Source organism: Halomarina salina (genome assembly GCF_023074835.1).
GTDB lineage: Archaea > Halobacteriota > Halobacteria > Halobacteriales > Haloarculaceae > Halomarina > Halomarina salina.
Genome location: NZ_JALLGW010000001.1, coordinates 1,225,232 through 1,281,086 on the forward strand (window position 1 = coordinate 1,225,232; position 55,855 = coordinate 1,281,086).

The following is a 55,855-nucleotide window of genomic DNA, read 5'->3' on the forward strand; positions in this document are numbered from 1 at the left end:
AGCGAAGCGAACGCCCCGACGGTCTCAGCGCCCCTCGCGGACGCCGAGACCGGGGATGGCGACGCGGTCCTCGACCCAGCCCATGAACAGCGTCGCCGAGAGGACGAGCGCGAGGTAGAACAGCGCGAGCAGCGCGTAGATGTTCAGGTACTGGAACGTGTCGCTGGCGATGTTGCGGCCCGACTCGAACAGTTCGACGACGGTGATGAACGCCGCCAGCGAGGAGTACTTGATGAGGTAGACGAGTTCGTTCGTCCAGCCCGGAATCGCGTAGCGCAACCCCTGCGGGAGGACGACGTACCGGATGCCGTCGACGCGCGAGAGGCCGATGGAGCGAGCGGCGGTGAGCTGTCCCGACTCGACCGATTCGAGCGCCGACCGGATGTACTCCGCCTGGTACGCAGCGCTGTTAATGGTGAACCCGACGATGGCGACCCAGACGGCCGCCCCGGGGAGGAGGCCGTCGTCGACGGCGCGGAAGTACCGCGAGAGGTTCAGCCCGTAGTAGACGACGAACAGCTGGGCGAGCAGCGGCGTCCCGCGGATGAGTTCGATGTAGCCCAGCGAGAGCCAGCGCGTGACGGGACCGCCGTAGACGCGGGCGACGCTCAGCGGGACGGCGATGACGAGTCCCAGCAGGATGCCAACGACGGTGAGGATGACCGTGAGCCACGCGCCCCGCGCGAGTATCGGCAGGTACTCGACGGCGAAGGCGGCGAAGTTCGCCACGTCGGCGAAGAGGAACCAGAACCCGGCGACGAAGTCGAGAATCGGCCCGCCGCTCTGCTGCATGACGAGGGCGTCGTTCCGGAAGCCCGTGGCGAGCCCCTCGACGAAGCTCGCCGGGAGGAACGGCTCGCTGTTGCCCGTCCAGATGGCGACCCAGCGGACGACGAGCCACGCCCAGAACAGCGCGCCGACGGCCAGGCCGACCGACCGACTCGACGGGAAGCGGCTCCCCGCACGGGCGAGCGTTCGCCGGGCCGTCGAACGCTCCCCGCTCATGTCTCCTCGGCGATGCTGGTCAGCCGGTCGAGGAACTCCTTCGTCCGGTCGCGCTGCGGGTTCTCGAACAGCTGTTCGGGCGGGCCGCGCTCGACGATGCGCCCCTCGTCGAGGAACATCAGCGACGAGGCGGCGCGGCGGGCGAACCCCATCTCGTGGGTGACGACGAGCATCGTCATCCCGCCCTCCGCGAGGTCACGCATCACCTCCAGCACTTCCCCGACCAGTTCCGGGTCGAGCGCGCTCGTCGGCTCGTCGAACAGGAGCAGTTCGGGGTCCATCGCCAGCGCGCGGGCGATGCCGACGCGCTGTTTCTGCCCGCCGGAGAGTTCGGCGGGGTAGGAGTCCGCCTGCGCCTTCAGCCCGACGCGTTCGAGCTGGTTCATCGCCTTCGACTCGGCCTCGCTATCGCCCATCCCGCGGACCTTGCGGAGGCCGAGCGTGACGTTCCCGAGCGCCGTGAGGTGCGAGAACAGGTTGATGTCCTGGAACACCATTCCGACGCGTTTCCGGAGGGTGTTCTCGTCCATCTCCATCACCGACTCGCCGTCGAGGGAGATGGTCCCGCCCTGGAACTCGGTGAGGCGGTTGACACAGCGGAGCATCGTCGACTTCCCGGACCCGGACGGCCCGATGACGACCTCCACGTCCCGTTTGTCGAGGTCGAAGCTCACGCCGCGTAGCACGGTCTCGTCGCCGTAGGACTTCTGCAGGTCCTCGACGCGCAGGAGCGGTTCGGAACTCATCGGTCACCCCCCGGAATCGCGTAGTAGTCGCCGAGGAAGTCGAGCGTGCGGTTGGTGGCGAATGTCATGACGAAGTAGACGAGGCTGATTGCGAGGAACAGTTCGAGCGTCGCGGTCGTCTGCTGGACGAACAGGTCGTCGGCCCGTTTGAACAGTTCGGTGAGGCCGATGGCGATGGCGATGCTCGTGTCCTTGAGGACGATGGTGAACTCGTTCTGGAAGCCGGGAATCGACCGCCGGAGCGCCTGCGGCAGGACGACGTGGCGGATGCCCTGGAGCTTGCTCATCCCGACGGAGCGGGCGGCCTCCATCTGGCCGCCGCTGACGCTCTGGAGCGCCCCCCGGAAGATCTGTGCCTGGTAGGCCGCCGACCGCAGGCCGAGGCCGACGGTGGCGGCGAGGAACGCGCTCGTCCCGAACGAGAAGCTCCCGATGCCGGGGAGCCACGCCGAGAACTGCCCGCTCGGGAACGGGATGGGCGCGACGAAGAACATGAACACGAGGATGACGACGATGGGGATCGCCCGCAGGACGACGCCCGCGCCGTACACCACCGAGCGGAGCGGCCCGCGGCCGTACACCTCGATGGCACCCATCGGGAACCCGGCGAGGAAGCCGAGGACGATGCTCGTCACGGTGAGCAGGATGGTCACGCCGAGTCCCTCGGCGAGGTAGTCCGCGTTGTCGATGACGAACTGCCAGTCGTCGGACTCGAACTGCGCGACGACGCCCCAGTCGAGGGTATCGGGGGCGAGCGGGAACGCCAGCGAGAGCGGTTCCATCTACGACTCGCTGAACCACTCGTTCCGCAGTTCCTCGTAGGTGCCGTCGTCCTGCACCGTCGCCAGCCCCTCGTTGAGCGCGCTCTGGAGCTCGCTCGCGTTCTGCTGGATGCCGAAGCCGTACTCCTCGCCCGTCTCGTAGGTGAACGCCACCTCGACGTCGCGCTGCTGGGCGAACGTCTGGGCGACGGGCTTGTCGAGGACGACGGCGTCGATGTTGCCGTTCTCCAGGTCGGTGACGGCGAGGACGTAGCTGCCGTAGCCGTTGTAGTCCACGTCGCTCAGTTCGTTCTCGATGACCCCTTCGCCGGTGGTGCCGTTCTGCGCGCCGACGGGGTGGCCCTCCAGGTCGCTGAGCTGCGAGGGCTGGAAGTCGCTGCCCGCCGCCACGAGGATGGACTGGTCGGCCTCGTAGTACGGGTCGGTGAACGCGATGGTCTGCTTGCGCTCCTCGGTGATGGTCATCGCCGCGGCGATGACGTCGATGTTCCCGCCCGAGAGCGCGGGGATGAGCGAGTCGAACTCGAACTCCTGCCAGCCGTCGAGGGTGTATCCCGGGGCCGCGCTGACGACGGCTTCGAGCAGTTCGACGTCGAACCCGGTCAGTTCGCCTCCTTCCTTCACCTCGAACGGCGGGAAGCCGGGCGCGGTCCCGGCGGTGATGGCCTGCTCCTCGCCGGACTGGGTGGTCCCGGAGTCGGTCCCCTCCTCGGTGCCGGTCCCGTTGCCCATCGAGTCCGTCCCTTCGGTCGTCTCGCCGTCGGTCGTGTTACCGCCACCGTCGCCACCGCCACCGTCTGTCGTCCCCTCGCCCGACGGTTCGCCGAGGCAGCCAGCGAGCGCCGCGACGGCACCGGAGCCGACAGCAGTGAGGTACGCACGACGGTCTATAGAGCGTTCTGACGTCATACCCTCTCATGCGTCTGAACTCCCTTTCAAGCTTGCGGCGTAGACGGCTTCCGTTCGGTGGTTTCTGCCGCTAACGAAGGTGCGGAACCGGTCAGTCGTCGGACGGGACGCCCCGGCCGCGACTCCCGTCTCGCCCATCCTGGCGGAGGAGCCACCAGCCGACCACCGAGAGCGCCAGCGCGACGCCGGTCGTCGCGAGCGAGAGGTAGATACCCGTCGTCCCGTACACCTGCCGCCCGACGGCGAGCAGGCCGAACAGGAGCGCCGAGCAGGCGAGCGCCGGGAGCCGGGCGCGTGGGTCCGTCCCCCGGCGGCCAGCCCACACCACTGTCCCCAGCGCACCGCCGAAGGCGAACAGGCCGACCGCGTAGTACGCCACCTGTACCGCCGGGCGGTAGTCGACGAACGCGCGCGGGTTGAGCACGACCATCGCGGCGATGGCGACGGGGACGGCGAGCGCCACCAGTCGGACGAGCCGTGCCGTCACGCGGTCGTCGTGTGCCCACAGCGCCGCGAGGACGACGCCGGCGAAGATGGTCGCCGCCGTCACGAAGTGGAGGGTGAGGACGAGCCACTCGTACTGCGTCACGGTGAGCGCACCCAGGATGATCTGTGCCGGGAGGAACAGCGTGGCGATAGCCAGCGCCGCCTGCGTCCGGCGGCCGGCGGCCCCGCGGAACGCCTCGACGGTCGTCCCGAGGATGACGAAGCCGGTCACCATCGCGACGAGTCGGTGGAACCACTCGATGAAACTCGCCCAGTCGGCGGGGAACAGGCCGAACACCGCGCCGTCACAGAGCGGCCAGCGCTGGCCGCAGGTCAGCCCCGCGCCCGCCGCCGCCGTGTAGACGCCGAGGAGGACGAGGACGAACGTCAGCGCGGCGGAGAGGGCGGTGAGTCGTCGGAACCGTGACTCCATACGCGAACTGCGGCCCGGACGCACTTACCCCCACCGTTCGCTTCCTGTCGGAACGGAACACCATCATGGCCGGGCCCTCCCTCGGATAGCTTTTTGCTCCCGCCTGACACGGGTGGAACATGGGCATCGACGAGGACTCTCTGGAGTACCACCGGGAGGAGCCGCCGGGGAAGCTGGAGATAAACACGACGAAGCCGACCAACACCCAGCGAGACCTGTCGCTGGCGTACTCACCGGGGGTCGCCGCCCCGTGTCTCGAAATCGCCGACGACGCGGACAAGGCGTACACCTACACCGCGAAGGGGAACCTCGTGGGCGTGGTGTCGAACGGGAGCGCCGTGCTGGGTCTGGGCGACATCGGCGCGCAGGCGTCGAAACCCGTCATGGAGGGGAAGGGCGTGCTGTTCAAGCGCTTCGCCGACATCGACGTGTTCGACATCGAACTCGACCAGCAGGACCCGGGCGACATCGTCCGGTCGGTGAAGGCGATGGAACCGACGTTCGGCGGGGTGAACCTGGAGGACATCAAGGCCCCCGAGTGCTTCGAGATAGAGGAGCGCCTCCGCGAGGAGATGTCGATTCCGGTGTTCCACGACGACCAGCACGGCACCGCCATCATCTCCGGGGCCGCGCTGCTCAACGCCGCCGACATCGTCGGGAAGGACATCTCCGACCTCGACATCGTCTTCTCGGGTGCGGGCGCATCCGCAATCGCCAGCGCCCGGTTCTACGTCTCGCTCGGCGCACGCACGGAGAACATCACGATGTGCGACTCGACGGGCATCATCACCCAGGAACGCGCCGACGCGGGTGACGTCAACGAGTTCAAACAGGAGTTCGCCCGCGACGTCCAGGATGGGACGCTGTCGGACGCGCTCGCCGACGCCGACGTCTTCGTCGGCCTGTCGGTGGGCGGCATCGTCTCCCAGGAGATGGTCCAGTCGATGGCAGAGGACCCCATCATCTTCGCGATGGCGAACCCGGACCCCGAGATCACCTACGGGGACGCGAAGGACGCGCGCGACGACACGGTCATCATGGCCACCGGTCGGTCGGACTACCCGAACCAGGTCAACAACGTCCTCGGGTTCCCGTTCATCTTCCGGGGCGCACTCGACGTGCGTGCGACCGAGATCAACGAGGCGATGAAGGTCGCGGCCGCCGAGGCGCTCGCGGACCTCGCCCGTCAGGACGTCCCCGACGCCGTCGTGAAGGCGTACGGCGACGACCCGCTCCAGTTCGGGCCGGAGTACATCATCCCGAAACCGCTCGACCCGCGCGTGCTGTTCGAGGTCGCACCCGCCGTCGCGCGCGCCGCCGAGGAGTCCGGGGCGGCCCGGAAGGAACTCGACACGGACCAGTACGTCGAGCGACTCGAAGCGCGTCTCGGGAAGTCCCGCGAGATGATGCGCGTCGTCCTCAACAAGGCGAAGTCCGACCCCAAGCGCGTCGTCCTCGCGGAGGGGGAAGACGAGAAGATGATTCGCGCCGCCGCGCAGGTCATCGAGCAGGGCATCGCCCACCCCATCCTCATCGGCGACCGCGAGGTCATCGAGGCGACGGCCGACGACCTCGGTCTGGAGTTCGACAGCGCCATCGAGATCGTCGACCCCGAGGAGACCGACCTCGAACCGTACGCCGACCGCCTGCACGAACTCCGCAAGCGGAAGGGCGTCACGCGCCGCGAGGCGTCCGAACTCATCGAGGACGGCAACTACCTCGCGAGCGTGATGGTGGCGGCGGGCGACGCCGACGCGATGCTGACGGGGTTGATGCACCACTACCCGTCTGCCCTGCGCCCGCCGTTGCAGGTCGTCGGCACCGCGCCGGACGCCGACTACGCAGCGGGCGTCTACCTGCTGACGTTCAAGAACAGGATCGTGTTCTGTGCGGACGCGACGGTCAATCAGGACCCCGACGAGGACGTGCTCGCGGAGGTGACGAAACAGACCGCGAAGCTCGCCCGGCGGTTCAACGTCGAACCGCGGGCCGCCCTGCTGTCGTACTCCGACTTCGGGTCGGTCGACAACGAGGGAACCCGCAAACCACGCAACGCGGCACGGGCACTCCGTTCGGACCCGAACGTCGACTTCCCGGTCGACGGTGAGATGCAGGCCGACACGGCCGTCGTCGAGGAGATGCTGAACGGGACGTACTCCTTCTCGGACCTGGACGAACCGGCGAACGTGCTGGTGTTCCCGAACCTCGAAGCCGGGAACATCGGCTACAAACTCCTCCAGCGCCTCGGTGGCGCGGACGCAATCGGGCCGATGCTCGTCGGGATGGACAAGCCCGTCCACGTCCTCCAGCGCGGTGACGAGGTGAAGGACATCGTCAACCTCGCCGGTGTGGCGGTCGTCGACGCGCAGGAACGCGAGAACGACGCCTGAGCGGCCACGGAGGCGCTCGGGGGATAGCCGGGGCACGCTGGGTAACCCCTGGAACTGCCGGCTCCGAAACGAGTGGTCCTCAGAGGTCGGCGAACGTCGGTACGGCGACCGCTTCGAGGAGCGCCGACTCGCCGGCGTCGGTCGACAGTTCGACGAACACGTTGTTCTCGTACGCGACGAGCATGGCTCCCTCACTCGTGAAGAGACTGGCGTCGTCTCCGTACCCGATGGTCGCCGTATCGGCGTCGTCGACCTGCGCGCGGTGCTGGTCGAGTCGTACCGGGGGGTACTCCTCGTTGTCGTAGACGGCCGCCCACATGAACACGCTCGATGCACCCTGTAGGTCGCCGTCCGGTGGTGCGAACGTCCGCTCGGCGGTGTTCCCCATCGATCCCACCTCGGAGGCCTGCCAGTCGGTGGCTATCTGCTGGGGCGTGGGTATCACGCCCGTCGCTTCGAGTTCGATAAGCGTGCCGTCGGAGCGCACGTTCGTGTAGTCGTCCGCGTCGTCGGCGGACGACGTACAACCAGCGAGCGCTGCTGCCGACGCGGCACCTGCTAGGAGCAGGTGACGGCGGGAGACGGCGTTTCGGCGGCTCATACGACTGCCGTTGTTCATGTTATATTTAATGTTTCGAAAAGTTGCACGTCGTCGGTCCAGCCGAGAACCGGTTCCGAGAGGGATCGGTGTCTCGGTCGCGGGCCGACCAAACCGCCCGTTCGACGCAGACAAGGACTATAGCGGACAGCGTCGAACCGGTGCGGTATGGACTACTACGAGACCATCCGCCGCCGTCGGATGGTGCGGAGCTTCCGCGACGATCCCCTCGACGAGGCGGTAGTCGAACGCATCACGACCGCCGGACTGCAGGGACCGTCGGCCGGGTTCAGTCAGGGGTTCTCGTTCCTCGTGCTGGAGTCGGCCGCGGACCGCGAGCGGTTCTGGGCGACCAACGAACACAACGCGCAACCGGAGCGCGTCCGCCGGGGACCGCTCGTGGTGGTCCCGTTCGCCTGCAAGGACGTCTACCTCGACCGGTACGCCGAACCGGACAAGGGGCAGACCGACCGCGACGAGTCGTTCTGGCCGGTTCCGTACTGGTACATCGACACCGGGATGGCCGCCCTGAACGTCCTCCACGCCGCCGTCGTCGAGGGCCTCGGTGCGCTGTTCTTCGGCCTCCCGACCGAGGACTGGCCGGCGCTCCGGGACGCCTTCGACGTGCCCGACGCGTACGACCCCATCGGGGCCATCGTCGTCGGCCACCCAACCGACGAGCGCGTCGAGAGCTCCGCCGACACCCGCCGACGGAAGGACGTCGACGCACTCGTCCACGGCGGGACCTGGGGGGCGCCGTTCCGCTGAGGCCCGGTACTGGGTTCCAACGAGCGCCTCGCCGTGACTCGCGGAAGCCGTCCCCACTGGTCGAGGGAGGCTCGTGGTACAGTCACGCACTGTCGCTCACTCGCCCGGTCGGTAGACAGCGGGCGTGAGTGTACCGCGAGCGCTCTGCGCGACCGTCACACAGCGTCGCCTCGGTTATTCAGTGGGTGTCTACGGCCGCCATCGCTGGAAACGATACAACTAACCGACCGCTTACTGACGGTTGGTATCGTTTGACAGACGAGGTCCGACGATGAGTGTCCTCAGACAGGTGACGCAGGCCATCGGGATGGGTCGTGAGACCGAGCACACGTACAGTCGTCGGGGCTGCCAACGAACGTTCGAATCCACCGAGACCGATATGGCGAACGTCGCCTGTCCGGTGCGTGGGGCACGACGTTCTACAGATAGTCTGAGGGCCCGACGTGTTGAACCAGCCTGAATCGACACGCTGCGTCGATCGCCGGGTTTGATAGACTCTGACCGTGGGTGTATCAGCAGATACGCGCTTCGACCGATGCTTCAGATATAAACCAGTCACCCATGTACCCGTTTCAATCAACAGGTGTCGCTGAGATGAACTACTCGCTGGTGGGGACCCCCTTCCCCCGCTGAGGGGGCGGAAGAGCGTCTCACAGCGAGTCTATCATGACCAAGAGAATCATCGTCAAATGCGAAGCATGTGGGAGCATCTATACGGCACGGAAAAAGGAGAACCGATACATCCTTCCGGCGAGCGATAACCAGTGTCCCTGCGGGAGCACGTCGTTCCTCGAATATCCCCGTAAAAGCCACCCACCGGACGCGTCACCACAATCGACCAACTGAGACCGAAGTCCCTACGCTACGAGGACTACGGGTCTCGTCGGTTCCGGACCCTCCACAGTCGCCGGGTCCACAACTATAACCGTCCTCCGACCGAACACAGAATACGCGCTCCGTATCCGCGGAGCAATACACACTCTCGACTGACGCCGATGGGCTGCTACCGTGTTGCCGACAGTCCGGCATGGGGGGTCACTTGCTTTTCGTCATACGGCGGTCACCACTGACGGCGGTGAGCGTTGTCCGTCACTCCCTATGTACGCGAACCAGAGCGGCCATCAGTCACGACAGCACGAGGCCACCGACTAATGACCGTCATTGCAGGGGTCGTCGTCGATGCCGAGGACTTCGCCATCGGGGACGTTCTCTCTCCAACGACGACTCGCATCGATCTGACACAGTTCGTCCCCATCGACGGCCAGTTGGCCCCGTACTTCTGGAAAGAACACGGTGGGGAAAAAGCGGAGTTCGAACGACGCGTGAGGGCTGACGACCGCGTGAGGTCGCTGACGTACCTCGATGGGCGGGTCGATGCCCACCTGTACCACGTCGAGTGGGCCGACGACATCAACGGGTTTCTCTCCGCGCTTCGGGACAACGACGTGCTGGTCGAACGGGGTCGAACGACGAACGGCGGTTCGCAATGGCAGTTCACACTCCGCGCGTTCTCACAACGGGATTTGTCGGCGTTTCAGTCTGCCTGCCACGAGAGCGACGTCCAGCTCGATATCCGGCGCGTCCACCACAATCCCGACTCGTCGTCCGACGGGGAAAGGCGGATGTCCGGAAAGCAACGCGAGGCGGTCGTGACGGCGCTCAAGGGTGGGTACTTCAACGTTCCACGAGGGAAGTCACAGACGGAACTCGCCGAGGAAGTCGGTATCTCTCGACAGGCGTTCGCCCGGCGGCTCAAACGCGCCGAACGGACCGTCTTCGAGAGCATGTTCTGGGACGAACTCGAAGCGCCCTGACGCACCGAATAGGTCAGGCTTGGAACAGGTCGTTCACCGGCGGTTCAGTTGGTCGAGTATCCGGTCACGGGCTTCCTCGGAGGACTCGTACGTCTCGTTCTCGACCGGTTCGAGGAGCTCTTCGACGGTCGTCCAGCCGTCTGTGGACTCGACTTCGTGGTCACCGTAGGCGTCGACGAGGTCGTCCGTGGTCGCTGGGTACTCGTGAACGTCGAGCGCGCTGTCGAAGTCACCGAGTTCACCGCCCTGTACGCGGTCGTCGTCGAGTGAGCGGTCCTCATCCATGGCTCATCCTCCGAGCGGGAGACGTAATAGCCCGTTGGCTGCCGACCGCCCTCGGACGTTGGTGCGGGTCGAACTCCCGCCCGGTCGTACTGGGTCATCGGTGCCGCCGGGGTAGAACACACTGCAAGGCACAGGTGGACGCACATACGGTCCGCTCATCGCCCCTACTCATCGATACCCTCGCGGCACGCGTCGCTCACTCGACCCATTCGATACACGCAGAGCGTGAGTGTATCAGTACAACTCTGAAACTCACGATGAACTCCTCCTCATGTCCATCTACTTCCCGACTCGGCACTGACGGCGAAGCCTTTCAACTCAGTCTTCAACCAGTGAGTAGCAATGAACCGCGTATCCTACCGACTGAGGACGGCTTTTTCACCGTTGAGAGTCGCGGAGAATAAACGGTCCCATGGCGAGCGTTCGCTTCGCGATAGTCGCCACTCGCGCGATGTACGAGATAAGCAACAGGAAAGGAAGCGTTGTGATTGCGAACGCTGCAGAGGTCACCCAGATGAGGTTCGATACCCCGAGGGTCCCTCCAGCCAGTGCCGTCCCGCCAATGTACGTCGTCATGAACCCGGCGGTGATGAGCGCCGGGACCGACAGGTAGAGGATGTTCTGTGAGAGGCTGATGAGTTCCCACTCGAAGTACAGCGTCTTCATGTGCTCGCGAGCGGGACCGAACATCGACAACACCGTCTTCAGGTCGTCGAGAATCGCCCGCGTCTCCTTGGTGAGGGCGTCGCTGTGGTCGTCGGCAATACGCTCTATCTGGAAGATTTTCCAGCCGTAGTTGTAGTCGAGCGCCGCCGACACGACTGTATAGGACCCGAACTTCCGCCCTTCGAGTTTATCCGCCGCAGCCTCGGCGTTGCCAACGAGACTGTTCGTGAACTCGTCGACTTCCCCCCGGAGGTCCTCGCTATCGTTGTTCTGGACCGACTCGCGCAGGTCCTCTGCGTAGTCTTTGCTCTCCAGAACGAGTGCCCTGAGAAACGCCGACGGGTCGGCCGGTGTCGGCGTCCCGGTGAGTTCCTTCGTGTACTCGCGGAAGTCCATCGTGTTGCTCATGCGCTCGCGCTGCTCGCCAAGGGGACCGTTCTCCTGTGAGATGACGATTTGTGTGATGGTCAACACGAGGGTGACGCCGGTGATAATGGCGCTAATCATCGTCGAGAACACCGTCTCGACGGTGTCGGCGGTCTGAGCGTCCGTGAGGTAGTACTGGTAGAAGAACGTCCCGCCGAAGACGAACACACCGAAGATGAGCATCGCCAACAGTCCTGCGACGAGAAGACGGTGCCCGTCGAGGGTCAGCCAGACTTTGAACCTCGTCTCGCCACTTCGCTCCCGCATCGTGTTCGCCGTCCCGATGTCGTCGACACTGGATGCATCGAGATTCGGGTCCTCCTCGCGGGTATCGATAGTCTCCGAGGAATCGTCGCTCATCGGTGCGAACCCTTCAGTTGGTGCATATTGTCCAGCGGGATGCCCCTCACGAGAGACACTGTCCGCTCACGAGCAGCGCGTTTCATGTAGCGACTCTGCCGACTCGCGGTATACACTTGAGGTCTCTGTTCCCCCTCTATACCGCCGCATTGTGGGTGTTTCGCTGCTGAATCCAAGTTCGAAGTCAGCCGTGGAGTAATAAGGGTCGCTTGCGGACGAGAGAGTACATGGACACGACCCGGAGAGGTGCAGTCGCCGTACTCGCTCTCGTCGCTCTGACACTCACTGGCGGCTGTCTCACCGTCTATCCGTCTGTCACCGTAGAATCCACCGACTCGGAGGTGTTTCGAAGCGTCGAGACAGGTAGCGAATGGGGGACCTCGTCGGTACAAGCGACTATCACGTTCGATTCGTCGGCGACGACGACTGACGGCGTGAGTAAGGTGAACGTCATCACGCAGAACGGTGGTTCGTTCTACACGACGACAGTCGATACCGGTCAGACCAGCGTCTCACTGCCGCTCCCGACTGGAACGCCAGCAACGCTCTACGCGGTCAACGCCGTTAACGGGAGCGTCGTTGCCACCCAGAACGTGACCGTCAGTGGGGACACCTACCCGTGATGATGACGTCGTTCGTGGACGACCACCGGGAGTCCTCGGGAACCAGTCGCAATCGGGAGTGGGATCATCGCCGCCGGAGCACCTCTCGTTCCACGTGACCCACCAAACCGACAACCACTGGGAGTACGAAACCCTACGAGTCCCTCGTGGCGAGACGCAAAAGGAGTCCGCGGACCCCAAAACCGAACTCAACGAACTGGCCGCCGAGGGCTGGCGACTGGTCGAGACGGTCGATTACACCGGCGGCGGAACGAAGTTTCTCATCTTCGAGCGGTCGACTGAGCCACAGTAACTGTCTGACCGGGTACTGCATGGCCCGCCCGAATCGATGCCAGCGATACACACGCGGGCCGCGCCGCTCGCTCGGTCCGTTCGATATACCCAGAGCGTGGGTCTATCGCCAATGCTTCGACGAAAACGAGCACACTCAGCCAGTGAACGACCAGTCTAACGGAAGGATTCGCCGTACGACAGGTTGTGTCGCCGGTTACAGCGTGACTTCTTCTCCGTCCTCGGGTACAACAACGTCCTGCGTTCCCGAGCGCAGTTCCCCCCGAGAGAGCAGACAGTGGTTGATTGCTTCCATGTGAACGACGGCGATTGCCGCGTCAGTAGCGTCGCGGACAGCGTTGACGTCGTCGACGCCCATCGTGATTGGCTCGCCCTGCTCGAACTGCGCTTCGCCACCGTTGAGGACGACCATGTCGGGGTCGAATCGGTCGAGCGTCTCTTCGACCGGGTCGTACCAGATGGTGTCCCCGGCGACGTACAGCGTATTCTCGGCCTCGAAGACGAACCCGGAGACAGGTCCCATCCCTTCGGCGAGCTCGCCGTGGCCGTGCTGGCCTGGGGTCCGGTGGATGGTGATACCATCGAACGTCGCTTCGTTGTCGACCGGCCGGACGTCAGTGAAGCCGTCGTCAGTGAACTCGTCCGCTTCCTCCGGCTGACAGAACAGCGGCACGTCCGTGTCGAGTTCCTCGATGGCCGCCTCGTCCCAGTGGTCGGGATGACGATGGGTGACAACGACGGCGTCGTAGTCGAGATCGACATCCGGTAGCGGAACGAGTGGGTTCCGTTTCTGGTTCGCCGTCGTGAGGAACTCGGGCACCCCAGGGCTCTCCGTCACGGTCGGCATCTCGCCCTGTGGTGTGAACATCGGGTCGACGAGGAACGTCGTCTCGTCGATGGTCGCGAGGACGGTGGCGTTCCGCACGAGTTGCGCGCTGATATCGGATTCAGTTGCCATACACGAGCTCTTTCAGGAGACGATGGGTTGGGACTTCCTTTGGAATATTTCGAAAAGCGCGTACCACACCAGAGGGGCCGTTTACCGAACGAATTCGATATCTTCGAGGTCGAGTTCGGCATCAACGTCGACACTGACCGAATCGGCGGCAAACTGGTGTGCTAACCACGCTTCGGCACGATTCAGACGGTACTGGAGCGTCGAACTCGATACGTCGATCTCGGCCGCGATCTCAGTGACCGGCTGCTGTCGCGGAACGTCGTAGTACCCGTGCTCGATGGCAGCTTCGAGCGCTGCCTTCTGCTCGGGTGTGAGGCTTCGTTGGACGCGTCCATCTTCGCGGAGACACGGCGGTGTTCCGAGACGCTCGACGGTGAGTGAGAGTCCATCTCGAAGGTTCTCGCGGACTTCGTCGTGGAGTTCGGAGACTGTATCATCAACGAGCAGATGCCATCGGAACTGGTTCGCACGGCGTTCCGTACGCATAATCAGCCCGTCGCCGACCCGTTCCGCCGCGACGAGGGGAATCGACCGTGCCTCGTCGCCTTCGCTGCGGAGCGAGTAGATTTTCCGTGATTCCGGGTTCGACGAAAGCGTCTCGTACGTCCAGTCGGTGACTGGTGCACCACACATCCCAGTCGCGTTCGGGTCGTTCGTTACACGTTCAAGCCGCTTATCGAACTCATTGAGGGCCTCGGACGGTCCGACGACCTTGTCGATTCCCCACACCGACCCGTCGGTCGCGTTTACTTCCATCGAGCGGGCGTACAAATCAGGGTGCTCGATGAAGAGGTCCATCACCTCGTCAGCGCCCCGCTCGTATTCGACGGTGAAGACGAACTCGCGCATGGTACTGCACGTTCTCGCTCACCTCGGTTAATCCTGGTTGAGAGGTGGATGGTTTTCCGTGAGACGATTGGAGTAGAACTCACAGACGAAGTTCTCGGCAACTCAATGGGAGGAAGACTTTCCGATGGCTCGCGCCGCGTGCACCGTGACTGTGACCTACGTTATGGACCGACAATTGACATATCTGGGACACGCATCGCTCAACCCATCCGAGAGACTCAGAGCGTGAGTGTTGCTGTTGGGCATCGCCCTTGTTACCCAAGCACACGGTTAATATGTTCGTCTCACTTTGATGAATTGAAGGCCGTACGACAGCACGAATTCGGGCTGTCAGAGGCACACGAAGGCTGTCGCGTGGCTTGACCCACTCGCCCGGTGCGTGCCGGGAACCGCTTCCACCTTCACTGTCGTCCCCACGCAGTTCCGAGCGGTCTGAGTGAGCCAGTTTATACTCGGGGATGTTGAGAGTTAGAAACGTTCCTTGGTGTATCAAGTCGAAGAAACGTCCGATACTCATAATAAAGGTTGTAGCTCTCCATTTCGAACTAGTATTGGTCATAGCCTGTGTCGCCCATTCACCTCGGATTGCACTAGCGTCAGAACGGTCGGTGTGGACTTGGTGGTGGCTTGCTCGAAGCGGACTACTGCCGGTCCTCATCGGGGAGCATGAATGCGTTCGTGGCGAGCGTCCGAATGGCGCGACGAAGTCGCTCTGTGACGGCCTGGTCGGAGATATCCAATTGGTCTGCGAGGGCTTGGGTCGACACCTCCCGCGGTATCGAGTAGTAGCCCTCCTTCACAGCCTGAACCAGGGTTTCACGTTGGAGAGCGGTCAAGCCAAATTGTGCAGTAGAGCCGAGACCGGGATTGCTGGCGACATCCAGTAATTCGACCCGCATATCTACCTCTTCACACCGGTGGGCGAGTGCCGAGAGGCCATCGTGAGAACGGAGACGAAGTTCAAACTGCCAGCGTCGCCCGGTTCCAGATGCCGTGAGAACGCTTGCGTCCGACCTTCGTAGGATATCGAGGAAGCCATCCCTGGTACTCTCCCAATCGAGCGCATACAGCGTCTCTTTAGTCGTCGCCTCGATGGCAACAAACCGCTCGACGGATGGATGTGCTACGACTGCCTCCTGGTAGGACTCCTGATTACGACTCTGGACCTCAACGAACGGGACCAGAGACGCTTCGATTGGGACCACGGTTTGAAGGGAAATGATTGCTGGTGATTCGACGGAAAGAATTCGCCCTAGCTCGAACTCTTCCGAGCGAAGAGAGAGCCGTACCCGCACGGTCATAGAAGATGTGGTGCGCATTCCATTTCAATAAAATCTGTTGCCGTCTGCTTCTTTTCACACCAAGCAGAGAGGCCACATTGGCTGACTTCGAGCGCTCCTGAGACGCCTCTGAGCGATGCACACGCGGCACAAGTCTATCAGCTGAGTCACTATGGAGACGACTGAAAGAAAGCCGCAGCGACTGGAAAAATCGGAGCCGGTCGTCTACTGCCCGACGCTCATCGCCCGGTCGACGACGTCCTCGCTGTAGAGGTCGGCGAGGTCCTCGTGCTGGTCCGGACGGTTCTCGTAGACGTCCTGGAACAGTTTGATGGGGGTCATCGCGGCCTGGTAGGTGGCCTCGTCCCACATCCGGTCGTTGCTGACGTCGATCTCGACGCCGTCGATACGGAGCGTCGCGGACTGCTCCATCGCGATTGCGCCGGTGCCACCCTCGCGAGCGGCCTCGAACTCCTCCATCGAGTCGACGATGTCGTCCATGCTCGGGACGTACTCGGTCAGGTCGAGGAGTTCCTCTCGGAGTTCGTCCTCGTCGAGCGTCTGCTCGTCGCCGCCGACGGAGAGGGTGTAGCTCCCGCCGTCCTCCTCGAGGGAGACGCGATCGCCGTCGTACACCTGCACGCCGTCCTCGTCGGTGAGTTCGACCTGTTGAGTACCGGTGTCGAGCAGCCAGCTACCGGTCTGGGGCGGCAGCGGCGACTTGTTCGCCTCGACGACCTGGCCGGGGGTGAGCGACCAGATGCCGAGCATCCCCTTCGCCTGGTTGTCGGTCATGCGCTCGCGGTAGCCCTCGACGTCGCGGATGTCGTCGTACGGGCCGTCGACGGCGATGAGACCGGCGGCGCTGGCACCGCGCGAGGTGTTGTGACGCAGTTCCGGCCACTCCGGGAGCGCGCCCGTCGGCGTGATGGCGCGCATGTCCTTCGTGTAGTCGACCTCGCCGTCGACCAGCAGGAACAGGCGTTCGAGGTTGTTCGTTGGCTTGCCCATCTCCTCGCGGAGCGTGCCCATCGCGAGTTCGGCCTGGCCGCTCTCGATGATGACGGACATCTTCAGGCTCCCCTCGTCGAGACCGTACTCGTTCTCGACGATGGTGAAGAACTCGTCGGCCTTCTTCCAGTCGTCGATGTCGCCGACCTCAGGAATGACGAAGCCGTCGATGTGCTCGATGGCTCCCTTCTCCGGGTCCGCTATCTGGAGCAGGTGCTGGAGACACTGGTAGCGGGTCGCGGGGCTGTCCCGGTGCCAGACGATGCGCGGGTGGATCTCGCCGGGGAAGTCCGCGCCGTTCTCGGCGACGACCTCGACGATGTTGTCCGCGCCCTCGTCTCGCATCGAGGGGGCCGTCGCGTCCTCGTTGTCGGGCACCCAGACGTCCGGGGCCTGCATCCCGCGCAGGCCGGACGCGCTGCGAATCATCTTCGCGGAGTCCTCCTCGCCCTGCACCGCCGTCGGCGAGGTGAAGAACGTCCGGACGAACTCTCTGTCGTGTTTGCGCTCAGCCATCGTAATCGACTCTGTAGGGAAGTGGAATGAACATTAAAGTAGGGGCAGTATTGGGGCGCTTCCGACGGGTTCAGTCGTCGTCGTTCTCGGAGGTCAGGGGCTCGGAGCGGTCCTCGCTGAACCCGGCCGAGTCCTCCATCCGCTGGCTGGCCTCGGGGTCGAACTCCGCCTCGATGTCCTGGTAGCGCGGGACGAACGAGAGCTGGTGGTGGCTCTCGGTCTCGTGGCCCAGGTAGCGCTGTTCGAGGTCCATCTGGCCCTGTTCGGCGTTCTCGGCGAGGTTCTTCATGTCCTCGTAGGCGGCGTGTGCGCCCGAGTGCAGGGCGAACAGGGTGATGAAGATGTACTTGTAGCCGAGGTCGCCCAGTTCCGAGAACGTGAGCGGGTCCTCCTCCTCGCTCCAGGCGAAACTGGAGGAGTAGTTGAACGCGAGGTCGACGTCCGGGTGGGTCTCGTGGAGCGTCTCGGCGTACTCGACGGCGTCCTCGCGGGACGGGTCGGGCATCTCGGGCCAGACCAGGTCGACGCCGGCGTCGGCGTAGATGCGACCGCGTTCGAGGTGCTCGTCCCAGTCGCCGTTCGAGGAGCCGTAGGCGTCCGTCCGGGCGATGATGACCGTGTCCTCGCTCTGCTTGGCGTCGACGGCCGCGGAGAACCGGGCCTCGGCCTTCTCGCGGGAGACGATCTGCTTGCCCGCGATGTGGCCACAGCGCTTGGGCGACGTCTGGTCCTCGATGTGGATGGCACCGACGCCGGCCTTCTCGTACTCGCGGACGGCGCGCTGGACGTTGTGGATGCCACCGTAGCCGGTGTCACAGTCGGCGACGACGGGGAGGCTGGTCGCCTCGACGATGCGCTTGGCGTTCTCGACCATCTCGGTCATCGTCACCATCTCCAGGTCGGGGAACCCGAACTGGCCCAGCACCGTCGAGTAGCCGCTCATGTAGACGGCGTCGTGTCCGGCCATCTCCGCCAGACGGGCGTCCAGCGCGTGGTAGAGGCCGGGGGCGAACACGTACGGTTCGCCGTCCAGCAGTTCTCGGAACTCTCGCCCCGCCGGGTTGTCGACGTCCCGGATGTTCGTCTCAGTGCTCCGCACTCGACTCGCGACCTTGTCCTGTGAATCCTTCATGGTTCGGTTGGCACGCGGCCGCTCCGCGTGTCGTACCCCGTACTCCCAGAAGCCGAGTAAAAACTGTTATGATTGATAATGATAATAGTCTTCAATGCCCTTTTCCTACCTAGTATGGGACTAGTCCGCACCTGCGTTCGACTACCGTGTTCGCCGATAGCACGGCTCAGTCTCCTCCGACCGAAACTGTTGGGCGACTCCGGCGCGAACCTCCCGATAACCGGATGGCCGACGACCCAGAGGACCCCGAGGGGGCCGACGAGGACGGACACGACTCCTCGGAGGCCGTCCCCACCGGGTTCCCCGACCGGCGAGCGTGGCGCGGCCGTATCGAGTCCGTCCTCGGGGGCCGCGTCGTCGCCAGCGAACGGCTGGAGGGTGGCGTCACCGGCCGAGCGGAGCGTGTCGACCTCGCCGACGGTCGTCGCGTCGTCGCCAAGACCGCGCCCACCCCGCTCACCGTCGAGGCCCGGATGCTCCGCTACCTCGCCGAACACTCCTCGCTCCCCGTTCCCGACGTGCTCCACGCCAGCGACGACCTGCTGCTCCTCCCGTTCGTCGCGGGGTCGGGGTCGGTCACCTCCGCCGTCGAACGCGACCTCGCCGACCACCTCGCGGCGCTCCACGACGTGACCGCGAACCGGTTCGGCTTCCCGTTCGACACCACCGCCGGACCGCTGCCGAAGCCGAACCCGTGGACCGACTCGTGGCCCGCGTTCGTCCGCGACCACCGACTGCGGTACTACGCCGCCCTCGCCACCTCGGAGGTGGGGTTCTCGGACGACCTGCTCCGCCGCATCTGGCGACTCGGCGACCGACTGCCCGACCTGCTGGACGCCCCCGACGCCCCCGCACTGCTCCACGGCGACGTCTGGTACGAGAACCTCGTCGTGGCCGGCGACCGGGTGGCGGCGTTCGTCGACCCGGCGTGTTACTACGGCCACCCCGAGGCCGAGGTGACGTACGTGCTGTGGACCGAGACGGCCGGAGACGCGTTCCTGGAGCGGTACCGCGACCGGGCGACCCTCGCGCCGGGGTTCGAGGAGCGCCAGGCGGTCTACGAGGTGGTGTTCTACTGCCAGCAGGCGTGGTGGTTCGCGGACGTTGGCCGACGCGACGAACTGGTCGCGGCAGTTCGGGAACGACTCGACCGACTGGGCGTCTGAGGAGCACCACCAGCACAATCGTCAACTTATTGACTGTTCGAGGCCTACCTTTCGGGACCGTATGTGGGGGTACGACCAGCGAGTACGGAGCCGTCACCGTCCGGAGTGGCGTCGATGAGTTTCGCGACCATCCTCCCGCTGGCCATCGTGATGGTAGCCGGGCCGCAGCTACTCAGCGCCGTCTTCCTGGCGACGAGCGAACGGTGGCGGCGCAACTCGTTCGCGTACGTCCTCGGCGCGGCGCTCTCCATCAGCGCTATCGTCGCCATCGCGTACTATCTGGGCGGGACCGGAGCGCGCGAGACGAACTCGCGACCGCTCCTCCCGTACGTCGTCGTCGCTCTCCTCCTCGCCGCGATGGTCCACACCTACCTCACCCGCGAGGAGTCCGAACCCCCGAAGTGGATGGGCACGCTCACCAGCGCGAGTCCGTGGTTCTCGTTCCGACTGGGCTTCCTGCTGCTGGGGTTCTTCCCGACGGACATCCTCACCGCCGTCGCCGTCGGGACGACGCTCGCCTCCGAGGACCTCCCGCTCCTCGACGCGTGGGGGTTCGTCGCGCTCACGCTCCTGTTCATCGCGCTCCCGGGGCTGGCGGTGCTGGCACTCGGCGAACGCGCCGAGCGAGCGCTGCCGACCATCCGCGACTGGATGAACGACAACGCCTGGGTCATCAACGAGGTGGTGCTGGCGTTCTTCGTCGTGCTGACGCTCACCTGATGGGACACGCCAGTTAATCTCCTCGCGTCGCGTACTCCGAGTATGAGCCTGGACACCACCCCTACCGACCCGCCCGTGGTCACCGACGGAACCATCGAGGGCGGTGACGACGGCGAACGACGGCAGGAGCTCCAGGCGTTCCTCTCGGACGACGACGCCTGGGGCGAGGGGTTCTACCAGTGGGCCGACGAGACGCCGCTGTCCGACGACGACCCGGCGACCGCTCCGTTCCTGTCGATGGTGGGGTCGCTCGACTTCTACTGGAACCCGGCCAGCGAGCGCGTCGAGTACGAGGCCCCGACGGTGCCCGACGACTGGGAGACTCGGGAAGCGTGTGCGGGCATCGACTCCTGGTCCACCGCCTCGATGGTCGAGGAGGAACTGGACTCGCTTGGGGAGACGGTGGCGAACACGCTCGACGACTACTTCGTCGACTGGGAACCGACCGAGCGCAGGGATTCTACCTACCACGAAATCTTTGGTCGGCAGTTCAACGGCGGTGACGACGACTTCCTGGAGGAGGAGGAGCACGAGGAGTAGGCTGTCCAGTTTGCCTATCAGGTCGTGAGGGGTGCTAATGGTAGGATTTGAATACAGTTGTTGCTGGATTTGACCTCAGGCCCTCGCCCTTCCCAAACCGAACACATAATTAAAATATCACATTATCTTCTTCGGACGGGTAAGTGCGCCCAAGGCTCGCATCCGAGTCTGGGTTCGGATGGATTCAAGCGGTTTGCCTCGCCTGATTTGGGAAATTGCTGGGATTTTTTCCTGAAAGGAGGGAGTGGGAGTGCAAGCAGTCTTCTTGGGACGACCGGCAACAGAGGCGCCGATTTCTTTGATTCTACGGTCTCCAAACGAATTCTCTCGACCCTTCAATCCAGCATTTCACTTTCACTGTTCTTTGGTGTCACTTTTCACCATACATCCGTAACGGTCGGGTATGTTCGGCTCTTCCGAAAATGGCCCTGAAGTCCGCGACTACGTGTATCTCGATGCCGGAAGCCTCGATTCTTGGTACGCCTCAATGTACGGCTGGGTCCCTGAATCCCGGCAGCAACAGGAAGGCCGTGAGTACACTGGCGAAGGTGGTGTCGGCGGCACAGCTGAGGCCGCAATCCCGTTGCTTGATTGGCTCGGAAAGCTCGGAATCGACGGAAACCTTGGTGGCAGTATCACTGGCCAGAGAATGACCGAAACCGCGGATCGCGTCATTGACCAGGGCCTTCACACACAACTCCGGGAAGAGTTAGATAGCGAGGACATGATCAAGCCAATCACGTCTGACGTGGAGCCCGGTGATGTCGTGGAGGTGACGGGAGAGGGGACGACCGATCCATTATATCGTCTCATTTTGGCGCTTCAGCGACTTATTGCAGTCGATGACTTGAAAACGATATCAAACCGTCTCGAAGAGCTTCAGCCTGAGGATAACACGGAGGACGGTCCTCGTGATGGATTTCGGCCAGGAACGAAAGACCCGTTCGGTGAGGCTGCCGCAGACAATAGCGGCGGCCTCTTCGGTGGTGGTGGGAACTGGTTGGAACAGATGGCCGACCTAGGGCAGGGTACTGGGAACGAATTCATGCAATCTCGGAGTGACGCGATTGGGGAGGAACTCCAGCAAGCGCTAAACGTTATCTATGGGGACGATATCTGCTTGATGCTGAACGTTGACGAAGAGGAAAATGAGAACACGGATGGCACCTATCCGCAATGCGGAATGCTGCTGTCTGAGGACAACCTACGGACGGAACCTCGAGAATTCCTCTCTGAGAAAAAGTACACGGTACTTGGTCGGGTCGTAGAGACAAACAAGGATGGGAGCTGGAATTATGCAGAACTGCTCCGTGTCGCAGAGACGGTTCTCGACGATGATGATATAGATGAACTCCGCGAGACGTTTGAGGAGAGTATGGAAGACATGAACAGCTCAGAGGACGTTTCTGTGGATTCAGGGGCATTTACGACCGATGATTCGGTCGTGGTAATCAAGCCAGTCGCAGTTTACTGGTAGGCAAGGCGCGAACACGCGAATATATCAAAATCACTGCGCTAAGGGTATTGAAACCCGATAACCAGTATAACACATCTAAGCCGGGATTTGAACACGCCGAGACGGTCCTGCTCGCTCGTTTCACTCGCTGCGCGGGCTGCGACTCGTCTGCTCAAATCCCGTGTTCGGCTTCTCGCTCACCCGTCACTCCTCGCTGTCGCTCGTCGTGAGGGGTTCGGAAGAAGCCTAGGCCGGGATTTGAACCCGGGCTCTCGTCCTTACCAAGGACGCGCTTTACCGCTAAGCTACCCAGGCGCCGTGCGCGTTTCGTAGATGCCCCGACGCGACTTTAGTGGTTTCGATTCACGGGTCGGCGAACGCGCCGGTATCACGGGACACGCGCTCGGTCAGGTCGTGGTCGTCGAGGGCCGCCACGGCGGGGAACGGCGCGTCGAGCGTGCTCGCCAGGTCGGTGGCCATCGACCGCAGGTCGGCGGTCGGTTCGCCACCACCGGCCGTCACTCCGGCGACGACGGCGAGTTCGAGGACGTCGGCTTCGAGCGTCGTCTCCTCCTCCCCCCGAACGCGTCGTTCGGTCTCGTCGCGGCCGAACGCGCGGACGACGGCGACGGCGGCCTCGGCGGCCTCCGTGCACGCGAGGACGTAGAACCCGCGAGCGACCAGCGCGTTCGCGGCGAGGACGTGCATGTCGCCGCTGTCGCGGTCGCCCGACAGCCACGGCTCGTCGTCGGCCAGCGAGCGGGTGAGGCGGAGGCCCTCGTAGATCAACTGGACGCCGGCGGCGCGTTCGTAGAGCGCGTCGCCCTCGACGCCGTGGGTGCGGGCGACGAGCGTCGTCACCACGCCGGGGACCATCGAGCCGTCGTCGATGAACGAGCGCAGGTCGTCGCGGAGCCGTGCCGGCTCGATGTCGTCGACCGACGCGCGCGCGGTCCGACGGACTGCGGCGGCGTCCTCCATCGCCACGAGCTAGCCGCGGTACACGCAAAGACCTTTGGAAACCGCGGCCCAGCGACGCTCGTGCTCCGAATCGACGACGCCGACGGCGTCCGGACGGTGACCCTCGACCGCCCCGAGCGACGCAACGCGCTCCCCCCCGACCTGCTCGACGCGCTCGAAGACGCCGTCGCCGACCCGCCCGAACCCGTCGTTCACCTGCGGGGTGCGGGCGACGCCTTCTGTGCGGGCGCGGACCTCGACGCCGTCTCTGACGTCGCCGTCGCGGTCGCCGACGGGGGCGACACCGACGCGGCGGCCGCCTTCGCCGAGCAGGGCCAGCGCGTCGCCCGGACCATCGCGGACTCGTCGGCCGTCGTGCTCGCCGGTGTCGACGGCGCGGCCCGTGGCGGTGGCGTCGAACTCGCGCTGGCGTGCGACCTCCGGGTCGCCACCGACGACGCGACGTTCGCCGAGACGGGCGTCACCTTCGGGCTGCTCGGCGCGTGGGGCGGCACCCTCCGCCTCCCGCGCATCGTCGGCGAGGGCAACGCGATGGACCTCGCGCTCTCCGGGCGCTCCATCGACGCCGAGGCGGCGCTCCGGATGGGGCTCGTCTCGCGCGTCGTCGAACGACCCGCGATGGTCGCCCGCGACCTGGCGGCGAACGACCACGCCGCCCTCGCCGAACTGAAACCGCTCATGCGCGACCGGGGAGCGGACGCCGACCGCGAAGAACGGGAGACGAGCGCGTTCGCCACGCTCGTCGAGCGGAACGCCGAGGCGCTCAGGCGGGACTGACGCGACGGGCGCGCTCCGAGCGTAGGGAGAGGGGTGGCGACCGAGGACTTCCACGTCGCTCGGTCGTCCTCAGTCGTCGGACTCGACGTCCTCGTGGCCGGTGCCGGGTCTCTCCGGCGACTCGGACGCACCCGGCGTCGGCGGCAGGTCCTCGATGTCCTCTGCGGCCGCGACGCCGCCCGCGAGGTCCGACTGGTCGTCCGCCGGGCGGACACTGACGGGCGTGTGCTTGTACTCCGGAGCGTGCGCGTCGGGGTCGAGCGCCTCCTCGTCGGTCAGGAGGTTGACCGCCGACTCCTCGAAGTGCATCGGGATGAAGACGGTGCCAGGCCCCGGCCGTTCGGTGACCTGCGCGATGACGCGAATCGAGCCGTGTGGCGACGTGACGACGACGTACTCGTCGTCCGCGACGCCGAGCTCCTCGGCCGTCTCCGGGTGTATCTCGATGAAGTTCTCACCGCTGATGGCCATGATGCCCTCCTGGCGGTGGGTCATCGTCCCGGTGTGGTACTGGTAGAGCACGCGGCCCGTCGTGAGCGCGAGCGGGAACTCCTCGTCGACCTCGCGGGAGGGGCCGCGGACGTCCGGGGCGCGCATGTGGGCCAGGCCGTCGTCGGTCTCGAACTCGTCGAGGTACATCGTCCCGGTTCCGGGGTGGTCCTCGTCGTAGCAGGGCCAGCAGAGGCCGCCCTCCTCCTCCAGTCGGTCGTGGCTGATGCCGCCGTAGATGGGTGTCAGGTCGGCGACCTCGTCCATGATGTCCGCGGCGGTCTCGTAGCCCCAGTCGTTGCCGAACCGCTTCGACAGCTCCTGGACGATCTGCCAGTCCTGCTTGCTGTTGCCCTTCGGGTCGATGGCCTGCTTGACCAGTTGCACGCGCCGGGTCGAGGCGGTGAACGTCCCGTTCGACTCGGCGGCCGTCGTCGCCGGCAGGACGACGTCGGCGTGCTCTGCGGTCTCGGTCATGAAGATATCCTGGACGGCGAGGAAGTCGAGGTTCGCCAGTATCTCCTCGGCGTGGGCGACGTTCGGTTCGGACAGCGCCGGGTTCTCGCCCATCACGTACATCCCCTTGATGTCGCCGTCGTCGGCGGCGAGGAACTGCTCGGTGATGGTCAGCCCCGGTTCGTCGGGCAGGTCGACGCCGTACGCCTCCTCGAACTTCTCGCGGTTCTCGTCGTCGGTGACCGACTGGTAGCCGGGGAAGTTCGGTGGAATCGGCCCCATGTCGCCGCCGCCGCCCTGCACGTTGTTCTGGCCGCGGAACGGCGAGAGCCCGGAGTGCTCCTTGCCGACGTGGCCGGTGACGAGCGCGAGGTTCGCCATCGCGACGACGTTCTCGGTACCGTGGGCGTGTTCGGTCAGGCCGAGCGTCCAGCAGAAGCAACAGGAGTCGGCCTTGGCGACGGCCTCGGCCGCCTCCTTCAGTTCCTCGGGCGGCGCGCCGGTGACCTCCTCGACGTACTCGGGTGTGAACTTCTGGACGCTCTCCTTGACCTCCTCGAAGCCCGTGGTGCGTTCCTCGATGAACGCCTCGTCGTGGAGGTCCTCCTCGATGACGTGGCGGACCATCCCGTTGATCCACACCGTGTCCTGGCCCGGCTCGACGCGGGTGTAGTGGGACTCCTCGAACTCCGCCATCCGAACCTCGCGCGGGTCGAACACGTAGATGTCCGCCCCGTCGAGGACGTTCTGCTTGATGCGCGTCGCGAGCACCGGGTGGTTCTCGGTCGTGTTCGACCCGGTGATGAGGTAGCAGTCGGTGTTCTCCAGGTCGTCGTGGTCGACGGAGGCCGCCCCGTAGCCGACCATCGAGGAGAGCGCCGACACCGTCGGCGAGTGACAGAGGCGGTTGCAGTTGTCGACGTTGTGCGTCCCGAACGACTGCCGGACGAACTTCTGCATCGCGTAGTTGTCCTCGTTGCCCGCCTTCGACGAGGAGACGAACCCGAGCGCGTCCGCGCCGTGGTCGTCCTCGATGTCCCGCAGGCCGTCGGCGACCCGGTCGAGCGCCTCGTCCCACGTCGCCTCGCGGAACTCGCCGTCCTCCTTGACCAGCGGTTCGGTGAGGCGGTCGTCGCTGTCGACGAAGTCCCAGCCGAACTTCCCCTTGACGCACGTCGAGATGCCGTTGATGGGCGCCTTCTCGGGGTCGGTCGGTCGCGTGCCGAGCACCTTCCCGTCCTTCGTGTACAGGTCGAACCGACAGCCGACCGCACAGTACGTACAGGTCGTATCGGTGACGTCGACCTGCTCCAGTCGGTAGTCGCTGATGGCGTCGGCCATGTCGAACAGCCGGCCCTCGGTGAACGCCTTCGCGGCGGTCCCGGAGACGACGTGTTCGACCCGCTTGAGCGCCTCGTTCCGGACGGCAGAGGTGTCGAGCCCCGGCCCTTTGCCGGCCTCCGCGCCCTTGCTCGTCGGGACGACCGACTCGCTGCGCGACGAGGCCCGCTCCTTCGCCTGCTCCTTGGCGCGTTGCATGAAGCCCGCGACGCCCTTCTTGTACTCGCCCTGGTCGTCGCTCGACTCGCTCTCGCTTCGTCGTCCGGAGCCGTCGTCAGTCATCGGCCTCCTCCTCCCAGACGTGGTCGGTGTGCGCCTCCACGACCGGCGTGTTCTCGGTCTTCTCCTCGCTGAACATGCTGGTCATCCGGCGCGGTCGTTCGGTGAAGTCCTCGCCGACGGTCTCGCCGATGCTGTTGGCCTGGGTGAACCCCGGTACTGGAATGGTCCCCATGTCGACGAGTCCCTCCTCGACGATGGCTCCGGTCGGGCAGACCGTCGCGCAGTGGCCACAGGAGACGCAGGTCGACTCCATCATCTCTTCGGCCCCGTTCTGGAACCCGATGCGGGTGTCCTCGCCGTGGCCCTCCACTCGCAGGACGCCGGCGACCTGCACGTCGTTGCAGGCCTCGACGCAGCGGTTGCAGAGGATACACTTGTTGCGGTCGATCTGGATGAACGGCGAGGAGACGTCGACCGGTTCGTACGTCTCGCGGTCGTGGTTGACGCCGTAGCGCGGGTCCTCCACGTCGGCCTCGATGGAGGCGTCCTGGAGTTCACACCGGCCGTTCTGCCCGCAGGTCGTACACAGCAGGTTGTGGTCCGAGAGCACGAGGTCGAGGTTGACGTCCCGCGCCTCGGTCGCTCCGCCCGAGTCGGTTCGGACGGTCGCGCCGTCCTCGGCGGGGTACGAACAGGACGGGACGAGACCGTCCTCCTCGGTCTCGACCATGCAGGTCCGACACTCGCTGCGCGGACCGATGCGCTCCTCGTGGTCGTACGAGCAGAGCGCCGAGACCTCGGCGTCGGTCTCGACGCGCTCGAGAGCGTCCAGCAGGACGCTGCCCTCGTCGAGCGTCACCGGTTGGCCGTCGACCGTGACCGTCGCCGTCTCCGTGCTCCCGACGTCGGGGTCCGTCGCGGTCCCCGTCGCCAGCGTCTGACCGATCTGTGGCTGGTCGGTCTCGTTGCGTCGCGTGCTCTCCCAGATTGGGTCGGAACTCATGTCTGTGTCACCTTCTGACGTTCGCAGGCCCCCGTCGGACAGCGGCCGTCCGCGTGGGCGCGGAACTCCGGTTCGAACTCGTCCATCGCGGTCAGTACGGGTCGCGGTGCGGTCTGCCCGAACTGACAGATGCTCGTGTCGCCCATCACGCGCAGCAGTTCGCGTAGCTTCTCCGAGCGGTACTCGCCGTCGTAGACGTCGCGCAGTATCTCGACGAGCTGCGTCGACCCCTCGCGGCAGGGGACACACCGGCCGCAGTTCTCGTCCTTGGCGAACTTCGCCCGGTTCCCGGCGAACGACACCATACACTGGTCCTCGCCGAGCAGTTCGACGACGCCGTTCGTGCCGAGACCGGCGGCGATCAGCGCGTTCGCCCGCGCCGGGACGTCCAGCGTCCGACTCAGGCCGCCGAACTGGCCGCCGATGCAGGCGGCCTTCAGGTGGCCGTCGAACTCGACGGCCTCCCGCGCCGTCGAGAGGTCGTCGTCCGTCGACAGTTCGATCGTCGCCGGGGCGTCGACGTCGCTGGCGACCGTGAACAGTCGCGTGCCGGGGTCCGACGACGCCGCGACGGTCGGCTCCGCGTCCGACGCCGCCGCCCGGAGGACCGCGCCGACCTGCACGAGCGTCCGCGGCGTGTGGACGAGCGTCGGCCGACCGTAGAGCCCCTCCTGGCTCGGGTACGGCGGCCGCAAGCGTGCCTCGATGCGGTGGTTGCCCTCCAGCGCCTCGATGGCCATCGTCATCTCGCCCGCCATGTACTCGTCGGGGCCGGCGAGCACCTCGACGGGCGGCAGGTCGTCGAGTTCCTCGGCGAGGGCGGAGGCGGCCGCACTCACCCGGTCTCGCGCCAGCGAGTCGCCCTTCCCCGTGTAGACGACGACGTTCGTCGCGCCGACGGCGTTGGCCGTCGCGAGCGCGGCGTCGAGGACGGAGAAGGGGTCGCTCTCCAGCAGCAGGCGGTCCATGTCGGCGTTCGGGTCCGCCTCGTTCGCGTTGACGACGACCGCCGCGTCGCCCTCGGTGTCACGGGCGGTCGCCCAGTGCTCGGCGACTGGTTCGTCGGTCGTGCCGTCGCCCCGACCGCGACCACGGAGGTTTGCCTCCTGGAGGGCCGCCACCGACTCGTCGTCCTCGTCGACGTCCGGACAGACGTACTCCCCGATGGTCTGCCGGTCGTCCAGGCTCAGGGGTGACGCCCACCCGCACGCACTCAGGACGGTCCGTTCGCCGACCGCTATCGGCGTCTCCTCGGGTATCGGGAGCGCCGTCGTCTCCGGATCGTGCTCCGCGACGGCCAGCGCCTCGTCCGTCGAGAGCGTCCCGTCGTCGAGGTCCTCGACGACCGTCCGGAGCCGGTCGACCGAACAGCGGGAGAAGAATGCGGTCTCGCCGTCGAGCGTGGCCATCACGAGCGGCTCGAGGGTCACCAGCCCCGTCGACCCGACCTCCGCGACGCTCACCTCGTCGGCCTGCTCGCGGGCGGTGTGTAGCAGTTCTCGCGCCTGTGTGTGCTGTCGTCCCCCCGAGGAGACCCTGAGGGCCGGGTTCTCCCCGAGGATTCCCGCATCGTGCATCGTACCACTGTCACGGGGGATGGGCATGGGTTCTCTGCTTGCACATGTCACTCCTTCACATCCCAGCCCCCTGTCGCGGTTTTCCCACCAGCCGCTGACCGTTCAGCTCAGCTCACCGTCTTTCTCCTTCGGGTTCGACGGGACGTACTCGAATCCCGGTGTAGGGTAGGGTCGCTCGTGCTCCCCGCGAAGCGCCCGAGCGACGGCGAGTGTAGCGAGCAGTCCGACGAACGCTACCGTACCGATGATGCGCTGGCCGGTCAGCCGGTCGATTGCCATGCGGTGACAGACGCCATCCCCCGGCAAATAGCTACGGCCGTCCAGCGTCGTGGCCGAGCCGAACGTCCCCACCGCGGTCAGTTACGGCTCCCCGACGGGGGTGACGCGAACCGCCGACCGCCCGCTCCTGACCAGCGGGTCGGCGACGTCGGCGTGGAGGTAGACCGTCCCGCGACGGACCGCGTCGCCGACGTCCGCGACCGTCTCGACGTTCGCCTCGCCCGCCTCGACGCGGACGCGGTCGCCGTCCGCCACGTCCAGTCGCTCGGCGTCGGCGGCGTTCAGCCCCAGTCGGTCGTCGGCCTCGCCCGGCCCGTCGAACCCGCCAGCGCGACTCCCGACGACGAGGACCAGTTCGTCGTCGCCGGGCGGGTCGACGCGCCCCTCGACGCTTCCGAACGCGGCCCGGCCGTCGGGCGTGTCGAACGACTCGGCGTAGAGCGCGTCGCCACGCCCTCGTGGCCAGCGCTCGCCCACGTCGTCCGAGAGGTCCGCGTACGGCGCGACGACGGTCCGGAGTTCGTCGGACGCCACCGCTGACGTCGCGGGCGGCGTCCACTCTTCGACGAGTCGGTCCGCGAGTTCGACGAGCACGTCGAAATCGGCGCGTGCCTCACCCGGCGGGTCGGCGGTCGGCGCGAGTCGCTGGACGCGCCGGTCGATGTTCGTCACGGTTCCGGACTTCTCCAGGCCGACGGCCGCCGGGAGGACGACGTCGGCGTGTTCGGTCGTCTCCGTCTCGAACGCGTCCACGACGACGAGCGCGTCCAGCGACTCGAACCGGTCCGCGACCCACGCGTCGTCGCGCTTGGCGACGGCCGGGTTCTCGCCGACGACGAGCGTCCCGAACACCGATTCGCCGAACGCGGCCAGCGCCTCCCGTTCGTCCAGTCCGGGCGTCGTCGGCGGTTCCGTCCCCCAGACGCTCGCCAGTCGGTCGCGGGCAGCCTCGTCGTCGAGGGAAGCGTGGCCGGGGAGGCGGTCCGGGCGACAGCCCGTGTCGGTCGCCCCCTGCTCGTTGTTGAGGCCGCGCAGGAGCGTGAACCCGGTGCCGGGCCGGCCGACGTTCCCCGTCAGCGTCAGCAGGTCGAGGATGGCGTCGGCCGTGGGCGACCCCTCGTCGTCCTCGATGCCGGTGCCGCCCATCGCCACGACGCGGTCCGCCGCTGCGATGCGGTCCGCGAGATTCCGTATCTCCTCGGCGTCGACGCCCGTCGCGGCGGCCGCCCGCTCGACGTCGAGGGCGGTCAGTGCGGCCGCGAACGCGTCGAACCCGGTCGTCCGCGCTTCGACGAACGTCTCGTCGACGGCCCCGCGGTCGAGGAGCGTCGCGCAGACGAGGTGGAAGAACAGCGCGTCGGTGCCCGGTCGCGGTGCGAGGTAGCGGTCGGCGGCGCGGGTCGTCTCGTTGCGACGCGGGTCGACGTGGACGAGTTCGCGGTCGTCGTCACCCGCTGCCCGGACGAACGCGTCGAACGCGACCGGTTGCTGGACCGCCGGGTTCGCCCCGGCGACGAGCACGAGGTCCGACTCGGCGAGGTCCTCGTAGGTGTTCGTCGACGCCGGCCACCCGAAGCGCCGTTCGAGCGCACCCGCCGCGGAGCCGTGACAGAGCCGCGCCCGGTTGTCGACGTTGTTCGTCCCGAGCGTCCGGGCGAGCGCCGCCAGCAGGTAGTTCTCCTCGTTGGTGCAGTGTGGCGCGCCGAAGAACGCGAGCGCGTCCGGACCGCGAGCGTCGCGGACGCTCCCGAGCCGGTCGGCGGCCTCGTCGAGAGCGGTCGCCCAGTCGACGGCCACCAGGTCGCCGTCGCGACGCACCAGCGGTCGCGTCAGTCGCTCGTCGTCCGCGACCGTCTCGAACGCCGTGGCTCCCTTCGCGCAGAGGCGTCCGTCCGGGTTGGCGGGTCCCGTCCGCCCTCGTGCCCGCCCGCCCTCGCCGGGTGTGAGGCGGCACCCGACCGCGCAGAGCGGGCAGACCGTCTCGCTCTCGTCGGACGAATCGGCCATGTGGGAGGTAGACGGAGCGCGTCCTTATCGGTTCGGTCAGTGGTCGCGGTGGGGCGCTCGTCTGGTGGGTACGATGACGAGCGTGGCGACCTACCGTCCTTCGTGGCTTCTCCGCTCAGTTCACCGGGAACCGGAGGAGCGCGCCGACGCCGCCGAACGCGTCGGTGAACTGTGTCCCGCGCTCGGTGTCGCTCGGGACGACGAGTCCCTCGCCACCCTGTCGCTCGACGGCGGTTCCGAGTTCGTCGCGACGGTCTCGCGGCACCGACGACGCGAGGAGCAGCGTGTCGACCGCTCCGAACTCGACGGCTCGTTCGACCGCAGCCTCGCCGTAGGTGACGTCGTCGCCGTCGCGGAGTCGAGCGAAGAAGTCGTCGAGGTGCTCGCGGGCGGCGCGCTGTTCGGCGTCGAGCAACTGGTCGCTGGCCTGCTCGACGAGGTGTTCGAGACCCTGCTCGGTGGCGTACTCGACGGCGTACTCCCCGAGCAGTCGCTCCTGCAGGCGGTGGTCGAGGTAGCCGCCGTCGACGAACGCTCGCGTCGTGGTGAGCGTCCCACCGACGACGAGTCCGGCGACGGGGTCCTCGCCGAGGAAGGCGTCCGCGGCGACGTCGGCGACCTGCCCGAAGAACTCGCTGGCCTGGCGCTCGCGTTCGCGGGCGAAGCGCTGGGCCGACTGGCCGCCCGCACGGGTCTTCCCCATCACCTGGCTCTCGCTGCTCCAGACCGGGCGGACGCGCTCGCCGACGAGTCGGCCGACGGCGGCGCGGCCGCGTTCCACGACGACGAGGCCGAACGTCTCGTCGGGGGCGACGGCGTCTTCGAGCGGGTCGAGGACGAACCGGTCGTCACAGCGGTACGTCGAGGCGGCGACGGGCGTTGGCAGGTCGTCGAAGACGAACGAGCGGAGGTCGCCGTCGACGACGCCCGCGTAGGCGACGAGGCCGTTCTCGGGCGTCTCGTCGTACTCGCGGAGCGTGCGCTGGAGGCGGTCGAGCGCCCGCTGGACGCGGTCTCTCGTGCGGTCTGCCTTGATGTTCTCGGCGCTGGCGTGTTCGCCCGCGAGACGCTCGCGGACGGAGCGGAGCGACTTTTCTGGTGGTACCGAGACGGTGACGAGTTCGGTGCCGTCGCCGTCGAGCGATTCGAGGTGTGCGATACTGTCGCGGAGGTCGTACGTGTCTGACATGACGTGCTGGTGACTGTGTGGTCGGAGGCGGTTCGCGTGCGGCCGCGCAGACGACGGTCGACGGTGGACCGTGGCAGACTGCGGTCGGCCGCGACACCAGCTACAGGAGGACGGCGACGCCGCTCACGGACCGGGGAGTCGAGTCGAATCCCGCGCGTGAGCGGTGCATACCTGTAACGAACGCGACGAGGCGTGTAAAAGCGTTTCGCGGAATCTCGTCGGGAGGACTCGACTGGAATCCGTTCAGAGACCGAGACTCAGAGCGAGAGCGCGTCGGGCGCTGGCGGGAGGTGGCGCTTGTGCTCGCTCTGGGCGTACAGTTCGTCGACGCGGGCGACGACCGAGTCGTCGACGTCGAGCGTGCTCGCCGTCGCGGAGGCCGACAGCGGGCCGTCGACGTGGAGCACGAGAATCGCGTCGAGCAGGTCGTAGCTCAGGCCCATCTCCTCCTCGTCGGTCTGACCGGCCCACATCTCGGCGCTCGGGGGCTTCTCGACGAGGTCCTGCGGGACGCCGACGTAGTCCGCAAGCTGGCGGACCTGCCGCTTGTAGAGGTTGCCGATGGGGTTACAGTCGACGGCCTGGTCGCCGTACTTCGTGAAGTAGCCCGTCAGCGTCTCCGAGCGGTTGCCCGTCCCGAGGACGATACGGGACTCCGCGTTGGCGACGAAGTAGTTCAGGACGCCCCGCGTCCGCACGCGGACGTTCCCGGCGGCGGTGCGAAGCGGGTCCGAACCGATGCGGTCGTCGACGTTCTCCAGCGGTGCGGCCTCGAAGAACGCGTCCACGATGGGTTCGATGTCGACGACGTCGTACTCGATGTCGAGCAGTTCGGCGACGCGCTCGGCGTCGCTCATGTTCCCCTCCGTGTTGACCTCGCTCGGGAGGACGAGGCCCCGGACCGCACCCTCGCCCAGCGCCTCGACGGCGAGGTGAGCGGTCAGCGTCGAGTCGATGCCGCCCGAGAGCCCGATGACCGCCCCGTCGGCTCCCGCGTCGTCGACGACACGCCGGATGAACTGGGTGATGTGCTCGCGGTGGGCGTCGAGTTCGTCGTCGGAGAGCGTGAGGTCGATGGGCAGGTCGTTCGTCGCGGCGACTGCGTCACTCATGTCGGTCGGAACGCATTCTACCGACTAATAGGTGCCCTGTCGTGCGATATTTCCGGACGTTCGTTCAGCTGTGGCGCAGTGTGGCGGGTCGAACTACGACAACGGTTTGGAAGGCCGGGTAAGGGCCGAAATCCGTTCGTTCTCGGATGTGGTCTACTCGCGTGGAGTCGCTACGTTCAAGTGGTGCGATGGAGAATTACCGATGCTGAACGCACCGACAGAGAGGTGCCCCAGACGAGAGCGCCGTTGGTCCAGTGGTAGGACATTGGCTTCCCAAGCCAATAGCCCGGGTTCAATTCCCGGACGGCGCATTTCTGTCCGAGCGACAGCGAGGACGAAATCGCTACCGAGGGAATCGAATCAGCGAGCGACCGCAGGGAGCGAGTGAGGTTCAATTCCCGGACGGCGCATTCCCCCTCCGAACTCGCCGAACCGTCGAGCAACTGCACTCCACTAACGAGAGCACAGAATGCCCACGGTGTCTCCGCGAACCCCAACGCTACCCGTCGGGGACTCGTTCGTCGCCTCATGACTCGAATCGCGCTCACGGGCGCGGCTGGCAACGTCGGTCGGGAACTCGTCGCGGCGGTCGAGGACGGCGACTTCGACGACCACGAGGTCGACGCGTTCACGCACTCCGAACACGAGGACATCGAGAGCGAGTTGCTGGAGGTCACCGACCCGGACGACGTCCACGAGAAACTCGCGGGTTACGACGTCGTCTTCCACCTCGCGGGGGCCTCGGAGCCGGACACCGAGTGGGACCTGGCGCTGGAGACGAACGTCGAGGGGACGAAGCACGTCCTCGACGCGGCCGTCGAGCACGACGTGGACCGGGTCGTCTTCGCCTCTTCGAACCACGCGGTCGGGACGTACAACGCGGCGGACGACGACCCCGAGCACATGACGCTCGACCACGCGGAACCGGTGTGTGGCGACGCGCCGCCGAGTCCGGACTCGTTCTACGGCGTCAGCAAGGTCGCCTGCGAGGGCCTGACGAGCTTCTACGCGAACAGACACGACCTGGAGATCGTCAACCTCCGCATCGGCTGGTACATGACGCCCGACGACCTGCGCGACGTCGTCGCCGAGGCGGAACCGGAGCGCGAGCGGTTCGCCCGCGCGACGTGGCTGAGTCCCCACGACTGCCGGGACGTGTTCCTCAAGTCGGCGACCGCGGACCTGCCGTACTCCCCGGTGACGGTCAACGCAATCTCGCAGAACAGCGAGCGGTACTTCACGCTCACCGAGACGATGCGGACGCTGGGCTACGAACCGCTCGACGACGCTGCCGAGACGCTGGCGGAGTAGCGCCACCCGGGTAATCGTACCCACAGCGTGCTTCTCGTACGGTCCCCTGCGCGGTACCGCAGGAGGCGCGAGGAGCTGACGACGGAGAACGGACTGGCGCGCGTCGAGGTCGACGACCACCGGGCGGACGTGCTCATCGACCGCCTCGAGAAGCGCGACGCGATGGACCTGGCGGTCGTCGCGGACTCACCGAGGCGGTCGACCGAATCGCCGAGACGGACGAGGTCCGGGGGGAACGTTATTGTGAGCGGTCGGTCATCGTCCGGTATGTCGTTCCAAGCCCCCGACCTGAGCGGCCGAACCGCGTTCATCACGGGTACGACGCGCGGCGTCGGCAAGGAGATCGCGCTCTCGCTGGCCGACGCCGGCTGTAACGTCGTCTCGACGGGCAAGACCGTCGACGACAGCGACTCCGACTTGGAGGGGACCATCCACAAGACCGCCGAGGAGTGCGAGGAGCGGGGCGTCGACGCCCACGCTATCCAGTTGAACCTCCGGGACACCGAGGCGATTGACGAGGCCGTCGACGAGGCCATCGACGTGTTCGACGAGATCGACATCGTCATCAACAACGCGAGCGCCATCCAGCTCGCCTCCGTCGAGGAGATGCCCGCCAACCGGTTCGACCTCGTCACCGACGTCAACGTGCGCGGCACGTACGTCACCTCGCGAGCGTTCATCCCGCACCTCAAGGAGAACGGCGGCGGACACATCCTGACGAACGCGCCGCCGGTGAAGGTGTCCAGCGCGCCCGGAAAGGCAGCCTACGCGTGGGCGAAGATGGGCATGACGTTCGTGACGCTCTCGCTCGCGAGCGAACTCCAGGGCGACGGCATCGCCGCCAACGCGTTCTGGCCGGTGACGGCCCTCGACACCCGCGCGACGCGGTACTTCGGGCTCGGCACCGAGGAGGACTGGCGGACGCCCGACATCCTCGCCGACACGGTGCTCGAACTGCTGGACCGCGACCCGAGCGAGTTCACGGGGCACGCCGTCTACGACGAGGACGTCCTGCGCGAGGTGGGCGTCGAGGACTTCTCGGAGTACAACTGCACGCCCGGCGACCCCGCGCCGACCTCGGCGCAGATGTTCGACCCCGAGTTCCAGCGGTCGGGGTAGCCCGGACGCTCGGCGGGACGCAGCACCGTGGCTCCGCTACGCCGAGCCTCGGGCGGGAATCGGCACGTCGAGTTCACCGGTGAGCGTGTACTGGCTCCCGAGCAGGCCACCACCGTCGAGGCCGACGGTCGCGTCGACGTGCAGCGTGGACGCTCCCGCTTCCTGCCGGTCGACGAGGAAGTGGAGGTTCGCGGTCTCGTCGGCGAGGTCACCGAAGTCGTCGATTCTGACTGTACTGACGTTGCTTCCCCGACTGCCGCTAAACGTGGCCGAGACGTACGGTTTCTCGACCGTGACGGGCGTCACGAGCGCGACGATGGTGGCGACGGGTTCACCGTCCCGTACCATCCGGAAGTCGAACGTCGCATCGGTCAGTTCGGTGCCGTCTCGGTGCGGGAGATGTGCCGTCACACGGATAGAACCGGTATCCGGGACGCTCGGCGAGAAGCCGAGCGACGCAACCTCCTCGTCATCGTCTCGGAAGGAGAGGTACGGGTCGGTGCCGTCGTCGTCCGCGTCCCGGACGGGGTTGGAGATGGTCGTCTCGGAACCGGGGAGGGAGCAGCCAGCCGTGGCCCCGACGCCGAGCGCGCCGAGTCCAGCGAGGACCTGTCGCCGTCTCATGGTCGGGCGTCGTTCTGGTGTAGTGAAACGTCTTCCGGAGGTGAAAGCGAGCGGTTGTCCCTTCGACAGTGGCTCGTTCGCCACGAACGCCCGCGAGCGAACGCTTTTGCGCCCGCCGGGTGAGCGACTCGCATGGCCGACCCCGACGACGAGAACTTCGAGACGACGCTCGACGACGGCGCCCCCCGCGCCGAGACAGAGGGGATGGTTAGGGCGGCGCAGACGGACGATTTCGACGAGGGCGTCCGCGCGTTCGTCGAGAGACGCTCGCCCGGGTTCGAGGGGCACTGACCGGGATGGTGCTCGTCCTCTCCGACGACGACGTGCGGGGGGTCCTCGACCTCGACCCGCTCGCCGAGGCGGTCGAGGACGCGCTCGTGGCGCAGACGCGGGGAGCAGTCGAACGCCCGGAGCGGCCCCACTACCCCGTCGGTGCCGGAGTCGACGGCGAGACGGGGCCCGACGGAGGAGGGTGCCCCGACGAACAGGACGCCCGCGGGACGGCGCTCGCCATGCCCGCGTACGTCCACGGCGCGCCGTACTTCGCGACGAAACTCGCCAGCGTCCACCCGGCTAACCGGGGACGTTCGCTCCCGACGCTCCACGCGCAGCTCGTCCTCGCGGACGCGACGACGGGTGCGCCGGTGTCGGTGCTGGGCGCGACGACCCTCACCAACGCCCGGACGGGCTGTATCGGTGGGCTGGCGGCGCGCGACCTGGCGGCCGGGCCGGTCACCCTCGGCGTCCTCGGCGCGGGCGCACAGGCGCGCTGGCAGACCCGCGCCGTCGCCGCGCTGGCGGACCTGGAGAGGGTCCGGGTCTACTCGCCGAGCGACTCGAAGCACGACTGCGTCGCCGACCTGCGGGCAGAGGGACTGACGGCCGACGCGGTTGACTCCCCGGCGGCGGCCGTCGAGGGGGCTACCGTCGTCGTCACGGCGACGACCAGCGCCGACCCGGTCGTTCCGGCGAACGCGGTCGGTCCGGGGACGCTCGTCGTGGGCATCGGTGCCTACGAGGCGTCGATGCAGGAACTCCCGGCGGCGCTCGTCGAGCGCGCCGACCGCCTGTACGCGGACGTCCCCGAGGAGGCCGTCGAGACCGGCGACGTCGCGGCTACCGACCGGACGGTCGCGGACCTCGTCCCGCTCGGCGCGCTGTTCGACGGGACCACCGAGCGGGCGACGGCCGGTCCCGTGGCAGACGACGAGGTAGTGGTCGTCGAGAGCGTCGGGTCGGCGGTGATGGACGTCGCGGCGGCGACCGTCGTCTACGAGGCGGCGACCGAGGCCGGGGTGGGGACCGACCAGCCACTCTGAACTCGGAGGGCTGGACGCAGGGAACCCGTTCGTGGCGGTCTGCGAGCGCTCCGGCCGTCTCGGGACTCGGCTCGCGACTCGCGGGCCTCGATGCTCCGCCCCGCCTGGCGCTCGGCCAGTCGCTCGATGGACGACGCTGCTCGTCGGTACCCGTCCGGGGTGGCTATGTCAACAATTGCCTCGATACGTAGTACCATCTATCGGGGGATGGACCGATAGAACGACGGAGCTGTGTAGGCAACAGCAAGGCTATCATTGACCGGGGCGTCACCGTCGCGCCCCACACGCTCTATGGGGTGAGCGGAGCCTGGGAGTCGACCCCTGCCAGCGGCGTCATCGGCCACTGCAGTCGGACGTGGGCTTTCCATATGAAGCACTACAGATATCGTCGTCACAAGAATGATGAGTGACTGTGGTGAACGACTCGTAGTGAAACTCTCACGTGGAGCCAATGTTCTCACGGTTCTCTGCGTGGGATTGGACGCGGAGCAGACCGAGTCGATAGCCGCGTATCTGGATGGGTTCGGCGAGCAGTCGTGCGAACTGACCGCCGCGTCGCCCGCGGAGGCGGAGCGAATCGCGGAGCGCGAACAGTTGACGTGCGTCATCGCGCAGTACGACCTGCCCGAGGGCGACGGGCTGTCGGCGCTGACGCGCTGTCTCGCGGCCCAGCCGGACCTCCTGACGATACTCGTCTCCCGGCACGACGAGGAGTCGCTCATCGACCGAACCTACGAGGCGGGGGTCGACGAGTTCGTCCACTACACCGGCCCGGAGAAGGGGCGGGTCGTCGAACACCACCTCTCGACGTACCTCGGGGAGGCGGAGGACGGGGCCAGCCCTCCGCGGACGAGTCGGTACCTGGAGACGCTCGCGTCGACGACGTCCGACGCCATCGTCTCGGTCGACGAGTCCAGCACCATCCGCTACGCGAACCCGGCGGTGGCCGAGGTGTTCGGGTACGACCCGTCGGAGGTGGTCGGCGAGCCGCTGACGATGCTGATGCCCGAGGGGCTCACGGACGACCACCGGGCGGGCGTGCGACGGTACCTCGAAACGGGCGAACGGACGCTCGACTGGGACGATATCGAACTCCCCGGCCGCCACAAAGCGGGCCACCATATCCCGCTGAGCATCTCGTTCTCGGAGTTCTCCGTGGGCGAGGAGCGCTACTTCACCGGTATCATCCGCGACATCCGGGACCGGAGACGGCTGCAGTCCGAACGCGACCTCTACCACGACGCGACCCAGCAGATACTCAAGGCCGACTCGTTCCACGAGGGCCTCCGCATCGCGGTCGACGCCATCGGCGAGGCGATGGACTGGCGCTACGGCGAGGCGTGGGTCTGCCCGGACGGCGAGCACCTCGAACGCGTCCCCGACCCGTACGTCACGTCCCCGGAAACAGAGACGTTCGCCGAGGCGACCGACGACGTGACGTTCCACCTGAACGAGGGCTCCGTCGGCCGCGTCTGGCAGTCGGGAGAGTCCGAGTGGCTGACCGACGTCGCTACCGACGACGCCCCGTTCTTCCGGTCGGCGGCCGCGACGGAGGCCGGTCTGCACGCGGCGCTCGGCGTCCCCATCGTCAGCGACGGGACGGTCGTCGCCGTCATGGTGTTCCTCCTCGCGGAGCCACGAGAGCCAGACGAGACGATGGTCGACGCGACGAGGACCATCGCCGCCGACCTCGGGCGGTTGATGGAGCGTCTCGAAGCGGAGACGGCGCTCCGCGAGGAGCGCAACCTCAACGAGCGCATCCTCGAGACCAGCCCGGTCGGTATCGCCATCCTCGAACGGGACGGTACCTTCAGTTACGTCAACGACCGGGCGACGGAGATTCTCCACGTCGGCGAGTACGACCCGCCGCTCACGGCCGCCGACCTCGACCTCCAGATGGTCTCGTTCGACGGCGAACCGGTCGACACGAGCGGGAACCCCTACCGTCGGGTGGTGGAGTCGACGGAGTCGGTATCGGGAGAGCTACGCATCGAGACGGACGACGGGCCACGCTGGCTCGCTGTCGACGGCGCACCGCTCGACCACGAGGCCGGGGAGGGGAGTGCGATGGTGTTCTCCCTGCAGGACGTCACCCAGCGAAAGCTCCGCGAACGCCGCCTGCAGCAGCACGAGGTCGTGATGAACACGGTCAGCGACGGTCTCTACGCCCTCGACGGGGAGGGACGCTTCGTCGTGGTCAACGACGCGTACTGCCGACTCATCGGGTACGACCGCGAGGAACTCGTCGGGAGGCCGGCCAGCGAGTTCGTCGAGAGTCGATTGATCGAGGAGGCACGCGCGCTCCAGGAGCAGATTCGGCGTGGCGGTGACGACGAGGCGACGATGGAACTGACCCTGACCACCGCGTCGGGTGAGCAGGTCCCCATCGAGGCACGGATTACGCTGTTCGAGTACGAGAAGGCGTCTACGGGCGAACCGGGGTCGTCCGCGACATCAGCGACCGCCAGCGCCGCGAGGAGCGACTCGCTCGCCTCAACGAGGTCGGGCAGGCGCTGACGACAGCCGAGACGCCCGGCGAGGTCGCCGACATCGTCGTCGAGGGGGCACAGGAGATACTCGGGCTCCCGTTGACGACCATCAAGTACTACAACGAGGCGACCGGCCACCTCGAACCCCAGACGCGGACGCCGGAACTCAGGGCGCTCATCGGCGACGACCCGCTGTTCGGCGTCGACTGGCATCTCGCCTGGCAGGCGTTCGTCGACGACGAGGAGCGCATCGTCGACGACATCGCGGCCGCGGACGTGGAGACGGGCGAGACGCCACTGGGGAGCGCCATGGTGCTCCCGATCGGCGAGCACGGCGTCTTCATCGCCGGGACCGAGACGGCCGGGTCGTTCACCGACACCGACGTCCTGGTCTCGCGCATCCTCGTCGCGAACACGCTCGCGGCCCTCGACCGCGTCGACCGCGAGCAGGAACTCCGGACCCAGAAGTCGCGGCTCGAAGAGCACAACGACGCGCTCGAACGGCTCAACCGTCTCAACGGCGTCATCCGGGGGCTCACGGGGAAACTGGTCGAGGCGTCCACTCGCGAGGAGATAGAGACCGCGGTCTGCGAGGAACTCGCCGGGACGGACCCCTACGTCTTCGCGTGGGTCGCCCAGCAGGGAGCCGTCGGGAACGAGGTCACGCCACGGACGAGCGCCGGCCGCGAGGACGGCTACCTCGACGACATCGAGATCACGGTCGACGACAGTCCGACCGGCCAGGGGCCGGCGGGGACGGCGTTCAAGACGCGCAAACCGGCCGTCCAGAACAACCTCCACGTCGACCCGCCGTTCGAGCCGTGGCGACAGCAGGCGCTCCAGCGCGGCTACCGGGCGGGCATCTCCATCCCGCTCGCCTACCGCGAGACGGTGTACGGCGTGTTGAACCTCTACGCCGACGAACCGGGCGTGTTCGACGAGATGGAGGTCGCCGTGCTCGGCGAACTCGGGAACATGGTCGGGTACGCCATCAACGCCATCGAGCGCAAGAGAGCCATCGTCGGCGACGCCGCGGTCGAACTCACGTTCACCGTCACCGACGACACCATCCCCGCCATCGGGTTCGCCGACGTGACCGACGGGACGTTCGAGTTCGAGACCCTCGTCGAGCGGCCCGACGGGTCGTTACGGGTGTTCTTCGAGACGACCGGCGTCGACCCGGAGACCGTCTACGAGTTCGCCGACAGGACGACGACGGTCGACCACCTGACGTTGCTCACCGAGGGCGAGGAGAGCTGCCGGTTCGAGGCCATCGTCGGCGAGGACAGCTTCTTCGCCGACCTCGTCTCCTACGGCGCGTACCCGACCGCGATGTACGCCGGGTCGGAGGGTGGCGAGGTCACCATCGAACTCCCGCGGAACGGTGACGTCAAGGCGTTCATCCGGATGTTCGTCCGACGGTACGAGGGCGCCGAACTGGTCGCTCGGGTCGAGCAGAACCGACCCGTCAGGACCTCTGCGGAGTTCGAGGCGACCTACCGCGACCGACTGACCGAGCGACAGGCGGAGGTGCTCGAGACGGCGTACTTCAGTGGCTTCTTCGAGTGGCCACGTGAGACGAGCGGGAAGGAACTGGCGGCGCTGCTGGACATCTCGCAACCGACCGTCAGCCGCCACATCCGGACGAGCGAGCGCAAACTGTTCGGACTGCTGTTCGACGACGAGTAGCGTCGATGCTAGCTATCTAGCAGTGGGCTCCCGCGTGACCCGTATAGGGTTATCGCGATTACGTATGCGTGGAGGGGGTCTACACTGGAGCGATGACAGACACCACCGTCGATACTACTTCCCTTGCCGACGTTTCGGGTGGCATTACGGACGGTCGGGCCGCCGACTCGCTGCTCGTCGACATCGTCGAGCGACTGGCCGCCGCGCGCGGCGACGACCCCCTCGACCTCCCGCCGCTCAACGACTACATCGACGTCGACGCCCTCGCGACGCTGTTCAAAGCACCGGCTGGCGGGCAGTCGGCGGCGTTCGGTTCCGTCACCTTCCGCGTCGAGGAGCACGAGGTCCGCATCTACCAGGACCGGACCATCTACGTCCACAGGCCAGGCAACGGCGACCGGTCGTCTGCCCTGGAGGGGTCCTTCTGAGCATGCGTCGGGGGAAGACGGACCGGTCGGAGGACGGTCGGCACCGACGGTACCAGGAGATCGAGTTCGACGGGAGCGACGGCCCGTGGACGATCATACAGGACACCGAACACCAGCAGCGCTGGATCCAGTCGAACGTCACCGCGGAGGTCCGCCGGTAACCCGACGGCCTGTTCGACGGGTCCGACGGGTCGTCCCCTGCCGCCCTCGACGGCGCGGCCTCCGACTCGTTCGAACGACCGCGACAGCCACCACCCATGAACCAGACATTCAAACTCATCTGCCGAACGTGCGACTACGAACGAACGGTGTCGGGACTCGACCCCGCACTCGACCTCGCTGGGAGTCACAAGGACGACGAGGGCGAAGACCACTCCGTCGACATCTACTCGTTCGCGTATCTCGCGTCGGGGGTCGACCGGGACCGACTGCCCAGTGCACCGTGGCTGGACGACACCGACCCGAGGTCGGCCGACCCCTCGGCGGTCGGAGACGACGGCCTCGCCGACACCGACGACTGAACCGCCCGCTCCGGTCGCAGCGCTTCCTGTCCGCTGGTCGTCTCGCTCACCGAGTTCGACGGAAGAAGGGCTCGCTGCGTCCGAGAACCGCTGTAGGTCGTGCTTTCGCGGCGTCTGTAGCGTGTGGGACGACGTGCTGGCGCGTCCGACCGACCGGTCTCGGCTTCGCTCGTCTTCTCCGTCACCTTCGTCCTCTCCGGGACCGTCGTCCTCTCCGTCACCTCGTCGTCTTCGTCGTCGCTATCGTCTTCGTCTCGTTTCGTGTTCGTCGCCCCTCGTCGTCGGTCCTCCGGACAGCCGTCCTCGGGCGTCCGTTCCCGTGGGTCCGGTCTCGTCAGCGTCGCCGCGCACGTCGGTCGGCGCGACTGCCGCTTCGAGACGGCGTCACGGGAGCCGACCGGTCCCCCACTGGTGGTACTCCTGGAGCGCCTCCACGCCCGCGTCGGAGATGGTGTAGTAGTTCGTCCGGCGGTCGATCTCGCCCTTCGACACCAGTTCGCGGTTGACGAGGGTGTCGAGGTTCGGATAGAGCCGCCCGTGCGTTATCTCGCGGTCGGTCTGCTCCTCTAGCTCCTGGCGAATCGTCTGCCCGGACGGCCTGTCCAGGCCGGCGATGCAGTAGAGGAGGTCCCGCTGGAACCCCGTGAGCTCGTGTATCGTTCGGATGTCTACTCCACTGCCGGAACCGTCGTCGACACCTGCGTTAGACCCCAACATGGGAGCGTACCTTCTAATCAGACGACATTTGTTATTGACTGTCATAACTGCGAGTCGATTGCAACGGTAACCGTTGCAAACGGCCGGAATTCGACCAGTCCGGACCTACGACTGTTAGATACTAGTTAAATGGTTGCCATATTCGCGCGCCGGCTCGTTCGAAGCGAATCTCCGAAGAGCGACCCGCTACGCCGCTCGCTCGGCGAAATCGCTCGGTCGTACTCTGCGAACTCAACACTGAAGGGCGTCCCATCAGTCACTGGCGGTAGACGCGGATGCATCTCGACGAGTGGTGGGCGGCGTGGTAGTCGGACAGCTAGCGCAGTGGTTCGGGTCCGGTCCGGTGGTCGACGGACTGCTCGGCGGCGTGTTCATCGCCGCGTGCAACCTGCTCGGGGCGTCGCTGGTGTTCGTCTGGCGCGACCCCTCCGAGCGGGCGCTGGACGCTGCGCTCGGGTTCGCTGCCGGCGTGATGCTCGCCGCGAGTTTCACGAGCCTCATCATCCCCGGCATCGAGACGTACTCGAACGGGAACCCGGTTCCCGTCCTCCTGGGCGTCGTGCTGGGGGCGCTGTTCCTGGACCAGTCGGACGCGCTCGTCCCGCACGCCCACTACCTCCTCACGGGCCGTCGCCGCCGGGACGCCGCCAACCCCGGCACGGACCTGCCGGTGAACGACGAGCGACTGGCCGGGGTCGTGCTGTTCATCCTCGCCATCACGCTCCACAACATGCCCGAGGGTCTCGCCGTCGGCGTCGGGTTCGGCAGCGGCGACCCGTCGACGGCCATCCCGCTGATGGTCGCAATCGGCATCCAGAACATCCCCGAGGGGCTGGCCGTCTCGGTCGCGGCCATCAACGCCGGACTGGACCGGCGGTTCTACGCCGCGTTCGCCGGCATCCGGTCGGGCCTCGTCGAGATTCCCCTGGCCCTCCTCGGCGCGTACGCCGTCCAGACGGTGTCGGTGTTGCTCCCCTACGCGATGGGCTTCGCCGCGGGGGCGATGCTGTTCGTCATCAGCGACGAGATCGTTCCGGAGACCCACACCGGGGGCTACGAGCGCGTCGCCACCCTCGGAACCATCCTCGGCGTCGTCGTGATGCTCTACCTCGACATCTCGCTCGGGTGAGCACGACGACCACGAGACGGGCACGGTCCGGTCAGCGCCGTTCCACCTCAGTCGTCCTCTCGGTGACGCGGTCGCCCGTGTTACGCGTCCCCTCGGGTTCGAAGAGGAGGACGACGGCAGGCTCGTCGGCGACGGGCCGGTGTTCGACGCCCGCAGGGACGACGTGCAGTTCGTCCTCGTCGAGTTCGACGGTCTCGTCGCGGAACTCGATTCGAATCGCGCCCTCGACGACGAGGAACAGTTCGTCGACGTCGGGGTGGGCGTGCCAGTCGAACGCGCCCTCCATCCGCGCGAGTTTGACGTGCTGTCCGTTGCACTCGGCGAGCAGTCGCGGCGACCACGGGTCGTCGAGTGCGTCGGCCGCCTCGGCCAGCGAGACCGGGTCCATGTCGCCCCGTCGCGGCCACTTCACTAATCAAGCACGGATTTACTCCGCGTACGGGACCGTCGGCGTCTGTACCGGGGTCCCGGAGAGTCGTCGACGGCTGACGGTACTCGGGAGGTAACTCTCGATAGCGGACGAATACTGATACGTGTCCTGGTAGATGATGGACACATGCCCGAGTACGTCCACCTCGCGTACCCACAGGAGTGGGTTCGAGGTGACGACACCGCCGTCCGGGGAACCGCGTTCGCCGACGGCGAGCGCTTCGACGCGCACGCCCTCCACGACCAGTTCGCCGACGTCACCTCACGCGAGGAGTTTCGCCAGGTCCTCACGTCGTTGCAGGGGTACTACGCCGTCGTCCACGCGGTCGACGGGACGGTGTTCGCCGCGACGGACCACGCCCAGAGTATCCCGCTGTTCTACGCCCCCGAGTCCGGCGTCGTCTCCGACAGCGCCCGGTGGGTCCGCGAGACGCTCGACGACCCGACGGTCGACGCCGTCGCCGAGGCCGAGTACCTCACCGCGACGTACGTCACCGGCGACGAGACGCTCTACCCCAGTATCAGGCAGCTTCAGGCGGGGGAACTGCTCGCCCTCGACACGTCGGGCGCGACGCCGACGGTGCACACCGAACGCCACTGGACGTACTCGCCCACGGCGACCGCGGACGACCCGGACGCGACGCCCTCCGAGCGACTCGCGGCCTTCGACGACGCCATGGTCGAGTCGTTCGAGCGCACGCTCGCCGTCGCAGACGGGCGACCCGTCGTCGTCCCGCTGAGCGGCGGGTACGACTCGCGGCTCATCGCCTCGATGCTGGTCCGCCTCGACTACGAGGGCGACGTCTACACCTTCACCTACGGCCAGCCCGGGAGCCCGGACGTCCGCGTCGCGGAGGACATCGCGGCGAGCCTCGGCCTCCCCTGGCGATACGTCGAGTACACGGCCGACGACTGGTACGAGTGGTTCAACGGCGTGGAACGGGAGGCCTACTACGAACGGGCCGACAACTTCGACGCCATCCCGAACCTGACCGGGTGGCCCGCCATCGGCGAACTCCTGGCGGACGGCTGGCTCCCGGAGGACGCGCTGGTCGTCCCCGGCCAGACCGTCGCCGGTATCGGGGGGCACCTCCCGGACCCACTGCTCGACGCGGTCACCGAGGACGGTGCGGTCGCCCCGGAGGCCATCGACCCCGAGAACGACGCGGCGACCGACGCCTTCGTCGAGAGCGTCCTCGACGAGCACTACGTGCAGTGGGACCGGACGGACGCCCTCGACCGGGCGTTCGCCGAGCGCATTCGAAAGGTCGTCGACGGCGTCTGCCAACCGGGTGACCCGACGAGCGCCTACGCGGCGTGGGAGTGGCAGGAGCGCCAGTCGAAGTTCCTCTGTAGCGACGGTCGCATCTACGAGCACTGGGGACTCGACTGGTGGTTGCCGCTGTGGGACCCCGGCGTCGCCGCCGCCTGGGGGGCGTTCCCCGCGACGGCCCGCGCCGACAAGCGTCGGTACACGGAGTACGTCGAGACGCTGTACGCGGACGTCGCGGACGTCGACGACACCGAGGCGGAACGCACGCACGCCAACGACAGTCGGCTGACGGCGGGCATCACGCGCGCCCTCTCGGCCGTCGAGGACTCCCCGCTCGCGGACCTCGCCCGCCCGCTGTACCGGCGTTATCGGACCAGGACCCACTCCCGCTCGCACGGCCACCTCGGTCACCTCGGGATACTCCCGCCGGAGCAGTTCGACCGCCTCTACACCGCGGAGCGGACCCACCACGCCCTTCGTGCGGTCGAGGCGCTCGGCCGGGTGGCGTTCGACCCGCCCCACGAGCGTGGGTGGCCGGGCGAGACGCTGTCGGTCGCGGCCCTCGACCGCACGCGATCCGCGAACGGGCCGGTCGCGACGAGTCCGCGGTCCGACTCCGTCGCTCCGGACGACGGCGAACTCGTCGAACCGACGTCCGACGACTGACCGGGAGGACGGTGGAGCGAGTCGGACCGGCGAGAACGAGCGTGCGGCCGAATCGGAGGTGAAACGAGGCCGAGCGAGTGGTCGAGAGGGTAGTGGCGAGAAGGAGCGAGCGGCCGAGAAGAGGAAGGTGCGGCGAAGCCGAGTGGCGTGTTCGAGGACGGTCAGCGCGCCGGGGCGGGGTTCGCGACGCTGCGGAGTCGGTTCTCCGGGTCGTACCGGGCGGCGAGGTCCGCGAGGCGGTCGTGGTTCTCGCCGTAGGTCGCCCTGCCGCGCTCGTCGTCCTCGACGAAGCCGGGGAAAGCGGGGTACGACCCGTCCATCGAGCGTGGACGGAGCGCCTCCCAGTGACGGCGCGCCCACTCGACGTTCTCCTCGTCGGCGTCGGGGTCGTCCCACGACGCGGCGAGCATCACCGTGAACTCGGCGTCGCGGAACCCGAACGCCGTGGCGGCGTCCTCGACGTCCGACACCGCGCCGCCCAGGTGCCAGAGTTCGACCGAGGACTCCGGGGAGGGCGCGTCGGCGAACGCGGCGACGAGGTCGTCGAGCACGTCGTCGTCGAGCGTCTCGGCGTACAGCGAGTGCCACGAGTAGCGCCGGCCGTCGGGGAACAGGTCGCGAGCGACCTCGTGGAGCGCCGCCAGCGGCATCGGCCCGCTGGTGTCCAGCACGGGCTCGCCGAGCTCGCGCAGCGGTGCGAGCGCGCGTTCGCCGTCCTCGACCGGGCCGGCGTAGACGCTGTACACCATCACGATGGGTGCGCCGTGGGCCTCCGGGGGAACCATCGGGAGCGGCGGGACGTGCATCAGTCCGACGAGCGTCGTCGCCTCGCGGGGGGCCGTCGCGGCCCACTCGCGGAACGCACGGAGCGTCTCGCCCGCGGTCTCGACGGGGTAGGCGACCTGTGCGATCATGACCTCGGGGCCGACCGCGACGAGGTCGAGTTCGAAGGCGGTGACGACGCCGACGGCCGCGCCGCCGCCGCGGACCGCCCAGAACAGGTCGGCGTGCTCGGACTCGCTGGCCGTCAGCACCTCGCCGTCGACGGTGACGAGTTCGACCGCCGTGAGGTGGTCGATGCCGAGGCCGTGTGCGCGCCGGAGCCAGCCGATACCGCCGGCGAGCGTCGACCCGGCGATACCGGTCTGGGCGGCGGAGCCGACCACCGGCGCGAGGCCGTGCTCCTGCGCGGGGCCGAGGACGTCGCCGACGCGAGCGCCGGGGCCGACCCTTGCCGTCCGCGTCGCGGGGTCGACGCTCACCGCGTCCATCGCGCGCAGGTCGAGGACGAGGCCGTCGTCGACGACGGCGCTCCCGGTGACGTGGTGGCCGCCGCCGCGTACCGCGAGCGGCAGGTCGTGGTCGCGGGCGAACCGGAGCGCGGCGACGACGTCGTCGGTGCGTTCGGCCCGGACGATAACTGCGGGATAGCGGTCGACGGCACCGTTCCAGACCGCTCGGAGGTCGTCGTAGGCGGCGTCCTCAGGTCGGACGACGTCGCCGGAGACGGCGGCGCGGAGGTCGGATACGGTCGACTCACTCATCGGTCGAGATTGGTGTTCCATGTAACTCACTGCCCGGGTGGGCGACCAGCGAACTGGTTAGTTCTGATTGACAGGTTATCGTATTAAATCTGCTGTGACAGCTCGTCTCCGATGGGGACGTCGGCAGGCGACGATTCTCGGCGAGCGGACGGGAGCCGGCCCCCGAAACGCCAGCCTACACTCGTCGGTCGGTCGAACTGTCCCGTCGACGACCCAGTGAACGCGGCTGGTAACCGAGGACCGAGGCGATGGTCGGCCACCGTCGTGTCCCCGTCAGAAGCAGGCGTCGAGGTCGCGGTCGGCGACGATGCGCCGGAGTTCGGCGGTCGCCGCCTCGTCGAACCGCATCGGACGACGCCACCACGGCCCCTTCCCCGAGTCGCTCGACAGGTCCGTCACGAGGCGGTTCGCGTCGGTGCCCGCCTCCCGCCCGGAGAGCGGCACCGCGCGTTCGAACAGTCGCGAGTACTCCTCGTCGCCCAGTATCAGTACCTCCGCGTCGAACTCCTCGCGTCGGACGTGCGCGTTCGTCCGGAACGGCGCGCGCTCGGCGTCCTCCATCGCGCGGTACGCCTCGCCCGTCACCGCGTCGCGGGCGAGACACATCGCGCCGACGAGGTACGCACCCCAGCGCGGGGACTGCCACCACGACGGCTCCCCCTGCTGGCCGAGCGTCGCGTAGAAGTAGAGCCAGTCGCCCGCGTCGAGTTCCGACAGCGGCCGTGCCTTCACGCCGTGTTCGTCGCCGTAGGTGTAGCGTTCGCCGCCCGCCTCGGGGAACTCGGGGTCGAAGTGCATGGGCGTCTCCGCGACGCTGCTCACGTCCGTCTCGACGTCGAGGTCGGCGTACGTCGGCACCGCCTCGCGGGTCGGTTTCGACTCCGGGATGGGGAGGTACTCGAACGTTCCGTCGGGATGGATCGGCCCCCTGAATCCGGGCTGGTTCGTGTTCGCCGCGACGTTGATGGCGACCGCTCGCGGGTCGCGCCGGGTGTCCCCCGGCGTCTCCTCGTCCATCACTCGCCCTCCGCTGGCCGGAACCGGAGCAGTCGGTCGTCGCTCTCGCTCGGACTGCCGCGGCCATCGCGGTTGCTCGTCGTCGCGTAGAGGTGGCCGTCCGGCCCGATGCTCGTGGTCCGCAGTCGTCCGAACTCGCCCTCGAACAGTCGCTCGTCCTCGACCACCTCGTCGTCCTCGTCCAGGCGGACCCGGTGGAGGTGGGTCCCCGAGAGCGTCCCGAACAGCAGGTCGCCGCGCCACGCCCGAACCGCGCCATCGGTGGGGTAGACGGCGAGGCCTGCGGGCGCGATGGTCGGCGTGTAACTGGCCAGCGCCGGGACGAACTGGTCGTCGTCGCCCGACTCGACGCCGCGGACGACGGGCCAGCCGTAGTTGCCGCCCGCTTCGAGGCGGTTCACCTCGTCGTCGGTGTCCGGGCCGTGTTCGGTCTGGTAGAGCGCTCCTCCCTTCACCGCGAGTCCCTGCGGGTTCCGGTGACCGTAGGTGAAGACGGCGGGGTGGCCCACGTCGGGGTTGTCCGGGTGTGGCTCGCCGTCGAACGCGAGCCGCAGTACGGAGCCGTTGAGGCGTTCGGGGTCCTGCGCGAGGTCGGCGACCGTGGCGTCGCCCGCGGTGACGTAGAGCGCGCCGTCCCACACTAGCAAGCGACCGCCGTCGTGGTACCTCGCGCCCGGTATCCCCTCGAAGACGGGTTCGAAGTTCCAGTCGTCGTCCGTGTCGTGGCGGAGCACCCGATTCCGCGTCTCGCCGTCGGCGGTGTACGTCTGGCAGGTGAACGCGATACTCTGGTCCTCGGGGTGGAGAGCGAGACCCATCAGGCCGCCCTCGCCCGTCGCGCCCGTCGAGGTGAGGTCGGCGAGCACGGTCCGCTCGCCGTCGCGGAGGCGGACGACGCGTCCCGGCCGTTCGGTGAGGTACACTTCCGCTGGGTCGTCGCCGGGGAACGCGACTCCCCAGGGGACGTCGAGGCCCGTTGCGACCGTCTCGGCGACGACCCGCTGACCGTCGCCTGCCGTCGTGGTGACGGTTCCGTCGGTACCGGTAGCACCGTCGGTGTCCGTCGCCGTCGGTCCGGGGTCGGTCCCTCCGTCGATACCGGAACAGCCAGCGAGTCCGGCGAGTACGCCCGTCCCGGCGACCCGGAGGTAGGTCCGCCTGTCCATAGTCGACGTTGTCCCGTGCGGGGAAAAGTCGTCCGTCGTCGCTCGCTCCGCTCAGCGTCGGTGCGGGCGCTCGTGCGGGTCGACCGGTCCGCCGACGTCGCGGCCGAACTCGTCGAACACGTCCAGGTCGTCGGGCAGGTCGTAGGGAATCTCGCGGTCGGACTGGTGGTTCGGCAGGCTGCCGTCCTCGGGGACCGGTTCGGCGACGTCCTCGTACCCCGGTTTCACGGCGATGGAGCGCGCGGGCATCCCGACGACGACGTGGTGGGCGGGCACGTCGCCCTGGACGACCGCCCGTGCGCCGACGACGCTGTTCTCGCCGACGGTGCAGCCGGCCCGGACCATCGCGTCGTAGGTGACCCGTGCGTCGTCCTCGACGACCGTGTGGAAGTTGCTCACCTCCGTCTGGTCGACGATGTCGTGGTCGTGGCTGTAGATGTGCGCGCCGTCGGAGATGGAGACGCGCGACCCGATGTCGAGGCGACCCCGGTCGTCGAGGTGGACGTCGTCGTGGATGACCGTGTTGTCGCCGACGGTGATGTTGTGGCCGTAGGAGAAGGAGACGTCCTTGAAGATGCGGAGGTTCTCGCCCGCCTCCTCGAACAGGTGGTCGGCGAGCATCTGGCGGAACCGGAGGGCGAAGTCGACGTTGTCGGCCATCGGCGTGGCGTCGAACTGTCGCCAGAGCCACTGGAGGTGCTTCGAGCGCCGGAACCGCTCCTCGTCCTTCTCGGCGTAGTACTCCGACTCGATGGTCGAGTTGCACGGGTCGTACCCCTGCAACCGGACGCGCTCTGCGGGCGAGACGTCGCCCCCCGCCTGCCACCGTTCCCACGCCTCCCGGTCCCCGTAGAGGTCGACCAGCGTGTCCCGGACCACCTCGCACGTGTCCTCCGGCCCCGACAGTCGGTCGTCCACCTCCGTCAGGAACGCCTCCAGTCCCTCCTCGGCGTCCGACGGTAGCGAGACGTGCCGTTTCGTCATGGAACCGGATTGGGACGGTGCGGCCATAGGGTTTCCGTTGGGCACATCTGCGAACCCAACGACGGGGCGGGTGTCGACAGTCACTCGATGCGGTCGCACGCGGTGGCGCCGCCGACCACCCGACCGAGGCGACGAAGCGCGCGTCCGACGCCGCGAGAAGCCAACCGCGGCTGATAAGTTCTTCAGACCGCTAGCTTCGGACATGCACTACCGGACGCTCGGTGACTCCGGCGTAGAGGTGAGCGAGGTCGGCTTCGGCGCGTGGGTCGTCGGCACCGACTGGTGGGGCGACCGCTCCGAGGACGACGCCAAGGAGATGATCCGCTTCGCACTCGACCAGGGCATCACGTTCTTCGACACCGGCGACGTCTACGGCCACGGCCGCTCCGAGGAACTCGTCGGCGAGGCGCTCGCGGACGTCCGCGACGAGGTGACCCTCGCTACCAAGATCGGCTACGACTTCTACGACAACCCGCAGGCGGGCCACGGTGAACTCCCGAAGGAGATGGACGCCGACTACCTGCGCGACGCCTTCGAGCAGTCGCTGGACCGTCTCGACACCGACTACGTCGACCTGCTGCAGCTCCACAACGCGAACGCCGCGGAGGTCGACGACGAGGTGCTCGAACTCCTCGACGAACTGCGCGAGGAGGGCAAGGTCGACGCTATCGGGTGGGCGCTCGGCCCCTCTATCGGCTGGCTGGCCGAGGGCGAGGCCGCCGTCGAACACGACTTCGATGCCATCCAGACCGTCTACAACCTGTTCGAGCAGGTGCCGGGCCAGCACTTCCTCGACACCATCCGCGAGCACGACGCCGACACGAGTCTCGTCGCTCGCGTCCCGCACTCCTCGGGCCTGCTGAACGAGCAGGTCCGCCCCGACACCGAACTGGAAGAGGGCGACCACCGCGGCTTCCGGCCCGACGAGTGGTACGAGACCGGCTGGGAGAAGCTGGAGAACCTGCGGTTCCTCGAACGCGACGGCGAGCGGACGATGGCGCAGGCGGCCATCCAGTGGCTCCTGAGCCACGACGAGGTGGCCTCCGTCACGCCGACGTTCCGCACCCGCGAGGACGTCGAGGAGTGGGCCGCCGCCAGCGAGACGCCGCCGCTGACGCCCGGCGAGGTCGAACGCGTCGAGGAACTGTACGAGCAGAACTTCGGCGTCGACCGCGACGACGGGATGGACGCGCTCCGCTCGTCGGTCGAGGGGAAGGACCTGGAGGGTACCGGCATGCAGTGGGCCGGTCGCTGAACCGTCGTCGCCGAGCCGTCTAACGCCGCGCTCTCGCGCATCTCTGTCTCACCGGTCCTGTTCGTCACGACCGACCAGCGACGCGACTCCCGAGCGAGTGTCGGCCCTATCGGACGCGGCAGAGCGCCGTCACGGCCAGCTGAGCCCCGGCAGGCGCGAGAGGACGCCGCCGTGGGCGAACGGTGAGTCGTGGAACGTCAGCAGTTCCGGGGTCCCGAGGTCGTCGAGCAGGTCGACGAACGCCGTCCGACCGACGCCGCTGTCGTAGTCCGTGACGCTCCACGGCGGCCACAGCGTGAGGCGCTCGAACCCCCGCGTCGGGTCGTGGCGGACGTAGACGTCCGCGAGGCCGTCCCGGCCGACGAGACAGAGGTCGCCGTCCGCGACCCGGAGCGCCTCCGCGAGGTCGGCCCCCGCGACGGCGTCGAGGTCGTCGCGCTGGACGGCCTCCCAGACGGTCCGACACGCCCGCTGGTCGGAGCAGTCGAGGAGGAGTTGCCGGACGGTCGAGTCCCCTGACATGGGCGTCCACTGGGACGAGACCAGCATAAACCGTCGGGTCGGTTCGGTAGCGACGCGAGACCGGGCGACGGACCCGGTGCGACGGCGACACCGACGGCGGCGAATCGGGTGACGACTCGGGGTCATCCTTTTTACCACGGGCGTGGGAGGGAGACACATGAAGTTCGTCATCGCCGGCTACGGGCGCGTCGGGATTCGGACCGCGGACATCCTCGGCTCGGAGGGCCACGAGGTCTCCATCGTCGACAACGACCCCGAGAAGATAGAACGCGCTACTTCGGAGGGGTTCGACGCCTACTTCGGCGAGGGTGACGACGAGGAGGTGCTCCGCGAGGCGGGACTGGAGACCGCGGACGCGCTGGGTGGGCTGACGGGCGACCTGAACGTCAACCTGAGCGCGTGCGTCATCGGCGACGCCTACGACTGTCGGACGGTCATGCGCATCGACGACGACTACCACGCCGACATCTACGAGAAGTACGCCGCGGAGGTCGACGAGGTCATCTACCCCGAGCGACTCGGCGCGGCGGGGGCGAAGACGGCGCTGCTCGGCGGCGACTTCGACGTGCTCGGCGACCTCACCGAGAGCCTCTCGGCGGCGAGCGTCGTCGTCGACGAGGGAGCGTCGGTCGTCGGCCAGCGCGTCGTCGAGGTGGACGTGCCCGACGGCGTGCTCATCTACGCCCACGGCAGCGCGAACGAACCGATGACCATCCCGCTGCCCCAGACCGAGATCGGCGTCGGCGACGAGGTCGCGTTCATCGCCGAACCGGACCTCGTCGCGTCGGTGCGAGCGCAGTTCAGCGGCGAGGAAGCGGCCTGAAGGCCGCGGCGCGTCGCCGGTGACCGACGCGGTTCTGGTCAGAGGAGCGGGAACGCCGTAGACACTGATTCGCGCGAGTCGACACTCCGACGGGGGCGTGAAGGTGAAAGGGAGTCGACGGTGGAAGGGGAGTCGAAGGTGGAAGTGAACGGCGCGTGCCCGTGACGCGCCCAGGGACGTTGTGTGCCCTGTAAACGCCGGGCGCGCGGTGGGGAGGATGGGGACGAGACCGCAGCGCGCGCCCGGTTCGGGCATACACCGGTCAGGACTTAAATCCGCGTCAGACGCGCGTATGCCGCTTCTCAGTCGACGCACGAACCGCACGACGACGCTGCCGCGAGCGGGGAGTTATTGGGGCGTGTGTGCCTCGAACTGTCAGACGTGTCATACGAGTGGGGGAGATTGAAGCGACCGCCCCTCGACGTCGTCGTATGCACGGTACTGGTGCACCGGTAGTGACGCCGTTCGACGAGTCCGGAGCGGTCGACGAGGCCGCGCTGCGGGAGACTGTCGAGTGGCAGGAGGCGCGCGGTATCGACTTCCTCGTCCCGTGTGGCTCGACGAGCGAGGCCCCGCTCATGACGCCGGACGAACGCGCCCGCGTCACCGAAGTCGTCTGTGACGCCGCGAGCGGTCCGGTGCTGGCGGGAACGGGCCACGCGGGACTGGCCGCGACGAAGGACCAGACCGAACGCGCGTCCAAGGCGGGGGCCGACGGCGCACTGGTCGTCACCCCGTTCTACTTCGACCACGGCCCCGAGACGATGCGCCGTTACTACGAGGCCGTCGCCGACGCCAGTCCGATTCCCGTCTACCTCTACAGCGTCCCGGTGTTCACGGACGTCGCGCTCGACCCGGACACCGTCGAGTCGCTGGCGACCCACTCGAACGTCCACGGGATGAAGGATTCGAGCGGGGACATCGGGACCTTCCAGCGCCTCCGGGACCGGACGCCCGACGACTTCGACCTGTTCGTGGGGAGCGGGAGCGTCTACGCGCCGGCGCTCGACGCGGGGGCCGACGGGAGCATCACGTCGCTCGCGAACCTCGTCCCCGAGGCGGCCAGCGAGGTGTACGAGACGCACGCGGAGTACGGGGCAGAGGCCCGCGAGCTGAGCGCGGCGCTGGTCGAACTGAACGTCGCCGTCACCGAGACGTACGGGATACCGGGGCTGAAGGCGGCGATG

53 protein-coding genes and 2 tRNA genes (1 of these 55 only partly in view) are annotated in these 55,855 nt (G+C 67.1%); 25 read left to right on the plus strand and 30 right to left on the minus strand.

The annotated features are described in order from the left end of the window. Positions 1–24: 24 nt before the first annotated feature. From MX571_RS06275 to MX571_RS06295, 5 genes are all read right to left on the minus strand, one after another. Positions 25–1,005 (minus strand): amino acid ABC transporter permease, encoded by a 981-nt coding sequence (locus MX571_RS06275; protein ID WP_247414731.1) that lies wholly within the window; start codon positions 1,003–1,005, stop codon positions 25–27. Continuing rightward, on the minus strand, positions 1,002–1,751 hold the full coding sequence (locus MX571_RS06280) for an amino acid ABC transporter ATP-binding protein (RefSeq protein WP_247414732.1): 750 nt from the start codon (positions 1,749–1,751) through the stop codon (positions 1,002–1,004). The genes MX571_RS06275 and MX571_RS06280 overlap by 4 nt, the downstream gene beginning before the upstream one ends. Beyond that, a complete protein-coding gene (locus tag MX571_RS06285; RefSeq protein ID WP_247414733.1) occupies positions 1,748–2,533 on the minus strand; it encodes an amino acid ABC transporter permease in 786 nt (261 codons plus the stop codon). The genes MX571_RS06280 and MX571_RS06285 overlap by 4 nt, the downstream gene beginning before the upstream one ends. Beyond that, positions 2,534–3,442, minus strand: a complete 909-nt coding sequence (locus tag MX571_RS06290; RefSeq protein ID WP_247414734.1) for a basic amino acid ABC transporter substrate-binding protein — start codon at positions 3,440–3,442, stop codon at positions 2,534–2,536. A gap of 91 nt (positions 3,443–3,533) precedes the next feature. Further along, complete coding sequence (locus MX571_RS06295) at positions 3,534–4,361, minus strand: COX15/CtaA family protein (RefSeq protein WP_247414735.1); 828 nt, start codon at positions 4,359–4,361, stop codon at positions 3,534–3,536. A gap of 119 nt (positions 4,362–4,480) precedes the next feature. Between MX571_RS06295 and MX571_RS06300 the strand changes: the two genes are divergently transcribed. Beyond that, positions 4,481–6,751 carry an NADP-dependent malic enzyme gene (locus MX571_RS06300; protein WP_247414736.1) on the plus strand — a complete coding sequence of 757 codons (2,271 nt, stop codon included), beginning with the start codon at positions 4,481–4,483 and terminating at the stop codon, positions 6,749–6,751. 79 nt (positions 6,752–6,830) lie between these two features. Here the strand turns inward: MX571_RS06300 and MX571_RS06305 are convergent, their stop codons facing one another. Continuing rightward, a complete protein-coding gene (locus MX571_RS06305) occupies positions 6,831–7,352 on the minus strand; it encodes a hypothetical protein (RefSeq protein WP_247414737.1) in 522 nt (173 codons plus the stop codon). Between the two features lie 165 nt (positions 7,353–7,517). Here MX571_RS06305 and MX571_RS06310 point away from each other — a divergent pair, with 165 nt between their 5' ends. Next, a complete protein-coding gene (locus tag MX571_RS06310; protein WP_247414738.1) occupies positions 7,518–8,117 on the plus strand; it encodes a nitroreductase family protein in 600 nt (199 codons plus the stop codon). Positions 8,118–9,268: 1,151 nt separating this feature from the next. Beyond that, complete coding sequence (locus tag MX571_RS06315) at positions 9,269–9,931, plus strand: helix-turn-helix domain-containing protein (protein ID WP_247414739.1); 663 nt, start codon at positions 9,269–9,271, stop codon at positions 9,929–9,931. 33 nt (positions 9,932–9,964) lie between these two features. Here the strand turns inward: MX571_RS06315 and MX571_RS06320 are convergent, their stop codons facing one another. Both MX571_RS06320 and MX571_RS06325 read right to left on the minus strand, forming a co-directional pair. Then, positions 9,965–10,216 (minus strand): DUF5789 family protein, encoded by a 252-nt coding sequence (locus MX571_RS06320; RefSeq protein ID WP_247414740.1) that lies wholly within the window; start codon positions 10,214–10,216, stop codon positions 9,965–9,967. Between the two features lie 378 nt (positions 10,217–10,594). Continuing rightward, positions 10,595–11,668: a DUF7972 family membrane protein gene (locus MX571_RS06325; RefSeq protein WP_247414741.1), complete on the minus strand. Its 1,074-nt coding sequence runs from the start codon at positions 11,666–11,668 to the stop codon at positions 10,595–10,597. A 227-nt stretch (positions 11,669–11,895) separates the two neighbouring features. Here MX571_RS06325 and MX571_RS06330 point away from each other — a divergent pair, with 227 nt between their 5' ends. Further along, a complete protein-coding gene (locus tag MX571_RS06330) occupies positions 11,896–12,291 on the plus strand; it encodes a hypothetical protein (protein WP_247414742.1) in 396 nt (131 codons plus the stop codon). Positions 12,292–12,385: 94 nt separating this feature from the next. Then, the gene (locus tag MX571_RS06335) at positions 12,386–12,583 is read left to right on the plus strand and encodes a DUF4177 domain-containing protein (RefSeq protein ID WP_247414743.1); all 198 of its coding nucleotides are present in this window, start codon (positions 12,386–12,388) and stop codon (positions 12,581–12,583) included. Between the two features lie 195 nt (positions 12,584–12,778). Here the strand turns inward: MX571_RS06335 and MX571_RS06340 are convergent, their stop codons facing one another. The 5 genes from MX571_RS06340 to aceA form a co-directional block, all read right to left on the minus strand. After that, a complete protein-coding gene (locus MX571_RS06340; protein WP_247414744.1) occupies positions 12,779–13,540 on the minus strand; it encodes an MBL fold metallo-hydrolase in 762 nt (253 codons plus the stop codon). Between the two features lie 81 nt (positions 13,541–13,621). Next, entirely contained in the window at positions 13,622–14,389 is a 768-nt protein-coding gene (locus MX571_RS06345; RefSeq protein WP_247414745.1) for a helix-turn-helix domain-containing protein, read from the minus strand. Between the two features lie 641 nt (positions 14,390–15,030). After that, complete coding sequence (locus MX571_RS06350; protein ID WP_247414746.1) at positions 15,031–15,690, minus strand: helix-turn-helix domain-containing protein; 660 nt, start codon at positions 15,688–15,690, stop codon at positions 15,031–15,033. A 204-nt stretch (positions 15,691–15,894) separates the two neighbouring features. Beyond that, complete coding sequence (aceB, locus tag MX571_RS06355; protein WP_247414747.1) at positions 15,895–17,196, minus strand: malate synthase AceB; 1,302 nt, start codon at positions 17,194–17,196, stop codon at positions 15,895–15,897. Positions 17,197–17,266: 70 nt separating this feature from the next. Beyond that, entirely contained in the window at positions 17,267–18,328 is a 1,062-nt protein-coding gene (gene aceA / locus MX571_RS06360; protein WP_247414748.1) for an isocitrate lyase, read from the minus strand. Between the two features lie 224 nt (positions 18,329–18,552). Here aceA and MX571_RS06365 point away from each other — a divergent pair, with 224 nt between their 5' ends. From MX571_RS06365 to MX571_RS06380, 4 genes are all read left to right on the plus strand, one after another. Further along, positions 18,553–19,494, plus strand: a complete 942-nt coding sequence (locus MX571_RS06365) for a fructosamine kinase family protein (RefSeq protein ID WP_247414749.1) — start codon at positions 18,553–18,555, stop codon at positions 19,492–19,494. A 114-nt stretch (positions 19,495–19,608) separates the two neighbouring features. Next, positions 19,609–20,214, plus strand: a complete 606-nt coding sequence (locus MX571_RS06370; RefSeq protein WP_247414750.1) for a GAP family protein — start codon at positions 19,609–19,611, stop codon at positions 20,212–20,214. A 42-nt stretch (positions 20,215–20,256) separates the two neighbouring features. Beyond that, positions 20,257–20,754: a DUF7992 family protein gene (locus MX571_RS06375; protein ID WP_247414751.1), complete on the plus strand. Its 498-nt coding sequence runs from the start codon at positions 20,257–20,259 to the stop codon at positions 20,752–20,754. Between the two features lie 403 nt (positions 20,755–21,157). Continuing rightward, complete coding sequence (locus tag MX571_RS06380; RefSeq protein WP_247414752.1) at positions 21,158–22,231, plus strand: DUF6414 family protein; 1,074 nt, start codon at positions 21,158–21,160, stop codon at positions 22,229–22,231. Positions 22,232–22,453: 222 nt separating this feature from the next. Here MX571_RS06380 and MX571_RS06385 read toward each other — a convergent pair. Both MX571_RS06385 and MX571_RS06390 read right to left on the minus strand, forming a co-directional pair. Beyond that, a tRNA-Thr gene (locus MX571_RS06385) sits at positions 22,454–22,525 on the minus strand. 48 nt (positions 22,526–22,573) lie between these two features. After that, complete coding sequence (locus MX571_RS06390) at positions 22,574–23,191, minus strand: DUF7114 family protein (protein WP_247414753.1); 618 nt, start codon at positions 23,189–23,191, stop codon at positions 22,574–22,576. Between the two features lie 60 nt (positions 23,192–23,251). Here MX571_RS06390 and MX571_RS06395 point away from each other — a divergent pair, with 60 nt between their 5' ends. Beyond that, positions 23,252–23,968 carry an enoyl-CoA hydratase/isomerase family protein gene (locus MX571_RS06395; protein WP_247414754.1) on the plus strand — a complete coding sequence of 239 codons (717 nt, stop codon included), beginning with the start codon at positions 23,252–23,254 and terminating at the stop codon, positions 23,966–23,968. Between the two features lie 69 nt (positions 23,969–24,037). Here the strand turns inward: MX571_RS06395 and fdhF are convergent, their stop codons facing one another. The 7 genes from fdhF to MX571_RS06430 form a co-directional block, all read right to left on the minus strand. Further along, positions 24,038–26,536, minus strand: coding sequence for a formate dehydrogenase subunit alpha (fdhF, locus tag MX571_RS06400; protein WP_247414755.1), 2,499 nt, complete (start codon positions 26,534–26,536; stop codon positions 24,038–24,040). After that, positions 26,529–27,479 carry a 2Fe-2S iron-sulfur cluster-binding protein gene (locus MX571_RS06405; protein ID WP_247414756.1) on the minus strand — a complete coding sequence of 317 codons (951 nt, stop codon included), beginning with the start codon at positions 27,477–27,479 and terminating at the stop codon, positions 26,529–26,531. Before MX571_RS06405 ends, fdhF begins: the two co-directional genes overlap by 8 nt. Then, positions 27,476–29,083 carry an NADH-ubiquinone oxidoreductase-F iron-sulfur binding region domain-containing protein gene (locus MX571_RS06410; RefSeq protein ID WP_247414757.1) on the minus strand — a complete coding sequence of 536 codons (1,608 nt, stop codon included), beginning with the start codon at positions 29,081–29,083 and terminating at the stop codon, positions 27,476–27,478. The genes MX571_RS06405 and MX571_RS06410 overlap by 4 nt, the downstream gene beginning before the upstream one ends. 75 nt (positions 29,084–29,158) lie before the next feature. Further along, positions 29,159–29,335 carry a hypothetical protein gene (locus MX571_RS06415; protein WP_247414758.1) on the minus strand — a complete coding sequence of 59 codons (177 nt, stop codon included), beginning with the start codon at positions 29,333–29,335 and terminating at the stop codon, positions 29,159–29,161. Between the two features lie 81 nt (positions 29,336–29,416). Next, a complete protein-coding gene (locus MX571_RS06420; protein WP_247414759.1) occupies positions 29,417–31,342 on the minus strand; it encodes a molybdopterin oxidoreductase family protein in 1,926 nt (641 codons plus the stop codon). A 115-nt stretch (positions 31,343–31,457) separates the two neighbouring features. Next, the gene (prf1, locus tag MX571_RS06425) at positions 31,458–32,531 is read right to left on the minus strand and encodes a peptide chain release factor aRF-1 (RefSeq protein ID WP_247414760.1); all 1,074 of its coding nucleotides are present in this window, start codon (positions 32,529–32,531) and stop codon (positions 31,458–31,460) included. A gap of 257 nt (positions 32,532–32,788) precedes the next feature. Beyond that, positions 32,789–33,643: an NAD+ synthase gene (locus MX571_RS06430; protein ID WP_247414761.1), complete on the minus strand. Its 855-nt coding sequence runs from the start codon at positions 33,641–33,643 to the stop codon at positions 32,789–32,791. 240 nt (positions 33,644–33,883) lie between these two features. Between MX571_RS06430 and MX571_RS06435 the strand changes: the two genes are divergently transcribed. From MX571_RS06435 to MX571_RS06445, 3 genes are all read left to right on the plus strand, one after another. Next, positions 33,884–33,954: transfer RNA gene (locus tag MX571_RS06435), tRNA-Gly, on the plus strand. 217 nt (positions 33,955–34,171) lie between these two features. Beyond that, entirely contained in the window at positions 34,172–34,954 is a 783-nt protein-coding gene (locus MX571_RS06440) for an NAD-dependent epimerase/dehydratase family protein (protein ID WP_247414762.1), read from the plus strand. Between the two features lie 267 nt (positions 34,955–35,221). Beyond that, positions 35,222–36,073: an SDR family oxidoreductase gene (locus tag MX571_RS06445; RefSeq protein ID WP_247414763.1), complete on the plus strand. Its 852-nt coding sequence runs from the start codon at positions 35,222–35,224 to the stop codon at positions 36,071–36,073. Between the two features lie 36 nt (positions 36,074–36,109). Here the strand turns inward: MX571_RS06445 and MX571_RS06450 are convergent, their stop codons facing one another. Beyond that, complete coding sequence (locus tag MX571_RS06450; protein WP_247414764.1) at positions 36,110–36,697, minus strand: DUF8121 family protein; 588 nt, start codon at positions 36,695–36,697, stop codon at positions 36,110–36,112. A gap of 132 nt (positions 36,698–36,829) precedes the next feature. Between MX571_RS06450 and MX571_RS06455 the strand changes: the two genes are divergently transcribed. The 7 genes from MX571_RS06455 (at position 36,830) to MX571_RS06485 (ending at position 43,143) form a co-directional block, all read left to right on the plus strand. Continuing rightward, complete coding sequence (locus MX571_RS06455; protein WP_247414765.1) at positions 36,830–36,988, plus strand: hypothetical protein; 159 nt, start codon at positions 36,830–36,832, stop codon at positions 36,986–36,988. 5 nt (positions 36,989–36,993) lie between these two features. Then, entirely contained in the window at positions 36,994–38,016 is a 1,023-nt protein-coding gene (locus tag MX571_RS06460) for an ornithine cyclodeaminase family protein (protein WP_247414766.1), read from the plus strand. Positions 38,017–38,487: 471 nt separating this feature from the next. Beyond that, positions 38,488–40,533, plus strand: a complete 2,046-nt coding sequence (locus tag MX571_RS06465) for a PAS domain S-box protein (RefSeq protein ID WP_247414767.1) — start codon at positions 38,488–38,490, stop codon at positions 40,531–40,533. Then, positions 40,530–42,194 (plus strand): bacterio-opsin activator domain-containing protein, encoded by a 1,665-nt coding sequence (locus MX571_RS06470; RefSeq protein WP_368409040.1) that lies wholly within the window; start codon positions 40,530–40,532, stop codon positions 42,192–42,194. The genes MX571_RS06465 and MX571_RS06470 overlap by 4 nt, the downstream gene beginning before the upstream one ends. Positions 42,195–42,286: 92 nt before the next feature. After that, positions 42,287–42,622, plus strand: a complete 336-nt coding sequence (locus tag MX571_RS06475) for a HalOD1 output domain-containing protein (RefSeq protein WP_247414769.1) — start codon at positions 42,287–42,289, stop codon at positions 42,620–42,622. Between the two features lie 2 nt (positions 42,623–42,624). Next, on the plus strand, positions 42,625–42,783 hold the full coding sequence (locus MX571_RS06480; protein ID WP_247414770.1) for a hypothetical protein: 159 nt from the start codon (positions 42,625–42,627) through the stop codon (positions 42,781–42,783). Positions 42,784–42,879: 96 nt separating this feature from the next. Further along, positions 42,880–43,143 carry a hypothetical protein gene (locus MX571_RS06485; RefSeq protein WP_247414771.1) on the plus strand — a complete coding sequence of 88 codons (264 nt, stop codon included), beginning with the start codon at positions 42,880–42,882 and terminating at the stop codon, positions 43,141–43,143. Positions 43,144–43,527: 384 nt separating this feature from the next. On the opposite strand, the gene MX571_RS06490 is transcribed toward MX571_RS06485, so the two are convergent. Further along, positions 43,528–43,800 (minus strand): PadR family transcriptional regulator, encoded by a 273-nt coding sequence (locus MX571_RS06490; protein WP_247418440.1) that lies wholly within the window; start codon positions 43,798–43,800, stop codon positions 43,528–43,530. A gap of 361 nt (positions 43,801–44,161) precedes the next feature. On the opposite strand from MX571_RS06490, the gene MX571_RS06495 reads away from it, so the two are divergent. Then, positions 44,162–44,989: a ZIP family metal transporter gene (locus MX571_RS06495; RefSeq protein WP_247414772.1), complete on the plus strand. Its 828-nt coding sequence runs from the start codon at positions 44,162–44,164 to the stop codon at positions 44,987–44,989. 31 nt (positions 44,990–45,020) lie between these two features. Here the strand turns inward: MX571_RS06495 and MX571_RS06500 are convergent, their stop codons facing one another. Next, positions 45,021–45,377: a cupin domain-containing protein gene (locus MX571_RS06500; RefSeq protein WP_247414773.1), complete on the minus strand. Its 357-nt coding sequence runs from the start codon at positions 45,375–45,377 to the stop codon at positions 45,021–45,023. A gap of 168 nt (positions 45,378–45,545) precedes the next feature. On the opposite strand from MX571_RS06500, the gene MX571_RS06505 reads away from it, so the two are divergent. Then, positions 45,546–47,357 (plus strand): asparagine synthetase B family protein, encoded by a 1,812-nt coding sequence (locus tag MX571_RS06505; RefSeq protein ID WP_247414774.1) that lies wholly within the window; start codon positions 45,546–45,548, stop codon positions 47,355–47,357. Between the two features lie 161 nt (positions 47,358–47,518). Here the strand turns inward: MX571_RS06505 and MX571_RS06510 are convergent, their stop codons facing one another. The 4 genes from MX571_RS06510 to MX571_RS06525 all read right to left on the minus strand — a co-directional run bounded on the left by MX571_RS06510 (position 47,519) and on the right by MX571_RS06525 (position 52,068). Beyond that, positions 47,519–48,901 (minus strand): FAD-binding oxidoreductase, encoded by a 1,383-nt coding sequence (locus tag MX571_RS06510; RefSeq protein WP_247414775.1) that lies wholly within the window; start codon positions 48,899–48,901, stop codon positions 47,519–47,521. Positions 48,902–49,174: 273 nt separating this feature from the next. Continuing rightward, positions 49,175–49,918, minus strand: coding sequence for an Nmad3 family putative nucleotide modification protein (locus MX571_RS06515; RefSeq protein ID WP_247414776.1), 744 nt, complete (start codon positions 49,916–49,918; stop codon positions 49,175–49,177). Beyond that, entirely contained in the window at positions 49,918–51,084 is a 1,167-nt protein-coding gene (locus tag MX571_RS06520; protein WP_247414777.1) for a PQQ-dependent sugar dehydrogenase, read from the minus strand. Before MX571_RS06520 ends, MX571_RS06515 begins: the two co-directional genes overlap by 1 nt. Before the next feature lie 51 nt (positions 51,085–51,135). Next, positions 51,136–52,068, minus strand: coding sequence for an acyltransferase (locus MX571_RS06525; protein WP_247414778.1), 933 nt, complete (start codon positions 52,066–52,068; stop codon positions 51,136–51,138). 202 nt (positions 52,069–52,270) lie between these two features. Between MX571_RS06525 and MX571_RS06530 the strand changes: the two genes are divergently transcribed. Next, positions 52,271–53,323 (plus strand): aldo/keto reductase, encoded by a 1,053-nt coding sequence (locus MX571_RS06530; protein WP_247414779.1) that lies wholly within the window; start codon positions 52,271–52,273, stop codon positions 53,321–53,323. Between the two features lie 129 nt (positions 53,324–53,452). On the opposite strand, the gene MX571_RS06535 is transcribed toward MX571_RS06530, so the two are convergent. After that, positions 53,453–53,845, minus strand: a complete 393-nt coding sequence (locus MX571_RS06535) for a hypothetical protein (protein ID WP_247414780.1) — start codon at positions 53,843–53,845, stop codon at positions 53,453–53,455. Positions 53,846–54,002: 157 nt separating this feature from the next. On the opposite strand from MX571_RS06535, the gene MX571_RS06540 reads away from it, so the two are divergent. Then, on the plus strand, positions 54,003–54,668 hold the full coding sequence (locus tag MX571_RS06540) for a potassium channel family protein (RefSeq protein WP_247414781.1): 666 nt from the start codon (positions 54,003–54,005) through the stop codon (positions 54,666–54,668). A gap of 431 nt (positions 54,669–55,099) precedes the next feature. Continuing rightward, positions 55,100–55,855 carry the 5' portion of a dihydrodipicolinate synthase family protein gene (locus MX571_RS06545; protein WP_247414782.1) on the plus strand. Its footprint extends 111 nt past the window's final position, so the window shows 756 of its 867 coding nt (coding positions 1–756); its start codon is at positions 55,100–55,102; the stop codon falls past the right edge of the window.

Bases quoted from the DNA above. Each gene is read 5' to 3' on its own strand.
- MX571_RS06540 (WP_247414781.1), top strand. From the start codon at position 54,003: ATGAAGTTCGTCATCGCCGGCTACGGGCGCGTCGGGATTCGGACCGCG.
- MX571_RS06330 (WP_247414742.1), top strand. From the start codon at position 11,896: ATGGACACGACCCGGAGAGGTGCAGTCGCCGTACTCGCTCTCGTCGCT.
- MX571_RS06525 (WP_247414778.1), bottom strand. From the start codon at position 52,068: ATGACGAAACGGCACGTCTCGCTACCGTCGGACGCCGAGGAGGGACTG.
- MX571_RS06430 (WP_247414761.1), bottom strand. From the start codon at position 33,643: ATGAGTGACGCAGTCGCCGCGACGAACGACCTGCCCATCGACCTCACG.
- MX571_RS06315 (WP_247414739.1), top strand. From the start codon at position 9,269: ATGACCGTCATTGCAGGGGTCGTCGTCGATGCCGAGGACTTCGCCATC.
- MX571_RS06500 (WP_247414773.1), bottom strand. From the start codon at position 45,377: ATGGACCCGGTCTCGCTGGCCGAGGCGGCCGACGCACTCGACGACCCG.
- MX571_RS06530 (WP_247414779.1), top strand. From the start codon at position 52,271: ATGCACTACCGGACGCTCGGTGACTCCGGCGTAGAGGTGAGCGAGGTC.
- MX571_RS06320 (WP_247414740.1), bottom strand. From the start codon at position 10,216: ATGGATGAGGACCGCTCACTCGACGACGACCGCGTACAGGGCGGTGAA.
- MX571_RS06505 (WP_247414774.1), top strand. From the start codon at position 45,546: ATGCCCGAGTACGTCCACCTCGCGTACCCACAGGAGTGGGTTCGAGGT.
- MX571_RS06390 (WP_247414753.1), bottom strand. From the start codon at position 23,191: ATGGAGGACGCCGCCGCAGTCCGTCGGACCGCGCGCGCGTCGGTCGAC.
- MX571_RS06300 (WP_247414736.1), top strand. From the start codon at position 4,481: ATGGGCATCGACGAGGACTCTCTGGAGTACCACCGGGAGGAGCCGCCG.
- MX571_RS06375 (WP_247414751.1), top strand. From the start codon at position 20,257: ATGAGCCTGGACACCACCCCTACCGACCCGCCCGTGGTCACCGACGGA.
- prf1 (WP_247414760.1), bottom strand. From the start codon at position 32,531: ATGTCAGACACGTACGACCTCCGCGACAGTATCGCACACCTCGAATCG.
- MX571_RS06520 (WP_247414777.1), bottom strand. From the start codon at position 51,084: ATGGACAGGCGGACCTACCTCCGGGTCGCCGGGACGGGCGTACTCGCC.
- MX571_RS06455 (WP_247414765.1), top strand. From the start codon at position 36,830: ATGGCCGACCCCGACGACGAGAACTTCGAGACGACGCTCGACGACGGC.
- fdhF (WP_247414755.1), bottom strand. From the start codon at position 26,536: ATGACTGACGACGGCTCCGGACGACGAAGCGAGAGCGAGTCGAGCGAC.
- MX571_RS06305 (WP_247414737.1), bottom strand. From the start codon at position 7,352: ATGAGCCGCCGAAACGCCGTCTCCCGCCGTCACCTGCTCCTAGCAGGT.
- MX571_RS06440 (WP_247414762.1), top strand. From the start codon at position 34,172: ATGACTCGAATCGCGCTCACGGGCGCGGCTGGCAACGTCGGTCGGGAA.
- aceB (WP_247414747.1), bottom strand. From the start codon at position 17,196: ATGGCTGAGCGCAAACACGACAGAGAGTTCGTCCGGACGTTCTTCACC.
- MX571_RS06485 (WP_247414771.1), top strand. From the start codon at position 42,880: ATGAACCAGACATTCAAACTCATCTGCCGAACGTGCGACTACGAACGA.
- MX571_RS06285 (WP_247414733.1), bottom strand. From the start codon at position 2,533: ATGGAACCGCTCTCGCTGGCGTTCCCGCTCGCCCCCGATACCCTCGAC.
- aceA (WP_247414748.1), bottom strand. From the start codon at position 18,328: ATGAAGGATTCACAGGACAAGGTCGCGAGTCGAGTGCGGAGCACTGAG.
- MX571_RS06280 (WP_247414732.1), bottom strand. From the start codon at position 1,751: ATGAGTTCCGAACCGCTCCTGCGCGTCGAGGACCTGCAGAAGTCCTAC.
- MX571_RS06415 (WP_247414758.1), bottom strand. From the start codon at position 29,335: ATGGCAATCGACCGGCTGACCGGCCAGCGCATCATCGGTACGGTAGCG.
- MX571_RS06310 (WP_247414738.1), top strand. From the start codon at position 7,518: ATGGACTACTACGAGACCATCCGCCGCCGTCGGATGGTGCGGAGCTTC.
- MX571_RS06475 (WP_247414769.1), top strand. From the start codon at position 42,287: ATGACAGACACCACCGTCGATACTACTTCCCTTGCCGACGTTTCGGGT.
- MX571_RS06405 (WP_247414756.1), bottom strand. From the start codon at position 27,479: ATGAGTTCCGACCCAATCTGGGAGAGCACGCGACGCAACGAGACCGAC.
- MX571_RS06450 (WP_247414764.1), bottom strand. From the start codon at position 36,697: ATGAGACGGCGACAGGTCCTCGCTGGACTCGGCGCGCTCGGCGTCGGG.
- MX571_RS06410 (WP_247414757.1), bottom strand. From the start codon at position 29,083: ATGCCCATCCCCCGTGACAGTGGTACGATGCACGATGCGGGAATCCTC.
- MX571_RS06380 (WP_247414752.1), top strand. From the start codon at position 21,158: ATGTTCGGCTCTTCCGAAAATGGCCCTGAAGTCCGCGACTACGTGTAT.
- MX571_RS06445 (WP_247414763.1), top strand. From the start codon at position 35,222: ATGTCGTTCCAAGCCCCCGACCTGAGCGGCCGAACCGCGTTCATCACG.
- MX571_RS06515 (WP_247414776.1), bottom strand. From the start codon at position 49,918: ATGGACGAGGAGACGCCGGGGGACACCCGGCGCGACCCGCGAGCGGTC.
- MX571_RS06290 (WP_247414734.1), bottom strand. From the start codon at position 3,442: ATGACGTCAGAACGCTCTATAGACCGTCGTGCGTACCTCACTGCTGTC.
- MX571_RS06370 (WP_247414750.1), top strand. From the start codon at position 19,609: ATGAGTTTCGCGACCATCCTCCCGCTGGCCATCGTGATGGTAGCCGGG.
- MX571_RS06325 (WP_247414741.1), bottom strand. From the start codon at position 11,668: ATGAGCGACGATTCCTCGGAGACTATCGATACCCGCGAGGAGGACCCG.
- MX571_RS06295 (WP_247414735.1), bottom strand. From the start codon at position 4,361: ATGGAGTCACGGTTCCGACGACTCACCGCCCTCTCCGCCGCGCTGACG.
- MX571_RS06460 (WP_247414766.1), top strand. From the start codon at position 36,994: ATGGTGCTCGTCCTCTCCGACGACGACGTGCGGGGGGTCCTCGACCTC.
- MX571_RS06480 (WP_247414770.1), top strand. From the start codon at position 42,625: ATGCGTCGGGGGAAGACGGACCGGTCGGAGGACGGTCGGCACCGACGG.
- MX571_RS06535 (WP_247414780.1), bottom strand. From the start codon at position 53,845: ATGTCAGGGGACTCGACCGTCCGGCAACTCCTCCTCGACTGCTCCGAC.
- MX571_RS06275 (WP_247414731.1), bottom strand. From the start codon at position 1,005: ATGAGCGGGGAGCGTTCGACGGCCCGGCGAACGCTCGCCCGTGCGGGG.
- MX571_RS06340 (WP_247414744.1), bottom strand. From the start codon at position 13,540: ATGGCAACTGAATCCGATATCAGCGCGCAACTCGTGCGGAACGCCACC.
- MX571_RS06365 (WP_247414749.1), top strand. From the start codon at position 18,553: ATGGCCGACGACCCAGAGGACCCCGAGGGGGCCGACGAGGACGGACAC.
- MX571_RS06420 (WP_247414759.1), bottom strand. From the start codon at position 31,342: ATGGCCGATTCGTCCGACGAGAGCGAGACGGTCTGCCCGCTCTGCGCG.
- MX571_RS06345 (WP_247414745.1), bottom strand. From the start codon at position 14,389: ATGCGCGAGTTCGTCTTCACCGTCGAATACGAGCGGGGCGCTGACGAG.
- MX571_RS06510 (WP_247414775.1), bottom strand. From the start codon at position 48,901: ATGAGTGAGTCGACCGTATCCGACCTCCGCGCCGCCGTCTCCGGCGAC.
- MX571_RS06350 (WP_247414746.1), bottom strand. From the start codon at position 15,690: ATGACCGTGCGGGTACGGCTCTCTCTTCGCTCGGAAGAGTTCGAGCTA.